General features: G+C 70.4%; 57 protein-coding genes and 3 pseudogenes (2 of these 60 only partly in view). 20 read left to right on the plus strand and 40 right to left on the minus strand.

Going from position 1 to position 55,680, the window contains the following annotated elements; all coding sequences use genetic code 11:
* Together K9S39_RS20395 and K9S39_RS20400 are read right to left on the minus strand one after the other, a co-directional pair.
* Positions 1–71: the 5' portion of an ABC transporter permease gene (locus K9S39_RS20395; protein WP_248864804.1), read on the minus strand. The gene continues 700 nt to the left of window position 1, outside the view; the window shows 71 of its 771 coding nt (coding positions 1–71); it begins with the start codon at positions 69–71; the stop codon falls past the left edge of the window.
* Positions 72–74: 3 nt separating this feature from the next.
* The gene (locus tag K9S39_RS20400) at positions 75–872 is read right to left on the minus strand and encodes an ABC transporter permease (protein ID WP_248864805.1); all 798 of its coding nucleotides are present in this window, start codon (positions 870–872) and stop codon (positions 75–77) included.
* Between the two features lie 133 nt (positions 873–1,005).
* On the opposite strand from K9S39_RS20400, the gene K9S39_RS20405 reads away from it, so the two are divergent.
* A complete protein-coding gene (locus tag K9S39_RS20405) occupies positions 1,006–2,250 on the plus strand; it encodes an ABC transporter ATP-binding protein (protein ID WP_248864806.1) in 1,245 nt (414 codons plus the stop codon).
* A 92-nt stretch (positions 2,251–2,342) separates the two neighbouring features.
* Here the strand turns inward: K9S39_RS20405 and K9S39_RS20410 are convergent, their stop codons facing one another.
* From K9S39_RS20410 to folP, 5 genes are all read right to left on the minus strand, one after another.
* Positions 2,343–2,831, minus strand: coding sequence for a DUF3180 domain-containing protein (locus tag K9S39_RS20410; protein WP_248864807.1), 489 nt, complete (start codon positions 2,829–2,831; stop codon positions 2,343–2,345).
* 210 nt (positions 2,832–3,041) lie between these two features.
* On the minus strand, positions 3,042–3,638 hold the full coding sequence (folK, locus tag K9S39_RS20415; protein ID WP_248864808.1) for a 2-amino-4-hydroxy-6-hydroxymethyldihydropteridine diphosphokinase: 597 nt from the start codon (positions 3,636–3,638) through the stop codon (positions 3,042–3,044).
* Complete coding sequence (folB, locus tag K9S39_RS20420; RefSeq protein ID WP_248864809.1) at positions 3,635–3,994, minus strand: dihydroneopterin aldolase; 360 nt, start codon at positions 3,992–3,994, stop codon at positions 3,635–3,637. Before folB ends, folK begins: the two co-directional genes overlap by 4 nt.
* A gap of 478 nt (positions 3,995–4,472) precedes the next feature.
* Positions 4,473–4,949: a nuclear transport factor 2 family protein gene (locus tag K9S39_RS20425; RefSeq protein ID WP_248868872.1), complete on the minus strand. Its 477-nt coding sequence runs from the start codon at positions 4,947–4,949 to the stop codon at positions 4,473–4,475.
* 53 nt (positions 4,950–5,002) lie between these two features.
* Positions 5,003–5,932 (minus strand): dihydropteroate synthase, encoded by a 930-nt coding sequence (folP, locus tag K9S39_RS20430; RefSeq protein WP_248864810.1) that lies wholly within the window; start codon positions 5,930–5,932, stop codon positions 5,003–5,005.
* A 442-nt stretch (positions 5,933–6,374) separates the two neighbouring features.
* Between folP and K9S39_RS20435 the strand changes: the two genes are divergently transcribed.
* Positions 6,375–7,490: an alpha/beta hydrolase gene (locus K9S39_RS20435; RefSeq protein ID WP_248864811.1), complete on the plus strand. Its 1,116-nt coding sequence runs from the start codon at positions 6,375–6,377 to the stop codon at positions 7,488–7,490.
* Between the two features lie 75 nt (positions 7,491–7,565).
* Here the strand turns inward: K9S39_RS20435 and folE are convergent, their stop codons facing one another.
* From folE to dacB, 6 genes are all read right to left on the minus strand, one after another.
* The gene (gene folE, locus K9S39_RS20440; protein WP_248864812.1) at positions 7,566–8,171 is read right to left on the minus strand and encodes a GTP cyclohydrolase I FolE; all 606 of its coding nucleotides are present in this window, start codon (positions 8,169–8,171) and stop codon (positions 7,566–7,568) included.
* A 107-nt stretch (positions 8,172–8,278) separates the two neighbouring features.
* Positions 8,279–10,291 carry an ATP-dependent zinc metalloprotease FtsH gene (ftsH, locus tag K9S39_RS20445; protein WP_248864813.1) on the minus strand — a complete coding sequence of 671 codons (2,013 nt, stop codon included), beginning with the start codon at positions 10,289–10,291 and terminating at the stop codon, positions 8,279–8,281.
* 309 nt (positions 10,292–10,600) lie between these two features.
* Positions 10,601–11,140 carry a hypoxanthine phosphoribosyltransferase gene (gene hpt, locus K9S39_RS20450; RefSeq protein ID WP_248868873.1) on the minus strand — a complete coding sequence of 180 codons (540 nt, stop codon included), beginning with the start codon at positions 11,138–11,140 and terminating at the stop codon, positions 10,601–10,603.
* A 92-nt stretch (positions 11,141–11,232) separates the two neighbouring features.
* Positions 11,233–12,291, minus strand: a complete 1,059-nt coding sequence (gene tilS, locus K9S39_RS20455) for a tRNA lysidine(34) synthetase TilS (RefSeq protein WP_248864814.1) — start codon at positions 12,289–12,291, stop codon at positions 11,233–11,235.
* Between the two features lie 197 nt (positions 12,292–12,488).
* Entirely contained in the window at positions 12,489–13,634 is a 1,146-nt protein-coding gene (locus K9S39_RS20460) for a zinc-dependent metalloprotease (protein ID WP_248864815.1), read from the minus strand.
* A gap of 573 nt (positions 13,635–14,207) precedes the next feature.
* A complete protein-coding gene (gene dacB, locus K9S39_RS20465; RefSeq protein ID WP_248864816.1) occupies positions 14,208–15,746 on the minus strand; it encodes a D-alanyl-D-alanine carboxypeptidase/D-alanyl-D-alanine endopeptidase in 1,539 nt (512 codons plus the stop codon).
* A gap of 86 nt (positions 15,747–15,832) precedes the next feature.
* Here dacB and K9S39_RS20470 point away from each other — a divergent pair, with 86 nt between their 5' ends.
* A complete protein-coding gene (locus K9S39_RS20470; protein ID WP_248868874.1) occupies positions 15,833–16,327 on the plus strand; it encodes an inorganic diphosphatase in 495 nt (164 codons plus the stop codon).
* A gap of 231 nt (positions 16,328–16,558) precedes the next feature.
* Here K9S39_RS20470 and K9S39_RS20475 read toward each other — a convergent pair whose 3' ends face one another.
* Positions 16,559–18,310, minus strand: a complete 1,752-nt coding sequence (locus K9S39_RS20475) for a threonine/serine exporter family protein (RefSeq protein ID WP_406707979.1) — start codon at positions 18,308–18,310, stop codon at positions 16,559–16,561.
* Positions 18,311–18,605: 295 nt separating this feature from the next.
* Positions 18,606–19,304, minus strand: coding sequence for a DedA family protein (locus K9S39_RS20480; protein WP_248864818.1), 699 nt, complete (start codon positions 19,302–19,304; stop codon positions 18,606–18,608).
* A 251-nt stretch (positions 19,305–19,555) separates the two neighbouring features.
* Between K9S39_RS20480 and K9S39_RS20485 the strand changes: the two genes are divergently transcribed.
* Entirely contained in the window at positions 19,556–19,924 is a 369-nt protein-coding gene (locus K9S39_RS20485; RefSeq protein WP_248864820.1) for a YbjQ family protein, read from the plus strand.
* 90 nt (positions 19,925–20,014) lie between these two features.
* Here K9S39_RS20485 and K9S39_RS20490 read toward each other — a convergent pair whose 3' ends face one another.
* Entirely contained in the window at positions 20,015–20,773 is a 759-nt protein-coding gene (locus K9S39_RS20490) for a MerR family transcriptional regulator (RefSeq protein WP_248864821.1), read from the minus strand.
* Positions 20,774–20,886: 113 nt separating this feature from the next.
* On the opposite strand from K9S39_RS20490, the gene leuE reads away from it, so the two are divergent.
* The 3 genes from leuE to K9S39_RS20505 all read left to right on the plus strand — a co-directional run bounded on the left by leuE (position 20,887) and on the right by K9S39_RS20505 (position 23,821).
* Positions 20,887–21,570, plus strand: a complete 684-nt coding sequence (leuE, locus tag K9S39_RS20495) for a leucine efflux protein LeuE (RefSeq protein WP_248864822.1) — start codon at positions 20,887–20,889, stop codon at positions 21,568–21,570.
* A gap of 167 nt (positions 21,571–21,737) precedes the next feature.
* Positions 21,738–22,379, plus strand: coding sequence for an NAD(P)H:quinone oxidoreductase (gene wrbA, locus K9S39_RS20500; protein WP_248864823.1), 642 nt, complete (start codon positions 21,738–21,740; stop codon positions 22,377–22,379).
* Positions 22,379–23,821, plus strand: a complete 1,443-nt coding sequence (locus tag K9S39_RS20505; protein WP_248864824.1) for a glutamate decarboxylase — start codon at positions 22,379–22,381, stop codon at positions 23,819–23,821. Before wrbA ends, K9S39_RS20505 begins: the two co-directional genes overlap by 1 nt.
* 31 nt (positions 23,822–23,852) lie before the next feature.
* Here K9S39_RS20505 and K9S39_RS20510 read toward each other — a convergent pair whose 3' ends face one another.
* From K9S39_RS20510 to K9S39_RS20525, 4 genes are all read right to left on the minus strand, one after another.
* Positions 23,853–24,488 carry a PadR family transcriptional regulator gene (locus K9S39_RS20510; RefSeq protein WP_248864825.1) on the minus strand — a complete coding sequence of 212 codons (636 nt, stop codon included), beginning with the start codon at positions 24,486–24,488 and terminating at the stop codon, positions 23,853–23,855.
* 68 nt (positions 24,489–24,556) lie between these two features.
* Positions 24,557–25,105: a DinB family protein gene (locus K9S39_RS20515; protein WP_248864826.1), complete on the minus strand. Its 549-nt coding sequence runs from the start codon at positions 25,103–25,105 to the stop codon at positions 24,557–24,559.
* Between the two features lie 233 nt (positions 25,106–25,338).
* Complete coding sequence (locus K9S39_RS20520) at positions 25,339–26,796, minus strand: aldehyde dehydrogenase family protein (RefSeq protein WP_248864827.1); 1,458 nt, start codon at positions 26,794–26,796, stop codon at positions 25,339–25,341.
* Between the two features lie 64 nt (positions 26,797–26,860).
* Positions 26,861–27,724, minus strand: coding sequence for a helix-turn-helix domain-containing protein (locus K9S39_RS20525; protein WP_248864828.1), 864 nt, complete (start codon positions 27,722–27,724; stop codon positions 26,861–26,863).
* 311 nt (positions 27,725–28,035) lie between these two features.
* Here K9S39_RS20525 and K9S39_RS20530 point away from each other — a divergent pair, with 311 nt between their 5' ends.
* Entirely contained in the window at positions 28,036–28,518 is a 483-nt protein-coding gene (locus tag K9S39_RS20530) for an ATP-binding protein (RefSeq protein ID WP_248864829.1), read from the plus strand.
* A 111-nt stretch (positions 28,519–28,629) separates the two neighbouring features.
* On the opposite strand, the gene K9S39_RS20535 is transcribed toward K9S39_RS20530, so the two are convergent.
* The 7 genes and pseudogenes from K9S39_RS20535 to rpmG form a co-directional block, all read right to left on the minus strand.
* The gene (locus tag K9S39_RS20535; protein ID WP_248864830.1) at positions 28,630–28,869 is read right to left on the minus strand and encodes a DUF397 domain-containing protein; all 240 of its coding nucleotides are present in this window, start codon (positions 28,867–28,869) and stop codon (positions 28,630–28,632) included.
* Positions 28,870–28,974: 105 nt separating this feature from the next.
* Complete coding sequence (locus K9S39_RS20540) at positions 28,975–29,352, minus strand: SRPBCC family protein (RefSeq protein ID WP_406707980.1); 378 nt, start codon at positions 29,350–29,352, stop codon at positions 28,975–28,977.
* A gap of 49 nt (positions 29,353–29,401) precedes the next feature.
* A pseudogene (locus K9S39_RS20545) lies at positions 29,402–29,598 on the minus strand (ArsR/SmtB family transcription factor); the annotation flags it as partial.
* A 53-nt stretch (positions 29,599–29,651) separates the two neighbouring features.
* Positions 29,652–29,888: a 30S ribosomal protein S18 gene (gene rpsR / locus K9S39_RS20550; RefSeq protein WP_248864831.1), complete on the minus strand. Its 237-nt coding sequence runs from the start codon at positions 29,886–29,888 to the stop codon at positions 29,652–29,654.
* A gap of 112 nt (positions 29,889–30,000) precedes the next feature.
* Entirely contained in the window at positions 30,001–31,149 is a 1,149-nt protein-coding gene (locus K9S39_RS20555) for a CobW family GTP-binding protein (protein ID WP_248864832.1), read from the minus strand.
* Positions 31,149–31,397: a type B 50S ribosomal protein L31 gene (locus K9S39_RS20560; RefSeq protein ID WP_248864833.1), complete on the minus strand. Its 249-nt coding sequence runs from the start codon at positions 31,395–31,397 to the stop codon at positions 31,149–31,151. The genes K9S39_RS20555 and K9S39_RS20560 overlap by 1 nt, the downstream gene beginning before the upstream one ends.
* A gap of 6 nt (positions 31,398–31,403) precedes the next feature.
* Positions 31,404–31,568 (minus strand): 50S ribosomal protein L33, encoded by a 165-nt coding sequence (rpmG, locus tag K9S39_RS20565; RefSeq protein WP_248864834.1) that lies wholly within the window; start codon positions 31,566–31,568, stop codon positions 31,404–31,406.
* A 73-nt stretch (positions 31,569–31,641) separates the two neighbouring features.
* Here rpmG and rpmB point away from each other — a divergent pair, with 73 nt between their 5' ends.
* The 3 genes from rpmB to tatA all read left to right on the plus strand — a co-directional run bounded on the left by rpmB (position 31,642) and on the right by tatA (position 32,575).
* Complete coding sequence (gene rpmB / locus K9S39_RS20570) at positions 31,642–31,878, plus strand: 50S ribosomal protein L28 (protein ID WP_248864835.1); 237 nt, start codon at positions 31,642–31,644, stop codon at positions 31,876–31,878.
* Entirely contained in the window at positions 31,878–32,183 is a 306-nt protein-coding gene (gene rpsN, locus K9S39_RS20575) for a 30S ribosomal protein S14 (RefSeq protein WP_248864836.1), read from the plus strand. Before rpmB ends, rpsN begins: the two co-directional genes overlap by 1 nt.
* Positions 32,184–32,395: 212 nt before the next feature.
* Positions 32,396–32,575, plus strand: coding sequence for a Sec-independent protein translocase subunit TatA (gene tatA, locus K9S39_RS20580; protein ID WP_248864837.1), 180 nt, complete (start codon positions 32,396–32,398; stop codon positions 32,573–32,575).
* 87 nt (positions 32,576–32,662) lie between these two features.
* Here the strand turns inward: tatA and K9S39_RS20585 are convergent, their stop codons facing one another.
* The 5 genes from K9S39_RS20585 to K9S39_RS20605 form a co-directional block, all read right to left on the minus strand.
* Positions 32,663–33,508, minus strand: coding sequence for a nitrilase-related carbon-nitrogen hydrolase (locus K9S39_RS20585; RefSeq protein ID WP_248864838.1), 846 nt, complete (start codon positions 33,506–33,508; stop codon positions 32,663–32,665).
* A 504-nt stretch (positions 33,509–34,012) separates the two neighbouring features.
* The gene (locus K9S39_RS20590) at positions 34,013–34,603 is read right to left on the minus strand and encodes a chaplin family protein (RefSeq protein WP_248864839.1); all 591 of its coding nucleotides are present in this window, start codon (positions 34,601–34,603) and stop codon (positions 34,013–34,015) included.
* A 1,073-nt stretch (positions 34,604–35,676) separates the two neighbouring features.
* A complete protein-coding gene (locus K9S39_RS20595) occupies positions 35,677–35,988 on the minus strand; it encodes a hypothetical protein (protein ID WP_248864840.1) in 312 nt (103 codons plus the stop codon).
* 289 nt (positions 35,989–36,277) lie between these two features.
* Positions 36,278–36,520 (minus strand): chaplin, encoded by a 243-nt coding sequence (locus tag K9S39_RS20600; RefSeq protein WP_248864841.1) that lies wholly within the window; start codon positions 36,518–36,520, stop codon positions 36,278–36,280.
* Positions 36,521–37,181: 661 nt separating this feature from the next.
* Complete coding sequence (locus K9S39_RS20605; RefSeq protein ID WP_248864842.1) at positions 37,182–37,436, minus strand: chaplin; 255 nt, start codon at positions 37,434–37,436, stop codon at positions 37,182–37,184.
* A 645-nt stretch (positions 37,437–38,081) separates the two neighbouring features.
* Here K9S39_RS20605 and K9S39_RS20610 point away from each other — a divergent pair.
* From K9S39_RS20610 to K9S39_RS20620, 3 genes are all read left to right on the plus strand, one after another.
* The gene (locus tag K9S39_RS20610) at positions 38,082–39,761 is read left to right on the plus strand and encodes a bifunctional 3'-5' exonuclease/DNA polymerase (RefSeq protein ID WP_248864843.1); all 1,680 of its coding nucleotides are present in this window, start codon (positions 38,082–38,084) and stop codon (positions 39,759–39,761) included.
* Between the two features lie 368 nt (positions 39,762–40,129).
* Positions 40,130–40,969, plus strand: coding sequence for a DeoR/GlpR family DNA-binding transcription regulator (locus K9S39_RS20615; protein WP_248864844.1), 840 nt, complete (start codon positions 40,130–40,132; stop codon positions 40,967–40,969).
* Between the two features lie 8 nt (positions 40,970–40,977).
* Entirely contained in the window at positions 40,978–41,400 is a 423-nt protein-coding gene (locus K9S39_RS20620; protein ID WP_248864845.1) for a RidA family protein, read from the plus strand.
* Positions 41,401–41,631: 231 nt separating this feature from the next.
* On the opposite strand, the gene K9S39_RS20625 is transcribed toward K9S39_RS20620, so the two are convergent.
* The 3 genes from K9S39_RS20625 to K9S39_RS20635 form a co-directional block, all read right to left on the minus strand.
* Positions 41,632–43,050 carry an acyltransferase family protein gene (locus tag K9S39_RS20625; protein ID WP_248864847.1) on the minus strand — a complete coding sequence of 473 codons (1,419 nt, stop codon included), beginning with the start codon at positions 43,048–43,050 and terminating at the stop codon, positions 41,632–41,634.
* 253 nt (positions 43,051–43,303) lie between these two features.
* Entirely contained in the window at positions 43,304–44,188 is an 885-nt protein-coding gene (locus tag K9S39_RS20630; RefSeq protein WP_248864848.1) for a glycerophosphodiester phosphodiesterase, read from the minus strand.
* Between the two features lie 326 nt (positions 44,189–44,514).
* A complete protein-coding gene (locus tag K9S39_RS20635; protein ID WP_248864849.1) occupies positions 44,515–44,826 on the minus strand; it encodes a hypothetical protein in 312 nt (103 codons plus the stop codon).
* A gap of 488 nt (positions 44,827–45,314) precedes the next feature.
* Between K9S39_RS20635 and K9S39_RS43020 the strand changes: the two are divergent.
* From K9S39_RS43020 to K9S39_RS20645, 3 genes and pseudogenes are all read left to right on the plus strand, one after another.
* Positions 45,315–45,425, plus strand: a pseudogene (locus K9S39_RS43020) (AsnC family protein); the annotation flags it as partial.
* 42 nt (positions 45,426–45,467) lie between these two features.
* A complete protein-coding gene (locus K9S39_RS43025) occupies positions 45,468–46,295 on the plus strand; it encodes an Lrp/AsnC family transcriptional regulator (RefSeq protein ID WP_406707981.1) in 828 nt (275 codons plus the stop codon).
* 547 nt (positions 46,296–46,842) lie between these two features.
* On the plus strand, positions 46,843–47,100 hold the full coding sequence (locus tag K9S39_RS20645) for a hypothetical protein (RefSeq protein ID WP_248864851.1): 258 nt from the start codon (positions 46,843–46,845) through the stop codon (positions 47,098–47,100).
* A gap of 280 nt (positions 47,101–47,380) precedes the next feature.
* On the opposite strand, the gene K9S39_RS20650 is transcribed toward K9S39_RS20645, so the two are convergent.
* A complete protein-coding gene (locus K9S39_RS20650) occupies positions 47,381–47,527 on the minus strand; it encodes a hypothetical protein (RefSeq protein ID WP_248864852.1) in 147 nt (48 codons plus the stop codon).
* 42 nt (positions 47,528–47,569) lie between these two features.
* Here K9S39_RS20650 and K9S39_RS20655 point away from each other — a divergent pair.
* A pseudogene (locus K9S39_RS20655) lies at positions 47,570–48,042 on the plus strand (beta-ketoacyl synthase N-terminal-like domain-containing protein); the annotation flags it as partial.
* Positions 48,043–48,150: 108 nt separating this feature from the next.
* Positions 48,151–48,273, plus strand: coding sequence for a hypothetical protein (locus K9S39_RS43030; protein WP_406708191.1), 123 nt, complete (start codon positions 48,151–48,153; stop codon positions 48,271–48,273).
* A gap of 357 nt (positions 48,274–48,630) precedes the next feature.
* Here K9S39_RS43030 and K9S39_RS20665 read toward each other — a convergent pair whose 3' ends face one another.
* Together K9S39_RS20665 and K9S39_RS20670 are read right to left on the minus strand one after the other, a co-directional pair.
* Positions 48,631–49,227: an antibiotic biosynthesis monooxygenase gene (locus tag K9S39_RS20665; RefSeq protein ID WP_248864854.1), complete on the minus strand. Its 597-nt coding sequence runs from the start codon at positions 49,225–49,227 to the stop codon at positions 48,631–48,633.
* A 195-nt stretch (positions 49,228–49,422) separates the two neighbouring features.
* The gene (locus K9S39_RS20670; protein ID WP_248864855.1) at positions 49,423–49,878 is read right to left on the minus strand and encodes a hypothetical protein; all 456 of its coding nucleotides are present in this window, start codon (positions 49,876–49,878) and stop codon (positions 49,423–49,425) included.
* A 478-nt stretch (positions 49,879–50,356) separates the two neighbouring features.
* On the opposite strand from K9S39_RS20670, the gene K9S39_RS20675 reads away from it, so the two are divergent.
* Positions 50,357–51,835 (plus strand): CDP-glycerol glycerophosphotransferase family protein, encoded by a 1,479-nt coding sequence (locus tag K9S39_RS20675; protein ID WP_248868877.1) that lies wholly within the window; start codon positions 50,357–50,359, stop codon positions 51,833–51,835.
* 99 nt (positions 51,836–51,934) lie between these two features.
* Here K9S39_RS20675 and K9S39_RS20680 read toward each other — a convergent pair whose 3' ends face one another.
* Positions 51,935–53,953 (minus strand): NB-ARC domain-containing protein, encoded by a 2,019-nt coding sequence (locus tag K9S39_RS20680; protein WP_248864856.1) that lies wholly within the window; start codon positions 53,951–53,953, stop codon positions 51,935–51,937.
* Between the two features lie 627 nt (positions 53,954–54,580).
* Positions 54,581–55,680, minus strand: partial view of an MFS transporter gene (locus tag K9S39_RS20685; protein ID WP_248864857.1) — the 3' portion only. The gene runs 151 nt beyond the window's last position; the window shows 1,100 of its 1,251 coding nt (coding positions 152–1,251); its start codon lies off the right edge, out of view — the gene reads right to left on this strand; the stop codon is at positions 54,581–54,583.

A 55,680-nucleotide genomic window follows, 5' to 3' on the forward strand; every position in this document is an offset into this window, starting at 1 on the left:
CAGACCCCCTTCTCCCCGGCCCAATTGGCCACCGTCGTCAGCCACTGCCACGCCCCCGCGATCGCACCCATCGCTCAGGCCACCCCCTTCGCCGTACGGGCCCCGCGCCGCGCCCGGGTCCTCCCCGGCGCCCGCTCTCGCGTCCAGGGCGTCAGCAGCCGCTGCAGGCCCAACAGAAGCAGATCGGCTGTCAGCGCCAGCAGCACGCACAGCACCGAGGCCGTCAGGACCTCCGCCTTGAAGAAGCCCTCCATGCCGCTGGCTATGAGATTCCCCAGACCGCCGTAGCCGACGACGGAGCCGATGGTCGTCATCGCCACCGTCGAAACCGTGGCGATGCGCAGCCCGGCCACCAACGCGGGCACCGCGAGCGGGAGCTCCACCCCGAACAGCAGCCGCACGGAGCCGTACCCCATCCCCCGGGCGGCCTCCCGCACCTCGGTGGGCACCGCCTCCAGGCCGGCGAGGATATTGCGCACCAGGATCGTCAGCGAATACATCACCAGGCCCGTGACGACGACCGCGGCCGAGACCCCGAACACCGGGGTCAGCAGCGCGAACATCGCCAGGGACGGCACCGTGTAGAGCACCGTCGTCAGCCCCAGGACCGGCCCCGCCGCGGCCCGCCAGCGCCGGGCCGCCAGCGCCAGCGGAAAGGCGACCAGCAGGCCGATGAGCACGGACACGGCCGTGATGCCGATGTGCTGGACCGTCGCGTCCACCAGCTCCTGACCGCGGCTGCGGACATACTCACCGCAGATCCAGTCGTTCGTCTGCAGACAGCTCGACCCGCCGGCCGGTGCCCCGCCCGGCCCCGCGGCCTGCACCGCGCCCGGCCCGCCGACCTGCGCGACCGCTGCTTGCGCGGTCATCCGCCGTCACCTCCCCCGCCCTGTCGCTCACAATTTCGGTGACTGTCTGCGACCCTAACCCCCGCCACTGACAACCGGCCCGCCACCCACCGGCAGCACCACGTTCACGACCGCCCGTCCACAATGGGGAACCATGATCCGTTTCGAGCACGTCACCAAGCGCTACGCCGACGGCACCACAGCCGTCGACGACCTCTCCTTCGAGGTCGCGAAGGGCGAACTCATCACGCTCGTCGGCCCCTCGGGCTGCGGCAAGACGACGACGATGAAGATGGTGAACCGGCTCATCGAGCCCACCAGTGGCACCATCCACCTCGACGGCGACGACATCTCCGCCATCGACCCCGTCGAACTCCGCCGCCGCATCGGCTATGTCATCCAGCAGGTGGGACTCTTCCCCCACAAGACCGTCCTCGACAACACCGCCACCGTCCCGCACCTCCTCGGCTGGACGCGCAAGAAGGCCCGCGCCCGCGCCGCCGAACTCCTCGACCTGGTCGGCCTGGCCCCGTCGACCTACGGCGACCGCTACCCCGACCAGCTCTCCGGCGGCCAGCGCCAGCGCGTCGGCGTCGCCCGCGCCCTGGCCGCCGACCCGCCCGTGCTGCTGATGGACGAACCGTTCGGCGCGGTCGACCCGGTCGTCCGCGAGCACCTCCAGAACGAGTTCCTGCGACTGCAGTCCACGCTCCACAAGACGGTCCTCTTCGTCACCCACGACATCGAGGAGGCGGTCCGGCTCGGCGACCGCATCGCGGTCTACGGGGCGGGGCGCATCGAGCAGTTCGACACCCCGGCGACGGTCCTGGGCGCCCCCGCGACCCCGTACACCGCCGAATTCGTCGGCGCGGACCGGGGTCTGAAGCGGCTCTCCGTGACCCCCGTCGAGACCGGCGACCTGGAACAGCCCCCGGTCGTCCGCCTCGACGACCCCGCGGACCGCGCCGCCGCCCGGCTGACCGCCGACGGCGCCCCCTGGGCCGTCGTCCTCGACGCCGACGGGGCCATCCACGGCTGGGTCTCCGCGGCGACGCTCAGCGGCTCCCCCGAGGCGTCCGCAGCGGGTGCCACGGCGGGAGCCGATGCCCGGTCCGCAGCCCCCGGCGCCCGCACCGGGGCGTCCGCACCGAAGGGCACCACCGTCCGCGCTCACGCCCGCCGGATGGACGCCTGGCTGCCGCTCGGCGCCCCGCTCAAGCAGGCGTTCAGCACCATGCTCCAGCACGACGCCGGCTGGATCGCGGTCCTGGACGGCGAGCGCTTCCTCGGCGTCCTCACCCCCGGCCGGCTGCACGCGGCACTGCGCCGCTCCACCACCGCCGACGCCGCGAACATCCCGCGCGGCGAGGTGGCGCTCGACAGGGTCCCGGACGCCTGAGCCGGGGGCGAGGGGGCGAGGGGGCGAGGGGGAGAACGGCCGGGGAGAAAAGGGCGGGACGTGGCAGCGGGTTCCGTCACGCCACGGCGCCGCTACGCCGGAGCCGCCCCCGGGTTGTCATCGTCGTCCTCGCCCTCCGGGAGCTTGCAGACCCGCTCCAGGAACAGCGCGGCGGCGACCACCCCCACACCGGCCAGCACCGAGAGTCCGGCGTAGATCGCCTGGTCGCGGCGCGGTCCGTCGAGGCCCGAGGTCAGCAGGTAGACCGCGACCCCGCCGTACAGCCCGGCGACCAGCGACGCCACCAGCGCGCTCGCCTGCCCGAAGACCACCGCACGGGCGGCCACCAGCGGATCCACGCCCTTCGCGTCCGGCTCCCGCTCGCGCTGCGCGCGCAGCCGCGAGCGGAGCGAGAGCGCGGTGGCGGCCAGCACGGCGGCGATCAGCGCCAGCACGACAGGCGCCGCCACCGGCACGCTCGGGAGGGAGGCCAGCGAGTCCCACAGCCGGGCGCCCGCCCAGGCCAGCACCCCGGCCACCAGAAACAGCCCGACCAGCACCTTGATGTGTAGCTGTTTCACCGAGCGATCGCCCCTCGCACCGTTCTCGCCGTCCTGCCGTCATGGCCGTTCGTCATCCCGGCCGCTCCATATGCCGTCCGCCCCGTACGCGATCCGCCCGGCCGGACCTTTCCGCACGCATCCATGCCCTACGGAACCGCTCTACGCATCCGGGCCGTGCGTACCGCCCCGCGCATCGCCGTACGCGGACCGGGCCCGCAAGCCTAACGATTACTCGGGCAGCCGCAGTTCCAGGTCCGTGCGCGGTGTCACGCCCTCGCGGCCCACCGCCGACAGCAGTTCGGCCACCGCGCCGTGCCCGGGGACCTCCGCCTCCGGGTCGATGTCATGCCACGGCACCAGCACGAACGCGCGCTCGTGGGCGCGCGGGTGCGGCAGCGTCAGCCGGGGGTCGTCGGAGATCACGTCCTGATAGGCGAGGATGTCGACGTCGATGGTGCGCGGGCCCCAGCGCTCGTCCCGCACCCGCTCGAAGGCTTCCTCGATCGCGTGCCCGCGCTCCAGGAGGGAGGACGGCGGCAGCGTCGTCTTGATCAGCACCACGGCGTTGAAATACGACGGCTGCGAGCCGGGCGCGACGCCCCACGGCTCGGTCTCGTAGACCGGGGAGACCGCCTTGACCCGCAGACCAGGGGTGTCCTCCAGGGCGTCGACGGCGCCCTGGAGGGTCTCCAGGCGGTTGCCGAGATTGCTGCCGAGGGAGATCACGGCACGTTTGGGATTGGACAGCGTCACATCGGCGGCGTCCACCTGCTCCACCACGGATGCGGGCACCGGCTGTACGGTCGGGTCGCTGCTGACGTTCACTTTCGGCTCCGGGTGATGGTGATGGTCACGTCGTCAAAGGGGACGGTGATCGGGGCATCCGGTTTGTGGACGACCACCTCCACCTGCTGCACCCCCTCGTGCTTGAGGCACTGGTCGGCGATCCGCTCCGCGAGCGTCTCGATGAGGTCGACCGGCTCGCCTTCCACGACGGCCACGACCTCCTCCGCCACCACGCCGTAATGCACGGTCTTCGCGAGATCGTCGGAGGCCGCCGCCGGGCGGGTGTCCAGCCCCAGCACCAGGTCCACGATGAAGGTCTGGCCCTCCTCGCGTTCGCGGGGAAACACCCCGTGGTGCCCTCGGGCCTTCAGCCCACGCAGCGCGACACGATCCACGCGAATCACTCCCACTGGTCCACCGGCACCTTTGGCGCCGCTGTTCGTCCGATACCGGGCACGCACCGGACTCGTCCGGCACACCACCTCGTCGAATCTACCTGCGAGCACCGACAACGCTCGCCCACGGGGGCTATGGACAAGCCCCCGCACCGGTGCTACGGCTGCCCCGGAGGGCAGGCCGTCCGCGCGGCCTGCTTACCCCCTGTCCCGCACCCCACCCCTACCCGTGCCGCACTTGGCTCGAACGGGTGCGCCCTTGCCCGTCCCGCTGACGCCGGCGGCTGACGCCGACCGTCGGGGACGGGGCTGCGCCGCAGGTCAGCGGCCTGGAGCCGACCACCGGGCGGGCACCCGGTTCACTCCCCGAATCGGCCCGATCCGCCCTGGGATCACGCCTTGGTCACCCTCCGGACGGGCCCGTTCCGCCCCGGCGCACGCCCGGGTCGCGCTCCGAACCGGCCCGTTCCGCCCCGGGTCACACCCCGGCGTCCTCGTCCCCGTCGTCCTCCCCGTTCGCCCCGGCTTCTTCGTCCTCGCGGTCCGCCAGCACCGGCGACCCGTGGTGGGACCACACCCGCCAGCCGTCCTCGGTACGCCGGAAGACATTGGTCGCCACGACCAGCTGGCCGATCAGCGGCCCCACCGAGCCGTCGTCCTCGGCCGGCCCGCCGCTGAGGATGTTCTCCGTGCAGGTCACCAGCGCGGTGTCACCGAGGACATCGATCTCCACATCCGTCAGGAAGAACTGGATGTACTCGGTGTTCGCCATGATCAGGGCGTACGAACGGAGCACCTCCCCGCGTCCGCGCAGCACCGGCCACCCCGGGTGCACCACGCTCACCTGGCCGTCCAGCCACAGCTCGGACAGCGCCTCGTGATCGCCGCGCTCGATGGTCTCGTACAAGGCCGCGTTCGCCTGCTCGACCGCCTCGATGTCCGTCCGTGGCTCCAAGCCGCTCACACTGCTCCCGTCGCGTTCGCCGTCGTTCCGGTCGTTTCCGTCGTTCATGCCGTCGTGCCCGTGCTGCCGGCACGCTGCGTACCGGCCATGTCCCCCGCGTCGGCCGCACCGGCCGCACCCGCGGCGGTCTCCACCGCGCGTGCCACCCGTACCGCGTCCGCGCTCGCCCTCACCTCGTGCACCCGCACCGCCCAGGCCCCCTCCCGCGCCACGATCGCCGACACCGCCGCCGTCGCGGCGTCCCGCTCCCGGGCCGGCGGTGGGGTGGCTCCCGCGCCGCCCGCCAGCACCCTGCCCAGGAACCGTTTTCTCGAAGCGGCCACCAGCAGCGGACGCCCCAGCGCCCGCAGCCGCGCCAGCTGGGCGACCAGCGCGAGATCGTGCCGGGCCTGCTTGGCGAAGCCCAGGCCGGGGTCGATGACGATGCGCTCCGGGTCGACGCCGCCGGCCACCGCGCGCTCCATGCTCTGCCCGAGTTCGTCGACGACCTCCGTGACGACATCGGCGTACACGGCCCGGTTGTTCATGTCGATCGACTGGCCACGCCAGTGCATCACCACGAACGGCACCCGGGACGCGGCCACCACCGGCACCATCGCCGGATCCGCGGCGCCGCCGCTGACGTCGTTGACCAGCCGCGCCCCGGCCTCCACGGCCCGCTCGGCGACCGAGGCCCGCATCGTGTCGACGGACACCACGGCGCCGGCCGCGGCCAGCTCCCGCACGACCGGGACGACCCGGCGCAGCTCCTCGGCCTCGTCCACCCGCGCCGCGCCCGGCCGGGTCGACTCGCCGCCCACGTCCACCATGTCGGCGCCCTGCGCCACCAGGTCGAGGCCGTGTTTGACGGCGAGTTCGGTGTCGAACCACTGGCCGCCGTCGGAGAACGAATCGGGCGTCACATTGACGACGCCCATCACCGCGCAGCGGTCCCAGTCCGGCAGTCCGGCCACCCGGCCACGCAAGGTACTCATGGCACCAGCCTAGGCCGTGTGCCGACCGGCCGGATTGCGGCCGGTGGCTGCGGCGTGGAGCGGCCCGGGTCTGTGAACGGGCCGGAGCCGGACCGGGCCGTCCGGCCATCCTCTCGGTCGAGGCCGCCGCACCCGGCTGTGCCGGAACCGGGGAAACACCCCGGAGCCAGACTCAGCAGGCCGACGGCGCCCCGGCCGTCCCGACCAACCCCGGCACCGATGCGGGCTTCGGGCCGCGGAGCCGGCGTGGCGGACGCCACGCAACCGTCCCCGACCTTTCCCCATCTAGCCTGTCAGACATCACATTCCCGTCGCCCCGGTCGAGAGAACGTGCGAGCCTTGTCGCAGCATCTGGACTTTTCGCGCCCCATATGACGGCGCTTCAGGGCTCGGGGTTCCCTCAGCGGCACGGATGGGCCGGCCGCCTGGAAGAAAGCACCACATGGGTCTCACCAGCAAGAAAGTGCTGCTTCTTGCCGTCTGCGTCGCGGTAGCACTGTTCGTTCTCACCATTTGGCTGTGGCCACGCCTGTCCAAGAAGAACTGGCGCACCGTGCTCGGCCGTATCGGTCTGCTGCTGGCGACCCAGCTCTCCCTCTTCGCCTCGGTCGGCCTGGTCGCCAACAACGCCTTCGGCTTCTACGCGTCCTGGGCCGACCTCTTCGGCCAGGAGCAGGAGCCGGGCGTGGTCACCGAGTACGAGACCGGCCCGAACGGCACCAAGCTGAAGACGCTGGGCACCGAGCACCTGAGCATCCCGGGCGGCTCCAAGCCGAGGCTCGGCGGACGGATCGAGAAGGTCCTGGTCCAAGGGGAGCAGTCCAAGATCTCCAGCCCCGCGTACGTCTATCTGCCGCCGCAGTACTTCCAGCGCGAGTACGCCGGCAAGAAGTTCCCCGCGACCGTGGTCCTGACCGGCTACCCGGGCACCGCCCAGGCCCTCTACAAGAAGCTGCATTTCCCGCAGACCCAGCACCGTCTGCTCAAGGAGAAGAAGATGCAGCCGACCGTCCTGGTGATGATGCGCCCGACCGTCGCACCGCCCCGTGACACGGAGTGCATGGACATACCCAACGGTCCGCAGACCGAGACGTTCTTCACCAAGGACCTGCGGGCCGATATATCCCAGCACTACCGCATAGGCACCGGGGCCGAGAACTGGGGCATCATCGGCGACTCCACCGGCGGCTACTGCGCGCTGAAGATGACGATGCGCCACCCCGAGGCCTTCTCCACGGGCGTCGCCCTCTCCGGCAACTACAAGGCCCCCATCGACTCCACCACCGGCGACCTCTTCGGCGGCAGCCGCCGACTGGAGCGCGAGAACAACCTGCTGTGGCGCCAGCGGAACCTGCCCGCTCCCCCGGTGAACCTCCTGGTCACCAGCAGCAAGCAGGGCGAGGGGAACTACCGCGAGACGCTGAAGTTCATCGAGCAGACGAAGTCGCCCTCGCGTATCGCGTCGATCATCCTCGACAGCGGCGGCCACAACTTCAACACCTGGCGGCGTGAGATCCCCGCCGCCATGGAATGGCTCGGCAGGCATCTGCAGCCCTGAGCCGACCGGGGCGCCGCGGGCCACGGCCCGTGAGCGGCGGCCCCGCCCGCCGGGCGAACCCGGTTAGTTAGGCGCCTAACGCGCCATTATCAGGCTCATCGCCTCGGCGCGGGTCGAGGAGTCCCGCAGCTGACCGCGCACCGCGGACGTCGTCGTCTTGGCGCCGGGCTTGCGTATTCCGCGCACGGACATGCACATGTGCTCGGCCTCGATCACGACGATCGCGCCGCGCGCTTCGAGGATGCGCATCAGGGAGTCCGCGATCTGCGTGGTCAGCCGCTCCTGCACCTGGGGACGGCGGGCGTAGACGTCGACCAGGCGGGCCAGCTTGGACAAGCCGGTGATCTTGCCGCTCTCGGCCGGAATGTACCCGACGTGCGCCACGCCATGGAACGGCAGGAGATGATGTTCGCACAGGGATACGATTTCAATGTCCTTGACCAGGACCAGCTCATCGTGCCCGATGTCGAAGGTGGTCGTCAGGACGTCCTCCGGCTGCTGCCACAGCCCGGCCAGGATCTCCTTGTACGCCCGTGCGACCCGCGCCGGCGTCTCCAGCAGCCCCTCACGGTCCGGATCCTCACCGACCGCGATGAGAAGCTCACGTACGGCGTTCTCGGCACGCTTCTCGTCAAATGTGCCGATCTTGCCTTCGACGTCCAGCGTCACAGGGTCGGTCATGTGGTGCCTCGTTCCTTCTGCGCCCGCACGAAACGCGGAAATGCCGCGCCCCCCAGGCTAAAACCTGCGGGGCGCGGCATTCATTCCGGGGCCGGATAACCCTGCGCTCAGCTCTCCGGGCGCGGTTCCTCGGCGGCCTCCGCCTTCTCCGTGGAGACGGTGGTCGTCGTCGGCACCGAGCCGTTGGCCGGGCTCAGCTCCTTCCGCGACAGCACCGGCGGGCGGGTCGAGGGTGTACGGCGCGAGGACCCGGTCCACGCCGGGCGGGCCGGACGCTTCACGACCTGGTTGAAGATCTCGGCGATCTCCTCCTTGCCCAGGGTCTCCTTCTCCAGGAGCTCCAGCACCAGGTTGTCGAGGACGTCGCGGTTCTCGACGAGGATCTCCCACGCCTCGTTGTGCGCGGTCTCGATCAGCTTCTTGACCTCCTCGTCGACCAGCGCGGCGACCTCTTCCGAGTAGTCGCGCTGGTGACTCATCTCACGGCCCAGGAAGGGCTCGGACTGGTCGGAGCCGAACTTGATCGCGCCGAGCCGCTCGGTCATGCCGTACTGCGTGACCATCGCGCGGGCCGTGGCGGTGGCCTTCTCGATGTCGTTCGCGGCGCCCGTGGTCGGGTCGTGGAAGACCAGCTCCTCCGCCGCGCGGCCGCCCAGCATGTACGCCAGCTGGTCGAGCATCTCGTTGCGGGTGGTGGAGTACTTGTCCTCGTCGGGCAGGACCATGGTGTAGCCCAGGGCCCGGCCGCGGGACAGGATCGTGATCTTGTGGACCGGGTCGGAGTTCGGTGAGGCCGCCGCGACCAGGGCGTGTCCGCCCTCGTGGTACGCGGTGATCTTCTTCTCCTTCTCGGACATGATCCGGGTCCGCTTCTGCGGCCCGGCCACGACACGGTCGATCGCCTCGTCCAGGAAGTGGTTGTCGATCAGCTTCGCGTCACTCCGGGCCGTCAGCAGAGCGGCCTCGTTGAGGACGTTGGACAGATCGGCACCGGTGAAGCCGGGGGTGCGCTTGGCGACGGCCTTGAGGTCGACGTCCGGCGCGACCGGCTTGCCCTTCTGGTGCACCTTGAGGATTTCCAGACGGCCCTGCAGGTCCGGGCGGTCGACGGCGATCTGCCGGTCGAAGCGGCCCGGGCGCAGCAGCGCCGGGTCGAGGATGTCCGGCCGGTTGGTGGCGGCGATCAGGATGACGCCGCCCTTCACGTCGAAGCCGTCCATCTCGACGAGCAGCTGGTTCAGGGTCTGCTCCCGCTCGTCGTGGCCACCGCCGAGGCCCGCGCCGCGGTGCCGGCCGACGGCGTCGATCTCGTCGACGAAGACGATCGCCGGGGCGTTCGCCTTGGCCTGCTCGAAGAGGTCGCGCACCCGGGAGGCACCGACACCCACGAACATCTCGACGAAGTCGGAGCCGGAGATCGAGTAGAACGGGACCCCGGCCTCACCGGCGACGGCGCGGGCGAGCAGCGTCTTGCCCGTTCCGGGCGGGCCGTACAGCAGCACACCCTTGGGAATCTTGGCTCCGACGGCCTGGAACTTCGCCGGCTCCTGCAGGAACTCCTTGATCTCGTGGAGCTCCTCGACGGCCTCATCGGACCCCGCGACGTCGGTGAAGGTCGTCTTCGGAGTGTCCTTGGTGATGAGTTTGGCCTTCGACTTCCCGAAGTTCATGACCCGGGAGCCGCCGCCCTGCATCTGGTTCATCAGGAACAGGAAGATGACCACGATCAGGACGAAGGGCAGCAGCGAAATCAGCATGCTGACGAACGGGTTCTGCTTCGAGGGCGAGACGGTGTAGCCGTCCTTGATCTCGTCCGTCTGGTACTTGGCCTGCAGGTTCTTCGCCAGATCGACGCCCTGGTCGCCGATGTAGCTCGCCTGGATCTTGTTGGAGCCCTCGATCTTGTAGTCGCCCGACAATTCGAGCTTGATCTTGTTCTCGTCGCCGGTCGTCAGCTCGGCGGATTTCACCTTGTTGTCAGCGATCGCCTTGACGACCTGACCGGTGTCCACCGTCTTGTAGCCGCCGGACGAGCCGACGACCTGCATCAACACGACCACGGCGAGGACGGCCAGCACGATCCACATGACCGGCCCACGGAAGTATCGCTTCACGTCCATCCATACGGAGCCGTTTTGGCCCCGTCCCTCCTGCCACAGTGAGGCACAACGCCCGCCCTTTGGAGGGCTGGTCGTGCGTACGGTGTATTACTGGCCCGAAAGAGAGCCTGCCTTCGGACGGTACCCCAGCATTGTCACCCGACAGCGCGTGCGCGGTGAACAATGCTGACCTGATTGCCTTCTCCCTGCTCCAACGGCGGAGAACCCCGCAGTGTTCCCGACGGGGCCGCGAAGGCCGGTCCCAGGCCCTCGTCCGGCCACGGCGGCCGGACGAGCGGCGGTGCTGCGAGAGCTCCGGTCCCCGGGCTCTCAGCCGCCGTACACGTGAGGCGAGAGGGTACCGACGAACGGCAGATTGCGGTACTTCTCCGCGTAGTCCAGGCCGTAGCCGACGACGAACTCGTTGGGGATGTCGAAGCCGATCCACTTCACGTCGATGGCGACCTTGGCCGCTTCCGGCTTGCGCAGCAGCGTGCAGACCTCAAGGGAGGCCGGCTCGCGCGAGCCCAGGTTGGACAGCAGCCACGACAGCGTCAGCCCGGAATCGATGATGTCCTCGACGATCAGGACGTGCTTGCCCTTGATGTCGGTGTCGAGGTCCTTGAGGATGCGGACCACACCGGAGGACTGGGTGCCCGCGCCGTAGGAGGACACGGCCATCCAGTCCATCGTGACGGGGGTGGACAGCGCGCGCGCCAGGTCCGCCATCACCATCACGGCGCCCTTCAGGACACCGACGATGAGCAGGTCCTTGCCCGCGTACTCCGCGTCGATCTTCGCGGCCAGCTCGGCCAGCTTCGCGTCGATCTCTTCTTTGCTGATGAGTACCGACTTGAGGTCGGTGCCCATGTCCTTGTCGTCCACCCGTGCCACTCTCGCTCGTTCGGTGTCATGGTCAGTCGTGAGACCCATATGAAGCGGGGCCGTGTACGTCCTGCGGCTCAGCCCCGCCGAATCACCAGTCTGCCACCCTGCCGTCGCACACCGACGCGCCCGGGGAGATTGATGGCGCCCTGACCGCGCCAGGCCGTGATCAGCCGGTCGACTTCCTCGATGTGGCGGGCGAAGAGCGAACCGGCCGGTGCGCCCGCGGCGATGACGGCGCGGCGCAGCACCCGGCGGCGCACCGCGGGGGGCAGCGCGAAGAGGGCGGCGATGTCGAGGCTTCCGCTGTCGTCGAGCACCGCGCCCTCGGCGTCCGCGGCCCAGGCGTCCAGGGCGTCGGCGTCGTCGCGGGAGAGCTGCGCGGTGCGGGCCAGGGCCTCGACGACGCCCTTGCCGAGAGCTTTCTCCAGGGCGGGCAGCCCTTCGTGGCGCAGCCGTGAGCGGGTGTACGCGGGGTCGGTGTTGTGGGGGTCGTCCCAGACGGGCAGCGACTGGATGAGACACGCCCTGCGGGCGGTCTGCCGGTCCACGTCCAGGAAGGGCCGGCGGTAGCGGCCGTCCTGCCCGGTGATCGCTGCCATACCGGACAGCGAGCGGGTGCCGGAGCCGCGGGCGAGGCCGAGCAGCACCGTTTCCGCCTGGTCGTCGCGGGTGTGGCCGAGGAGGACCGCGACGGCGCCGAGGCGGTCCGCGGTGGCGTCGAGGGCGGCGTAGCGGGCGTCCCGGGCGGCGGCTTCCGGCCCGCCCGCGTGCCGTCCGCCACCGCCCCGGTGCGCGGTGCCGTGCGCCACCCTGGTCGCCTCGCCCACCTGGACGGCGACGGTCTCGACGGGATCGAGCCCCAGGGCCCGCAACCGCAGGGCGACTTCGGCGGCGCGGAGGTCGGAGCCGTCCTGGAGGCCGTGGTCGACGGTGACGCCCCCGGCGCGGACGCCCAGCTTGGGCGCCTCGAAGGCGAGGGCGGAGGCGAGCGCCATGGAGTCGGCGCCGCCGGAGCAGGCGACGAGCACGAGCGGGGCGCCCGGCCGGTCCTGCGCGAGGTGGTCGTTCAGTACGTCGTGGAGTACGCGGCGGACCGCCAGGCGTATCGCGGCGACCGCTGGATGGGGACCCATGTCCGTTTCCAATCGTTCAGCTGGGAGCTGGGAGCCTCGGGCCGTGGACGCTGATTCGTCACACAGAGTGCCTAGATGGTGACAGAGGCGAGTGGTTCCCCGAGCATTGCACGCCTATCCCTCGGTCACGGTCCCTCGGACGGGTGATAGCAGGGGCGCTCTTCTGCCGCGCGGCGTGCCCAGCTCACGCCAGTCGACTACGGTGTCCCGTCGGCCTTCCGATGCACCCGCGCGATCCAGTCCGCCGGTTTGGCGATCTCCTGTTTGGTGGGGAGGGTGTTCGGCGACGTCCACACCCGGTTGAAGCCGTCCATGCCGACCTCCTCCGCGACGGCCCGTACGAACCGCTCGCCGTCACGGTACTGCCGCAGCTTCGCGTCCAGGCCGAGCAGCTTGCGCAGCGCCTGGTCGAGCCGGCCGGCGCCGGTGGCCCGCCGCTTCTGGAACTTCTCCCGGATCTCCGCGACGGAGGGCACCACCTCCGGCCCGACCCCGTCCATCACGTAGTCGGCGTGCCCCTCCAGCAGGGACATCACCGCGGTCAGCCGCCCGAGGATCTCCCGCTGCACGGGCGTCTGCACCAGGTCGACGAGCGAGTGCCCCTCCTCATCGCCCTCCTCGCCCTCCGGCTTGGCGCCGGCCAGCGACTGGGCGGCCTCCCGCAGCCGCTCCAGCAGAGTGCCGGGGTCGATTTCGGTCTCACCGAGGAACGACTGGATCTCCCCCTCGATGTGATCGCGCAGCCAGGGCACGGCCGTGAACTGCGTCCGGTGCGTCTCCTCGTGGAGGCATACCCACAGCCGGAAGTCGTGCGGGTCGACCTCCATCTCCCGCTCGACGTGCACGATGTTCGGCGCGACGAGCAGCAGCCGGCCACCCTGCGCCGCGGCGGGCAGATCACGGGAGGCGGGCGCGAAGGTCTCGTACTGCCCGAGGACCCGCGACGCGAGGAACGACAGCAGCATGCCCAGCTCGACTCCGGTCACCTTGCCGCCGACCGCGCCGAGCACCGCGCCACCGGGGACCGTCGAGCGGCGGTCCTCCATCTTGTCCAGCAGGGGCCTGAGGACGGCCCGGAACCCGGCGACATTGGCCCGGATCCAGCCGGGCCGGTCCACGACCAGGACCGGCGTGTCATGGGGCGCCCCGTCCTCCGCGCCGGGCTGTGCCATGCGCGTGAACGCGCGCACATGCTCCTCGGACGACTTGGCGTGCCTGCGCAGCTCGGCGACGACCGCCCGCGCCTCGTCCCGGCTCACCTCTGGACCAGGCCGCACAAACCGGGTCGCGGTCGCCACCGCGAGATTCCAGTCGACCATCTCCGCACCACCGATGCTCGTCATGGGTTCACGGTACGCCGCTGCGCTTTGCCTGCGCCCCACGTTGTCGGCTTTCCGCTGCGCTTTGCCTGGGCCCCACGTTGTCGGCTGTCCCGCCGTGGGGTTCGCCTGCGGCGGGCCTGCGCCCCACGTTGTCGGCTGTCCCACCGTGGGGTTCGCCTGCGGCGGGCGTGGGTTCGGGTGCGGTGACGGGCCTCCGGACTCCGTCCTGCGGCCCTCCCCCATAGCCTGAAGGGCATGGGAGGTACCCCCATCCTCCCGACGGTGGGTGGGAAGAGGCCGGTGGGGGCACATGTGCTCTGTCGGGTGCCTGTGGTCGCGTCCACGAGATGCACACCACCGGCTACGCGCCCCCCACTGTCTTTCCTCCCACCTCCCTCGGGAGGTGCCGGTCCGCAGGACGGAGTCCGGAGGTCCGGCGCCGCTGCCGAACAGCCCCGCGCAGCGGACGCCCACCGCAGGTGCAGCGGCGGGACAGCCAGTACGTCGGCTCAGGCACAGCGCAGCGGACGTCCACCGCAGGTGCAACGCGGGACAGCCGACAACGTGGGGCCCAGGCAAAGCACAGCGGCCGGCTCAGCGGCAGCCGCAGTTCGCCACGGTCGACGCCAGTTGGTCCAAGGCGTTCTGTGCGCCCCGCGCATCCGTTGTGTCGCTGGTCATGAAGGCGAAGACGAGGAGGCGGCCGTCGGCGTCCACGACCGTGCCGGCCAGGGTGTTCACGCCGGTGAGGGTGCCGGTCTTGGCGCGTACGGCGCCGGCGCCGGCGCCGGCGGGCTGGCCCGTATAGCGGTTGCTGAGGGTGCCGGTGAAGGCGGCCACCGGGAGGCCGGTGACCACGGGGCGCAGCGCGGGGTTGCCGGGGGCGGATGCCTGGAGCAGGAGGTGGGAGAGCAGGCCGGCGGAGACCTTGTCGGCGCGATCCAGGCCGCTGCCGTCCGCGAAGACGGCGCCGGAGACGGGCAGATGGCGGCGTGCCAGGGCGGTGTGTACGGCCTTGCCGGCGCCCTTGAAGCTGGCGGGCTGCCCGATGGCGAGGGCGGTCTGGCGGGCCAGGGCCTCGGCGATGTCGTTGTCGGAGTAGGTGAGCATCCGCTCCACGAGAGCGGAGAGGGGGAGGGAGTGGACGGCGGCGAGACGGTCGGCGTCCTCGGGGGCTTTGGCGGGGCGGGCGTCGAGGTCGGTGGTGATGCCGCGCTGGCGCAGCAGACCGGCGAAGGTGTCGGCGGCGGCACGGGCCGGGTCGGCTTCGCGGGGCGCGGGTCCGTATGCGCTGTCGTCCGTGCGGGCCTCGTCGGCCATGAGGGCGCTGACGGGAGCGATGTTCTCGTTGGGGCCGATCGGGTGCTGGACCGGTCCCGAGTACGCCGAGGTGTCGTAGCCGAGGGTGATCTTGGTGGTGTCGCGCTTCTTGAGGGCGCGGGCGGTGTCGTCGGCCAGGGTGCGCAGATTCGCGGGCTGTTCCTCGGTGCCGGGCTCGGGCGCGCGGGCGGTCAGCGTCGGGTCGCCGCCGCCGACCAGGACGATACGGTTCTTCGCGCCGCGCACAACGGTCGTATCGATGCGGTGGTCGGCGCCGAGTTCGGAGAGCGCGGCGACAGCGGTGGCGAGCTTGACGGTGGAAGCGGGGGTGACGGCCGAGCTCTGCCGGGAGCCGAAGATCTCGCGCCCTGTGGCGACGTCCAGGACGGAGGCGGCACGCAGCTTGCCGAGCGCCGGGTCCTTCAGCAGCGGCGCCAGGGCGTCGGCCAGCCCCGCGCCCGTAGGTGCGGGGGCCACGCCCCGGTCGTCGGCGCCGTGCGCGGGCCCGCCGAGCGCCGGGAGGACGGCCGGCGCGGCGGGCGCGGTGGCCGAGCCGGGGGCGCGCTCCCGGCCGTGATGCTCGCCACCTGTGCCCGCTCCGGCGGCCGCCCGCGCCCGCTCGGCCGTACGCTGACCCGAGTCCCACGGCCCGGTCGCCGCCACCGCGACGACCGCGACCGCCAGGCCGGTGGCGGCGGACACCGCTGTCAGCCGCCAGGTCTGCCGCGTTTGGCGGGGTGCGGACCGCCACGCCTGCCGCGCGCGGCGCTGCGCCGACTGCCATCTGACCTGCCATGTTCTGGTCTCCGGCACCTCGGACCAGCCCCTTTCGCCACCACACACCTGCGTGGGGGACACTTAATCACCAGACGTATGTGTTGATCATGGAGGAGCCACCCGTGGAGTTCGACGTCACCATCGAGATCCCGAAGGGTTCGCGGAACAAGTACGAGGTGGACCACGAGACCGGTCGGATCCGCCTGGACCGTCGACTCTTCACCTCGACCAGCTACCCGGCCGACTACGGCTTCGTCGAGAACACCCTGGGCGAGGACGGCGACCCGCTGGACGCCCTGGTCATCCTGGACGAGCCGACCTTCCCCGGCTGCCTCATCAAGTGCCGCGCCATCGGCATGTTCCGGATGACGGACGAGGCCGGCGGCGACGACAAGCTGCTGTGTGTACCGGCGTCGGACCCGCGTGTGGAGCACCTCCGGGACATCCACCACGTCTCGGAGTTCGACCGCCTGGAGATCCAGCACTTCTTCGAGGTCTACAAGGACCTGGAGCCCGGCAAGTCCGTCGAGGGCGCCAACTGGGTCGGCCGCTCCGACGCCGAGGCCGAGATCGAGCGCTCGTACAAGCGCTTCGAGGAGCAGGGCGGCGCGCACTGAGCGTGCCCTGACGCACTGCGCTTTCGACGGCCTTCGCGTGCGGGGCACGTGCGTCTCTCGCCCACGACGCACTGCGTCTTCGGACGCGAAGCACTGTGATTTTCGTACGCGAACGGGCGGCGCCCACTTGGGGGTGCCGCCCGTCGGCGTCGCGCGGCGCCGGTCGCGCGTACCGGCTTCCGGAATCCGCGGGTCATGGGTCCAGAGTTCGCGGCTCCGGAACCCGCGGCTCTAGAACCCGCGGGTCCGCTTGGCCGCCCGACGGGCCACGCCCGTCTCGCCCATGGCCGGCACCCGCAGGAACAGCCGGGCGGTCTCGCTGCCGAGGTTGACCCCGACGGCGATGGCCAGCGCCAGCGAAACGGCCTTGATCAGCGACGCGATGCCGTCCATCAGATTGCCCTGGGCGAAGTTGAGCAGCCCGAAGTAGGTGGCGCTACCGGGCAGCAGCGGGCCGATCGCCGCGGTGACGTACGGCAGCGCGGACACATAGCGGTAACGGGAGAGCAGCTGGCCGAAGAGGCCGACGAGACCGGCCGCGATGGCGGTCGCGGGCACCGGGTCGAGACGGGAGATATTGGCGAGGGCGCCGAAGACGACCCAGGCGACCCCGCCGTTGAGGGTCGCGGCCAGGACGGTGTGACGTTCCTGCTGAAGCAGCACACAGAACGCCAGCGCCAGCAGCACGGAGGCGCCGATCTGCACCAGCGGTTGGTTGTACTGCGCCAGCGCCTCCTGCGGCTTGAGCGTCCGGAGACCGGGGTTCAGCTGGAGCCCGATGTACAGCACGGTGAGCACGCCGACGACGATGCCGACGATGAGGTAGCCGACCTCCAGGAGCCGGGCGGAGGCGGTGATGTAGTAGCCGGTCAGGCCGTCGTGGACGGCGGCGACCAGCGCCCGCCCGGGAATCAGCGCGAACAGCCCACCGGTGATCACCGCGGATGCCTGCACATTGGCGTGCACCAGGCCGAAGGTGACGCCCATCGCGGCCGGCGGCATCGCCGCGACCACGAACTGGTAGAACTCCGGCAGCCCGCGCCCGGACGCCAGCCAGGCCAGCCGGTCACCGAGCATCGAGCCCGCCGCGGCCGCCAGGAACACCAGCAGCCCGCCGCCGACCAGCATCGACGCGCTGCCGGAGAGCAGCCCGGAGGCCAGCGTCAGCGCCCAGGTCGGGTAGGGGTGGCGGTTGCGGCGGATCTCGGCGAGGCCGCGGTACGCCTCTTCGAGGGTGATGCCGTCGGAGGTGATGTCGTCGACGAGCCGGAAGACCGCGGACAGCCGGGTGTAGTCGACGCCGCGGCGGCGGACCGTCCGGCTGGCCGTGAGCGGGTCGTCCACCAGCGAGGGCTGGTACGAGATCGACAGCAGCGTGAAGGTGACGGTCGGTTCGACCCGCTCCAGCCCGTAGGCGTGCGCGACGCCGAACATCGCGGCCTCCACGTCCTCGGCGCCCTCACCGCCGGCGAGCAGGATCTCGCCGATACGCAGCGTCAGGTCGAGTACGCGGGGGACGGCGGCGACGGTCTCGTGGATGTGCTCGATCCGCTGGGGGGTGGGCCGCTCGTGCACCGGCATCCGGAGCATGGTGCGCATCCGGTCCTGCCAGGGGGTTTCCTTGGCGAGGCTGATGACGGGGATGCCGTGCGGCGGCGTGAACGCCGAGCCGGCGCCGCCGCCGGGCAGCGGGGTCTGGCCGGTGGTGCTGCCGGGCGGGCTGAACGCCGAGCTCTCCTGCTCGGGCGGCGCCTCCGGGCGCAGGCCCTCCGGCAGCGCGAATTCGGAGGTGGGGTGCTCTTCCTCGGGGGCCGGGGGGTAGGGCACGCCGAGCGGCGGGGTGAAGGCGCTGTGTGCCTCGTCCGAGTGGGGCTTGCGGTCCTCGGGGGACTCACCGTCCTTCTCCGATGCGGGTGGATCCGACGCCACGGCTCTTCGCTCCTCGTATCCCTGCCGGTGACCGGGTGGTCGTAGGGACACCATGCCCGATGAGGGTGGGCTGCGCTTCGCCTGGGTGTCCGCTGCGCTTGGCGGTGGCCTTCCGCTGCGCTTGACGGTGGCCGGTTTTGGTTGCTCACCGTTTCCGGCTTCCCGCCGTTGGGGTCTGCGCTTGCAGCGGGCCCCGTCGGCTGGGTTGCCCGCCGTTTTCGGCTGACCCGCCGTAGGAGTTTCTCGCCGTTGCTCCCCCACTGCGGAGGTACCCCCATCCTCCCGACGGTGGGTGGAAACGGTGGGTGGAAGAGGCCGGTGGGGGTGAGCGTGGGCGGGCTGGCTCGGATCAGCGGCGGGCGTGCCTGCCCCGGCGGCCCTCGGCGGCACCCTGCGGGCGTTCGACGGCCTCCGCCGCGGCCGCCTTCTTGGCCTTGCCGCGTGCCCGGAGGTACTCGATGCCGATCGGCACGACGGAGATCAGCACGATCGCGACCAGCATGGCCTCGATGTTCTTGTGGACGAACTCCACACTGCCCAGCCATGCGCCGAGCAGTGTGACACCGGCGCCCCACAGCACACCGCCGATGACGTTGAAGGTGATGAAGGAGCGGTAGTTCATCCGGCTCACGCCCGCGACGATCGGCGTGAACGTCCGCACGATCGGCACGAAGCGGGCCAGGATCAGCGACTTCGGGCCGTACTTCTCGAAGAAGTCATGCGCTTTCTCGACGTTCTCCTGCTTGAAGAGCCGGGAGTCGGGGCGCTTGAACAGCGCGGGGCCGACCTTGCGGCCGAAGAGATAGCCCGCCTGGTCGCCGAGGACCGCGGCCAGCACGACCAGCGAGCACACCAGCCACAGCGGCTTGTCCAGCTTGTTCGTCGTCACCAACAGGCCGGTGGTGAACAGGAGCGAATCACCCGGCAGGAAGAAGCCGATCAGCAGGCCGGACTCCGCGAAGACGATGACAAGGACGCCGATCAGGCCGAACGTCGTGATCAGGTAGTCCGGGTCCAGCCACTGGGGGCCGAGCGCGAGAGTATTCACGGGGTGAAGGCTCCTGGGTCGAGGGCGCCGGATCGTACGGTGCGACGGGGGTGCAGGCGCGGTGTGCGGCCCAAAGCTATCAACGCCGGGTGGGGCGCCTTGGTTCCAGTCGCGGGCTCCCCGCCTCCTGCCCGGCTGCCGTCGGCTCCCCGCCCCCTGCCCGACTGCGTCCCCCGCCCGCTCCCCGGCCGCCCCCGACCGCTGGCCGCGCCCACCGACCCGGGTGATGCTGACCGTAAGGAGGTGCGCGCATGGGCATCGAGGAGTACGGCGGCGGTCAGCAGGAACAGTCCGATGTGCTGGTCGTGACGACGAACGACGTCCCCGGGTATCACGTGAAACAGGTCATCGGCGAGGTATTCGGCCTGACGGTCCGCTCGCGCCACCTCGGCAGTCAGATCGGCGCCGGCCTGAAGTCGATGATCGGCGGCGAGCTGAAGGGTCTGACCAAGACCCTGGTCGAGACCCGCAACCAGGCGATGGACCGGCTGGTGGCACAGGCCCGCGCCCGCGGTGCGAACGCCGTGCTGATGTTCCGCTTCGACGTCACGGACGCGGCCGACGTCGGCACCGAGGTGTGCGCCTACGGAACGGCCGTCGTCATCGCCCCGATGAGCTGAGCCGCGCAAGCTGCCGGGCATCAGCCGATCCAGCGGCAACGGTACGGGCCGGGGCGGCGCCCCGGCCCGTACCCGTTCGGCGCCGTCGCCTCAGCTATGCCGCGCGGCGTTGGCCAGCATCGCGTCCCGCATGTAGACCGCCAGCCCCGGCCTGATCGCCTCGTAGGTGGCGGTGAACCGCTCGTCCGCGACATACATCTCGCCGAGCCCGGTGTGCATCTCGTACGTGCACTCGTAGCAGTGCCGGGAGATGAAGCGCCGGTGCTCCTCGGCGACGTCCATCGCCGCGTCCGAGTCCGCGGGGACGCCCCGCGCGAGCAGGTCCCCCATCCGGCGGTGGAGGGCGTCGAATCCCCCGGTGAACCGCTTCCAGTCCTCCTTGGTGTACGACGCCGCCCGGCGCTGCGACTCCTGGTACGCGTCGGTGCCGCCCCAGCGCCGCCCGGCCTCCTCGGCGTGGTCGTCCGGGTCGAAGTCCCCGAAGACCTCGAACTTCTCCTCGGGGGTGAGGTCGATGCCCATCCTGCGTGCCTCCATGGCCTGTTCGACGGCGGCGGCCATCTCCTGGAGCTTGCCGATACGCGCGCTCAGCAGCTCGTGCTGATGCCGCAGATGTTCCTGCGGGTCCGCGTCCGGGTCGTCCAGGAGGACCGCCACCTCGTCGAGCGGAAAGCCGAGCTCCCGGTAGAACAGGATCTGCTGCAGCCGGTCCAGATCGGCGTCGCCGTAGCGCCGGTGGCCGGCGTGGCTGCGCTCGCTGGGCACCAGCAGCCCGATCTCGTCGTAGTGGTGCAGCGTGCGCACGGTGACCTTGGCGTACCCGGCCACCTGCCCTACGGAGTAACTCACTTCCGCTCCCTTCTCGGTACGCGCTTCACGATGGGTCCTCACGCGACGTGAGGTGCAAGTCCGCATCCTGAAAACCGGGGGGAGCGGACGTTCCGGGATGCCATCCTCGGCCCATGCTGGGGATAACGGATCTTTCTACGTATCTGGCCGGCCTCGCGCTGATCATTCTGCTGCCGGGGCCGAACTCGCTGTATGTCGTCTCGGTGGCGGCCCGGCGCGGGCCGCGTGTGGCGTACCGGGCGGCGGCCGGGGTGCTGTGCGGCGACGCGGTGCTGATGGCGCTGTCGGCGGGCGGGGTGGCCTCGCTGCTGCAGGCCAGCCCGGTGCTCTTCGCGATCGTGAAGTTCGCCGGTGCGGGCTATCTGACCTGGCTGGCGGTGGGGATGCTGCGGGGCGCCTGGTCATTGTGGCGCGGCCGGGAGGCTCGTACGCCCCGTACGGCGGAAGGCGCCGCCGAACACGCCGCCCCGCCCGCGGCCCCGAAGGCGGCCGGCGAACGGCCCTACCGCAGGGCCCTGGTGGTCAGCCTGCTCAACCCGAAGGCGATCTTGTTCTTCATCTCCTTCTTCGTGCAGTTCGTGGATCCGTCCTATGCGCACCCGGCGCTTTCGTTCCTGACACTGGGCGCCTGGGCGGAGCTCTTCAGCTTCACGTATCTGACGATCCTGATCTTCAGCGGGACGTTTCTGGCGGCGACCTTCCGCCGCCGCAAGCGGTTGACGGCCGGCCTGTCGGCGGGCGCCGGCGCGGCGTTCCTCGGCTTCGCGGCGAAGCTGTCGCTGGCGAGCGCGAGCTAGGACCTGTCCGCCCCTGACCCATCGGACAGGCCCTGAGCCCCTGAACCCCACGACGGGCGGGTGGCGGTCCTCCGGGACGGCCGTCCGCCCGTTCGCCTTCCAGCGGGCGCACTACAGAGGCCACATAGCCCGTATACCCCTATTGTCGGTTTCCAGGAGGTACGTCCATGCCCACGCACGACGTCCATGTCGCCGTCATCTACTACTCCTCGACGGGCACCGTCGCCGAGCTCGCCCGGCTGATCGCGGACGCCGCCGAGCACGCGGGCGCCGACGTACGACTGCGCCGTACCGGCGAACTCGCCCCGCAGACCGCCATCGACGCCAACCCCGCCTGGGCCGCGAACGCCGCCGCCACCGCCGACATCCTGGAGGCCACCCACGAGGACATGCTCTGGGCGGACGCGGTGCTGTTCGGCTCCCCCACCCGCTTCGGCAATGTCTCCTCGCAGCTCAAGCAGTTCCTCGACACCCTGGGCGGGCTCTGGTACCAGGGCAGACTGGCCGACAAGGTCTACAGCGGCTTCACCGCGAGCACCACGAAACACGGCGGCCAGGAATCCACCCTGCTCGCGCTCTACCAGACCCTCCACCACTTCGGCGGCATCATCATCGCGCCCGGCTACACCGACCCGGCGAAGTACATCGACGGCAATCCGTACGGCACCTCGCACGTGGGCGGTCCCGACGTCCCGGTCGACGACGACGCGCGCACCGCCGCACGGATCCAGGCGGAACGCGTCGTGAAGTTCACCAAAGCCCTCACATACGGCCTCGCACAACCCCGGTCGACCGGCGGCCCCCGCTGATGACCCTCCACAAAGGCGCCCCCGACAACGGACGGCAGCTGGCCGGCCACCCGGTCAACCCCTTCTACGGAGAGGCCGATCCGGTCGCCGGCATGGCCGCGGCGCCCCCGCGCCACCGGCTGCCCGACGGACCGGTCGCCCCGCACACGGCCTATCAGTTCGTGCACGACGAGCTGATGCTCGACGGCAACGCCCGGCTGAATCTGGCGACCTTCGTCACCACCTGGATGGAGCCGCAGGCCGACGTCCTGATGGCCGAGTGCCGGGACAAGAACATGATCGACAAGGACGAGTACCCGCGCACCGCGGAGCTGGAGAATCGCTGCGTGGCGATGCTCGCCGACCTGTGGCACGCGCCCGACCCGGCGGCGGCCGTCGGCTGCTCGACGACGGGGTCGAGCGAAGCCTGCATGCTCGCCGGGATGGCCCTCAAACGGCGCTGGACGCTGGGGGCACCTCCCGGCGGCAGCCGGGGGAGGAACGGCGACCGCTATTCGGGCGCCGCCCGCCCCAATCTCGTCATGGGCGCCAACGTCCAGGTCTGCTGGGAGAAGTTCTGCACCTTCTGGGAGGTCGAGGCGCGCCAGGTCCCCATGGAGGGCGATCGCTACCACCTCGACGCGGCCTCCGCCGCCGGACTCTGCGACGAGAACACCATCGGCGTCGTGGCGGTCCTCGGCTCCACCTTCGACGGGTCGTACGAGCCGGTGGCCGGGATCTGCGCCGCGCTGGACGACCTCCAGAAGCGCACCGGCCTGGACATCCCGGTCCATGTGGACGGCGCGTCCGGCGCCATGATCGCGCCGTTCCTCGACCCGGACCTGGTGTGGGACTTCCGGCTGCCGCGGGTCGCCTCCATCAACACCTCCGGCCACAAATACGGCCTGGTCTACCCGGGCGTCGGCTGGGCGCTGTGGCGCGATACGGACGCGCTGCCCGAGGAACTGGTCTTCCACGTCAACTACTTGGGCGGCGACATGCCGACCTTCGCGCTCAACTTCTCCCGGCCGGGCGCCCAGGTCGCGGCCCAGTACTACACGTTCCTCCGGCTGGGCCGGGCCGGCTTCCGTGCCGTACAGCAGGCGACCCGGGACGTAGCCCGCTCGATGGCCGCACGGATCGCGGAACTCGGCGACTTCCGGCTGCTCACCCACGGCGACGAGCTGCCGGTCTTCGCCTTCACCACCGCCGACGACGTCACGGCCTTTGATGTCTTCGACGTGTCCCGGCGCCTCAAGGAACGCGGCTGGCTGATCCCCGCGTACGCCTTCCCGCCGCACCGCGAAGATCTCTCCGTCCTACGGGTGGTCTGCCGGAACGGCTTCTCCCATGACCTCGCCGACCTGTTCCTCGCGGACCTGGAACGGCTGCTGCCCGAACTCCGCGCCCAGCCCTGCCCGTTGGGACGCCCGGAAAGCGTGGCGACCGCCTTCCACCACTGAGCTCCGGCATCGCGGGGGCCTGTCCGGCGGGTCAGGAGTCCTCCCGGCCGTCCTTCGCCGCGTACGGATTCTCCACTCCGTCCGGCAGCACCCCCACGAACGGCTCCCCCTCGCCCGCGAAGACATACGCCCCGCCCTCGATCCGCTCGATCAGCCCCCGCGTCCACTCCGCTCCGCTGTCCGCGGTGTGCACCCACAGGTTCATGATCTCGCCGATATGGCCGAGCTGCCCCGGCCCCTCCTCGGGTGTGTAGTACTCGGTGACGGTGCTGCGCCACTCCTCCAGCGCCCGCACCCGCTCCTTGAGCAGCGCCACCGCCTCGGCCCGCGGCAGGTCGAGGAGGAAGCCGATGCCCGCGCTCAGCACATCCGCCTTCTGGTCGTGCCGGGAAAGCGCCGCACGCAACAGCGCGAAGAACTCGGCCTCCCCCGCCTCGGTCAGCTCGTACTCGGTACGCGGCGGCCCTCCGGCGGTGCTGGGCGCGATGTCATGGGCGTGCAGCAGCCCTTGCTTGGCCATCTGCTTGAGCGCGTGGTAGATCGAGCCCGGCTTGGCATGGGACCACTCATGGGCGCCCCAGTACTCCAGGTCGTTGCGGACCTGATAGCCGTGCGCCCGCCCGTGCTGCCGCACGGCGCCCAATACCAGCAGCCGGATCGCCGACATCGTCTCCTCAACCTCTCACACGCCCCGGCGCACCCGTATGCACCCGGTGACCGCCAGCCTAGGACGCGCTACCCCTCCCGTGCCTTCCGCTCCTCGTCCACCAGCGCGAAGGCGGTCTTGCCGTCCAGGGACTCCCGGATGATGTCGGCGTGTCCGGCGTGCCGGGCGGTCTCCTCGATCAGGTGCAGCAGCAGCCAGCGCATCGACTGCCGGCTGTTCGGCGGGAACCACGGCGCCTCCGGGAGCGGGAAGGTGTCGTCCAGGCTCGGCACGGAACGGGTGAATTCCTCGGTCACCCGGGCGACCTTGTCCCAGAACGCCAGCACACCCGCCAGCGTCTCGCCGTCCTGCAGCCGGAAGCCCTCCTGCCAGTTGTCCGGGTTCCGCTCGATGGAGCAGGGCAGCTCCCGCGCGGTCTCCACCCAGCCCTGCTCGACCTCCGCGACATGCTTGATCAGGCCCGACAAGGACAGCTCACCGGCGCTCGGCCGCTGGGTCGTCTGCTCGTCGGTCAGCCCGAGGACCGCGCGCCGCAGGCCGCCGCGCTGGGCCTCCAGGAAGGACAGGAGCGCGCCGCGCTCGTCGCCGTGGGCCTCGGCAGGGACGTGGGTGGGCATGAGATCCGCCTTTCGTGACATCTCAGGGCGGTACGGCCTTCCGCCGTCCTCCGCCTTCCGACACCCTCACGCTACGAGCCCCTGCGGTCAGGTTCTGTCCTCGATCCGCGGCGAGCAATCGCCAATCCGCGGGCGATCGGTCATCAGCAGGCGGTCGCCGTATCCGCGGGAAACCGCTCGTCCGCGGGCAGTCGCCACATCCGCGGGCACTCGCTCGTCCGCGGGCGCTCGCCTCAGAACGGGAACCGGGACCGCCCGTGCTGGATGGAGACCCATTTCTGCGTGGTGAACGCCTCGACCGTGGCCTCCCCGTTGAGCCGGCCCACCCCGGAGCTCTTCTCCCCGCCGAAGGCGACCAGCGGCTCGTCGTGCACGGTGCCGTCATTGATGTGGATCATGCCGGTGTCGATCCGCCGGGCGAGCTGCGCACCGCGCTCCACATCGGCGGTGTGCACCGCGCCGCTCAGCCCGTACGGGGAGTCATTGGCGATCCGTACCGCCTCGTCCTCGCCGTCGAACGGCACCAGCAGCGCCACCGGCCCGAAGATCTCCTGGGTGTGCAGCCCGGAGTCGGCGGGCAGCCCGGCCAGCACGCTCGGCTCCACCAGATTGCCGTCCGTACCGCCGCGCAGCAGCGCCGTCGCCCCCTCGGCGACCGCACGCTCGACCAGCGCGGTCAGCGCCTCCGCCTGGAAGGAGTTGATCAGCGGGCCGATCTCGGTCTGCGGGTCCCGGGGATCGCCGGTGCGCAGCGCCGCCACCCTGGCCACGAACTTCTCGGTGAACTCGGCCTCCACCTTGCGGTCGAGCAGCACCCGGTTCGCGGCCATACAGACCTGGCCCTGATAGACGAACCGGCTGAAGACGGCCGCGTCCACGGCGTAGTCGACATCGGCGTCGTCCAGCACGATCAGCGCGCTGTTGCCACTGAGTTCGAGGACGACGCGCTTGAAGTGGCCGGCGCTGACCGAGGCGACATGCCGGCCGACCTTGTCCGAGCCGGCGAACGAGATCACCTTGGGCACCCGGTGCTCGATCAGCGCGTCGCCGATCTCCGCGATATCGGTGACCAGCACATTGACCAGTCCGGCGGGCAGCCCCGCGTCCTGGAAGAGCTTGGCGATCAGCCCGCCGCCGGCGATCGGGGTGTTCTGGTTGGGCTTGACCACCACGGCGTTGCCGAGGGCCAGCGCCGGCGCCACCGACTTCATCGAGATCAGGAACGGGAAGTTGAACGGGCTGATCACCGCGATGACACCGGCCGGCCGGCGGTAGACGCGGTTCTCCTTGCCGTCCACCGGCGAGGGCAGAATGCGGCCCTCCGGCCGCATTGTGAGCCCTATCGCCTCGCGGACGAACTCCTTGGCGAGGTGCACCTCGTAGGCGGCCTTGGCGCGGGTGCCGCCCAGTTCGAGGACGAGCGCCTCGGTGATCTCCGCCTCGCGCTCCTCGATGAGCCGCAGCAGCCGTTCGATGACCCGCCGCCGGACGTAGGGGTTGGTCTCCGCCCATGCGCGCTGCGCCCGTTCGGCGGCGCGGTACGCCTCGTCGACCTGGTCCGCACCGGCGACCGTGATCGACGCCAGCTTCTCCTGGTCGTAGGGGTTGAAGTCGATGATGTCCCACGAGCCGCTGCCGGCCCGCCATTCACCGTCGATGAACTGGTAGGCCAGGTCTGCGAAGAAGGACATGGCATCCCTACTCTGTGCGACTCTGCTCTGCGGGGGGCTGATCTGGCGTCATCCTACCGGCAGGTCAGGTCAGTTGGAGTAGACCACGCAGGAGATCCCGGCTCTGCGCGGGGTCCGGACTGTCCTCCTGCAGCCGCTCCATCGCCCGCTCGTACTGCCCGACCTCCTCCGGCTTGTCGACGTACAGGGCGCTGGTGAGCTGCTCCAGGTAGACGAGATCGGAGAGGTCGGACTCCGGGAAGCGGAGCATCGTGAAGGAGCCGCTCTCGCCCGCGTGCCCGCCGAAGTTGAAGGGCATGACCTGGAGTTGGACGTTGGGCCGCTCGGAGATGTCGATCAGATGCCGCAACTGCCCGCGCATCACGGACCGGTCGCCGTACGGGCGGCGCAGCGCGGCCTCGTCCAGCACACAGTGCAACTGCGGGGCACGCTCGGCTATCAGCAGCTTCTGCCGCTCCTGGCGCAGTGCCACCCGGCGCTCGATCTCGGCCTCCGGCGCCTCGGGAATACCGCGGGTGACGACGGCGCGGGCGTACTCGGCGGTCTGCAACAGCCCGTGGACGAACTGCACTTCGTAGACGCGGATGAGAGACGCGGCTCCTTCCAGACCCACATACGTCTGGAACCATCCGGGAAGCACATCGCCGTAACTGTGCCACCAGCCCGCGATATTGGCCTCCCGGGCCAGTGCGAGCAGCGACTCGCGCTCCCGCTCGTCGGTCACGCCGTACAGCGTGAGGAGATCCTCGACATCACGCGCCTTGAAGCTCACCCTGCCCAACTCCATGCGGCTGATCTTCGATTCGGATGCACGGATGGAGTAGCCGGCCGCCTCGCGGGTTATCCCGCGTGATTCACGCAGCCGACGGAGCTGCGACCCCAGCAGGATCCGCCGAACCACCGACCCGCTCGTCTCACTTGCGGACACCTTCAGACCCTCCCGTGGCCCACCCCGCTCAACTGTGCGCCGCAGTCTGCCACGTTCACGCTTCGTTGAGTGCTCATCCGATTACTGATATGTGAGGTCCCCCCAAGCTCTCCACAACAATACGCAGGAAGAATTACGCAGGAAACGGTACGGCCTCCCGCAATCAAGGCGCGTGCACGTGCATTTGCCCTTGCATCTGGCGAACGCATTGGGAACCATGGGCTTCGCACGCATGCACGCTCGTGAAAGATCCGCCAGACCCGGCCGCCCGGCCAGGGTCATGACGTCCGCGAACGCCAGGAGTGCCTCGCATGGGGACCAGGGTTTTGACCATGCTCGACGAGCAGTTATGGCAGGGCCTTCCGCCCGTCGACCCCCTGAGCGTCTCCGGATCCGTGTCCTGCATCCTGCCGCCGCGGTACGAATCGGTCAGCGGCGCGCGGAAGTTCACCCGCGACACCCTGCACGGATGGAACCTGGACGAACTCTTCGACGGGGTCGCCCTGGTGGTCTCCGAGCTGGTCACCAACGCCCTGCGGCACGCGGTCCTGGCCGCCCCGGGACTCACCGACGCCCCGCCCGCCCGGCTCCATCTGATGCGCTGGTCCGCCCGGCTGGTCTGTGCCGTACGGGACCCCAGCGGCGCCTCACCGGTCGCCGGGGAGGCCGACTCGGCCGCGGAATCGGGCCGCGGGCTCTATCTCGTGGACTCCTTCAGCGACAGCTGGGGGTGGCACCCGATGGCCGGCGCCGCACCCGGCAAGATCGTCTGGGCGCTGTTCCGCCTGCCGTGACGCCACGCGTCTCCCGCTACGGCGCCCCGCGCCCCCTGCACGGCCGGCGCCCGAGGGCCTGTCCCCGCACCCCGTCACCCGGTCACCCGGTCAGGATGCGGAGACAGGCCCTCAGTCGCGTACGAGGTGGTCGAACTCGCCGTCCTTGACGCCGAGCAGCATCGCCTGGACCTCGGCCGGCGTGTAGACGAGTGCCGGGCCGTCCGGGAAGCGGGAGTTGCGTACCGCGATATCGCCCCCGGGCAGCTTCGCGAACTCCACGCACGAGCCCTGGGAGTTGCTGTGCCTGCTCTTCTGCCAGGACACGTCGTGGAGATCCGTTGCGGCCATGCCGTTGTATGCGTGGGGCACTGGGGTCTCCCGGTGAGAACTGGTGGCAACTGCCCGGGATCATAGCCGCGTTCACATGCGGATGCATGCGCAGATGCACGTGCACGACGGCGGGTGCCGGCCCGGTCACAGCTCGTCGAGCACCTTCCCCAAACGCTCCGTCACAATCGACCGCCAGCCGCCGCCCATGATGCGGTGCGCCGGCATCTGGTACGGGTCATCGGGGTCGAATCCCTCATGCACGAGGAAAAGACGGGTGCCGCGGCCTTCGGGTTCCAGGGTCCAGCTGGCGGTCCGGTCCGCGCGGTTGCCCTGGCCCTCGTCGGCGTCCTGCCAGCGCAGCCGCAGCATCTTCTCGGGCTCGAACGCGGCCACCTCGGCGACGACGGCGCCGGAGAAGTTGGCACTCGGCCGGGGCAGGCCGGTCATCTCGCAACGGTGGCCGACCTGCAGCCGGAAGTCTCCCGGCATCAGCCATTGGGCGTACCGGGATGATCCCGACAACGCAGCGAGCGCACGCGCCAGGCGTCGCGGGCCAGAAGGGATACAGGACTCACCCGCCCGGCTTCGCGCGCCAGAACCGCTCGTACGGGCCGAGCCACGCCTGAACCTCGCTCAGCCTGGCGGCCTCCAGGCGGTGGATCCGCTGTCGGCCGGCCCGTTCCTCGCTCACCAGCCCGGCCTCCGGAGCACCTTCAGGTGCTCGGAAAGGCTCGGACGGCGCATCGTGAAGCGCTCCGCCAACTGCTGGGGATTCCCTACGTGTCGACCGCAGGGAATCCCCCACTCATCTGCCGTACGCGTCATCGCGACCCATACGGCAGCAGCGCCATCTCCCGGGCGTTCTTGATCGCACGGGCCAGCTGTCGCTGCTGCTGGGCCGTGACCCGGGTGACCCGGCGGGTGCGGATCTTGCCGCGGTCGGAGATGAACTTCCGCAGCAGGTCGGTGTCCTTGTAGTCGATGTAGGTGATCCCCGCCGCGTCCAGCGGATTGGGACGGGGGGTGGACTTGCGGCGCGGGTCGGGCCGACGGGCCATGGGAGTTTCCTTACGAGTACGGCGTGTGGGTACGGCTGACGGATACGGGGAGGAGGCTTACGGGTACGGCGAGCGGGCCGGCGTCCACCGAAGTCGGCCCGGGTGCGGCCGGTCACGAAACGGGGTCGAGGAGTGCGTCGAAAGCCGGCGGCAGACTCTTCCACGCGTGCGGCCCGCCCGCGTACTCCGCGTCGGTGAGCAGGCAGGACTCCAGCAGGGCGGTGAGCCCCTCGCGGTCCAGTCCGGGCGAGACGAAGACCAGATGCTGGGCCCGGTCGCCGTGCTCGGGGTGCCAGTCCAGTGCGGCCGCGGCCCGGCGCATCGGCGGCACCATCTCCCAGGCGGCGTCCGGCAGCGAGGCCAGCCACGGCCCGGCGCTCTCCACGCACAGGGCGCCGCCCGCCGCGTCCCAGGACAGCAGCGTGTCCGGGCGGTCGGCCAGCCAGAAGCGCCCCCGGCTGCGCGCGGCCACGCAGGTCAGGTCCTCCAGCGCCGCGTAGAGCCGCTCGGGGTGGAAGGGCCGGGCGCGCCGCCAGACGAGCGTGGTGACGCCGTCCGCGTCGGCCTCCTGCGGCAGCAGCGCACACGCCGGATGCTGCCGCGCGGCGGCCGCCTCCACGTCGAACCCGGCCATCGCCGCGTCCGCCAACTCCCCCGACTCCACATCGACATGACGTGCCATCGGGTGCAGCTGCGCGAGCAGCGCCAGATCGGCCGGCTCGGCCTCCTCCTCCCCCGCCACCAGCGCCAGCACCGGCGCGTACTCCAGCTGCCGCGCCCAGGTGTCCGCGACGGTGCGCTGGTCGGAGGCCGCGGCCGCGAGCCCGGCCTCGGTGAGATCGTCGCCGCAGCCGAGGTACGGCAGCAGCAGCGCCGGATCGACGGCCGTGATCACTCCCGTCAGCGCAAGACTGTCGCTGCCGCACGCGGTGACCACCTCGGCCATCGCCTTCGGCTCGACCGAATCCCACAGCTCCACGATCGCCAGCCGACACGTCCGGCCGGCGGCCAGCCGCTCCAGCTCGGGGACGAGGTCCTCGCGCAGCGCGCAGCAGGCGCAGTTGTTGACCAGCGGCGTCTCCCCCGTGTCGAGCGTCCCCCCGGCGTCCCGGACCGTCCGGCGGACGGTGCCGTCCGTGGCCGAGGCGAGGTCGTGATGGAGGGCGACGCTGCCGGGGACGGAGCGCAGCAGCCGCTCGACGGTGACCCGCCGGGCATCGGAGTGCAGCCCGCCCACCAGCACGATGTTGAGCCGGTCCATCAGCGGCCCTTGCCGTAGCGGCGCTCGAACCGCTCCACGCGGCCGGCGGTGTCCAGCACCCGGGCGGTGCCGGTGTAGAAGGGGTGGCTGACGTTGGAGATCTCGACGTCGACGACGGGATAGGTGTTCCCGTCCTCCCACTCGATGCTCTTGTCGCCGGTCATCGTCGAGCGGGTGAGAAAGGCATGGCCGGCGGCCCGGTCACGGAAGACGACGGGTCCGTAGGCGGGGTGGATACCGGGCTTCATGGGGGCTCAGCGCTCCTCTCGGAAAGCGACATGACGGCCGACGACCGGGTCGTACTTGCGCAGTTCCAGTCGGTCGGGGTCATTACGGCGGTTCTTGCGGGTCACGTAGGTGTAGCCGGTGCCGGCGGTGGACCGGAGCTTGACGACCGGGCGTAGTTCGTTGCGGGCCATGCGGGTAGTATACGTAAATGGTTTCCATTTTCAATAAGCCCCCTGGAGGGGCACCGACCGGAGGGATCACACCTTGTCCGCCCACTGCCAACTGACCGGCCGCAAGCCGGGTTTCGGCAACTCCGTCTCCCACTCGCACCGCCGCACCTCGCGCCGGTTCGACCCCAACATCCAGCGCAAGCGCTACTGGCTGGAGAGCGAGGGCCGGCACGTCCGGCTCACCCTGAGCGCCAGGGGCATCAAGACCGTGGACACGATCGGGATCGAGGCGGCCGTCGCCCGGATCCGCGCCCGAGGGGAGAAGGTCTGATGGCCAAGCAGAGCAAGATCGCCAAGAACGAGAAGCGCCGCGCGACCGTCGCCCGCTACGCGGCCCGCCGGGCCGTCCTCAAAGCCGTCATCCGCAACCCGCGGACGTCCGCCGAGGAGCGCCTCACCGCCCAGCGCGAACTCTCCCGCCAGCCGCGGGACGCCAGCGCCACCCGCGTCCGCAACCGCGACAGCGTCGACGGCCGCCCGCGCGGCTACTTCCGCGCCTTCGGACTCTCCCGCGTACGGCTGCGCGAACAGGCGCATGCGGGGTATCTGCCGGGCGTACGGAAGTCCAGCTGGTAGCCCGACTGCGGGAGCGTCTCCGGGCGTAAGAAAGTCCAGCCGGTAGCCCGACTGCGGGGCCGCCTCCAGGCGTACGAAAGTCCCGCCGACAGGCGGGCAGCAGCCCCTCGTCCGGCCGCCCGCCCCTGGGCTCACCCCCTGGGCAGGGCGGCCGGACCCTTCGGGCCATACTGGACAGAACGTCCGCAGCCCCCGACGAAAGCGAGCGCGCCATGCTCCGCAACGCCTTCGAACCCTGGCATCTGATACTGATCATCGCGGTCCTGGTACTGCTCTTCGGCTCCAAGAAGCTGCCCGACATGGCACGCGGCGTCGGCCGCTCGCTGCGCATCCTGAAGTCCGAGGCCAAGGCCCTCAAGGACGACCGGCAGGATTCCGCGGACACTCACTGATCACCGGCCGCTCCGAGCGGACGTCACCCCCTTGTCTCCCTGTCCGCCCGGTCCCGGCTGCTGCGCCGGCTCAGCCGCCGCCCGCCCTCAGCTGTCGCCGCCCTCGTCGATCAGCCGCCGCACCTCGCGGTCGACCAGCCCCAGCCGGGCCTCGGCGATCAGCGGCACGGCACGCCGCTGCCGCCGCGCCTCGGACGGATCGATGTCGACGGTGACCAGCGCGGGCTCCCACTTGGGCGCCTGCGCCACCACCGAGCCCCGCGGATCCACCACCCGCGAACCGCCCCAGAACGTCGCGCCGTGCTCATTGCCGACCCGGTTGACGAACACCACCCAGCACTGCAGCATCCGCGCCGTATAGGACACCAGCGTGTCCCAGTACAGCCCGGTGTCCATCGCCTCCGGATCCAGGCTCGCCGCGCTGTTGGTCGGCACGAACAGCACCTCGGCGCCGTCCTGCACCGCCAGCCACGGCAGCACCGGCTGCCACGCGTCATTGCACACCAGCGTCGCGCCCCGCCCCCCGCTGGCCGACTTCGTCAGGTCGTACGCGCGCAGCGACTGCCCCGGGCTGACGTGCTTGCGCTCCTCCCAGGCCAGGTAATTCGGGAGATAGAGCTTGCGGTGCGCGTGCACCAGCGCGCCGTCCGCGTAGTGCGCGCACGTGTTGTAGGCGCGCAGCGAGGTGTGCTCATGGAATCCGACCAGCACATCGGGCCCGTGCATGCTGAGCTCCAGCAGCCGCGGATCACGCGCCTCGATGGAAACATCACGCTTGAGAGCGCCCAAGTGATAGCCATGCAGGCTCAGTTCGGGGAACACCACGAGATCGGCACCCTGGGCCGCCGCCTGCTCGATCTGCTCACGGGCGTGGTCGAGGTTCTCCGCCACCTCTCCCAACACACAGTCCGTCTGCGCCAGCGCAATGAGCATGGCCCACACCTCATCGATTGGGCACTTTCACGGCCTTTATCCAAGTTTGCCAGAGGCGGGGGTGGTGCGGTCCAGGCTCGGCATCGCGGTTTCCTCGCCAGTGGGGTGGGGTTCGCGGGGCAGGCCAGTTGGCGATCATGTGGGGCTCGCGGGCAGGTGGGGCCTGTCGGTCATGCGGGACTCGCCGATTGCGCGGGCCGCCGCCCGCCGACGCGCCCCGCCCTCTTCACACCCCCGCGCGGACGGGTCCCCACCAATGAGCGAATGAACGATCCTTCCCGTACCGGACACGTCCCTCACGCGTTGATCCGCACGGTCCGCCGTACGACAGCCGGGGGCTTCCAGCCGCAGCGCCCAGCACCCTCGGTACGGCGGTACGGGGTCGGGTCGTCCGGTGATGCCGACGGCCGTCCCGACCAGGCGCGCACAGGCCGAGCGGCCCGCCGGACCGGCTCGGCCTGCCGCCGACCTCCCGCAGCGCCGCACCCCGTCGCACCACCTGGCTCACCTCCGGTGCGACCTGCGCAGCAGCAACGCCCCGCCGAACACCAGCCCACCCCCCACACCGACCGCCAAGCCCAGCTGCCGCGCTCCGGTGGACGCCAGCAGCGCCGATCCCGCCGACGCACCGGCCCGCGCCACGGCGCCCACTCGCGGCGCGCGCGCCGAGTGCGCACGCCGCTCCACATCCGGTTTCCGCCCACCGCCCCACCCGCGTCGCCCGTCCGGGCCCCGGCCCGGGCCCGGCCGCCCCTCGCCGGATCGCCCGTCGCCCGGTCTCCAGCCGACGCCCGGCGTCCGCGCGTCCGGCACATGCCGCCCGCCCGGCGCACGCAGCCGCTCATCCCCGCACACGGCGCCCATGGCCCGGTTGAGCAGCCCCACGCCGCTGACGGTACTGCCGCAGAAGTCGACCGGGTCACCGACCGGGCCACGTCCCGGCGCCTGAACGGAGTTACCCGTAAGCCCCTCGGACGAGTTCACGGCGCTCCCCTCCGCCCCGGTGTCCGCGTATACGGAACCGCAGCCCGCGCCGAGAACGCACGAGACCGCCGCCGCAACGAGCACGTACTTCAGTCTCAGGCTCTGTCGCATGTCTCATCTCTCATCTGCCGTCGTTGCGTTCGGATCAACGCCCGCCCCGCTGCTCCCGTGGCGCGCTCGCACGAACGGGCGGCCGGCAGCGCTTACGCGGCGCCGACCGCCCGACGTCACAAGCGGTGAAACGGCACGGGTCATTCAAGATGCCTTGAAGGAACCCGGGTTGGGCACACAGCCGCCCCTGCGCGGTGGAGATGCCTGTCGGCTATGGCGCTTGGCACTGTTGCCGCTGCTGTGGCCGCGCCGTGATCGTCACCGGACGCCATGCCCTACGGCACACTGCGGCGGATACGCCGGTCGGCGAAACCACCGCCGATACGCCCGCCTGTCATCATTCTTCCGCGCGCAGAACCCTTCAGAAGAGGAACTCCCGCACAAGAGCCTATTCCCACAACCCGCCCTGCGAGTGCGAGTTCCGCACCGTCACCCGAACAGCCGGACAACCGCTCTACGAAAAGGCATCCGGTCACTTCTATCGCGCCGCCCCATCACCCGCATGCCCTGCGCACGAACAGGGCCCGCGCTGCCCTACCGCAGCTGAACGGGCCCCGTTTTCGTTTCCGGCCGGCATGCCAATGCCCTGGCAACCCCATCAATCTCGCAAGGGCATTGGCATGCGTCCCTCCACACAACCTCTATAACGACCCGGTACAGCACACTTCGATAACGAGCGAATAACAATGCCGGGCCGGACACCGCTTAGCTCGTGCGGTGCCGGTCCCTGTTTCCGCCGTTTCCGCCGAACGCGGGGACGGCATAAACCCGGGCCGCCCCGTAGCAGGAGGTCCGGGCGCCCCGGGTTGGATCCGGCCGGTCAGCGGCCGTGATCGCCTCCCGACGAGCGCTGATACGCCGTCGATGCCGTCGTCCAGAAGGTGCGTCAGCCACTCGTCGCCCTTCTGATTAACTCACCATGCCGAGTTCGGCTTTGCTTATTGACTCACGTGCGCCGGTCCCGATCCAGGTCGTCGATCAGGGTGGCTTTCCGAGCCATGCGACTCTGCATCACCCGCAGGAGAAGTACTCCGGGGGGCGAACCACACAGACAACACACTGCGCACGCTGTCCTACTTCTTTGCGACCGGCCTGCCGCCGAGCAGTGGAACCTTCTTGTCCACCTTCTTCGAGACCTTCTTGGTAACCCCCTTGGTGCCGACGAGCAGGTCATTTTTCTCGCTCTTTACGGCTTCGGCCACACCGCTGACCTGCTGCACCAGCGGATGGAATTGCCTGCCCTTCAGCTGGGCGTCCGACACCTTGCCGTTCGGGCTCATCTTCGGAACTCCGGCGTTTCCGGCGAAAGCCGGGGCGGCCGTGCCGATCGTGATGACGGAACCCGCGACAGCCGCAGCAACCACGGCAGACTTCGCGTACTTCACTGTAAATCTGTCCCTTCTCAGGCGATCCTTGACGGGATCGCGACACCAACGCCGCGAGAGCATTTACTTCGCTGCTCGGATCACCACTTTTGCACTGTCTCAACGATTTCCGTCTGGTGGGGAAACTCCGCAGTTCAACGTTCTTGGTAACGCCACCCGAAACGCGAGCCCGCTTCGCGTTCCGCACGGCCGGGACCGAACGCGGCCAGCAACCGAACGCGTCCGGCCCCGGTGCGCACCGAGTGCACACCGGGGCCGACCGGAACGACGCGGATCGATTGCTGTCGGCTCAGAGGTTCTTGCAGTGGTTACCGAACGCCGGGTTGAGAGCTCCGATGAATTGTACGGTGTTGCCGCAGAGGTTGATCGGGACGTGGATCGGGAACTGGACCACATTGCCGGAAACCACACCCGGAGAATGCTTGCCGCCACCCTCGGCCTTCGCGTCGGCGAACGCGGGCGCAGACGCGCCGACGGTCATGAGCGTGCTGGCGGCGACTGCAGCAGCTGCAGCGACCTTTGCGTACTTCACTTTCAGCCCTTCCTGTAGCGGGTCCTGGCGAACACGACCGTCGTGTCGCACGGGCGGGAACCTGATCGCCCGTAACTCCGCTGCCGATATTGGTAACGTTTTCTCCTCGCCGGGGAAACCCTCACGGATGAGTTTCGGAAGAATCGCCCGAAAGATGCAAAGACGTTTCGAGAGATCATCTCCGCGCAGATGAAGCGAGAAAACTACCGCAGTTCGGTCAGCCGAGCGGACCGTCGAATACGAATTCCTACCGAATGATGGATCGATAATTACCGGGTCTACGGTTGCCGATGTGCCGCCGCAGGCCCCGGACCGCTGATGAGGATCGTTGTCCGGCCCTGCCTCCAACGACCAGCGCACAGCCGTAGGCCGTCGATCGAGGCGGCTACAGTCGTCGAAGTCAGGACCTTCATCACAGTTATCCCCTCGTCGAAGCGGAGTGCCGACATCCGGAGTGTCCTGGTCAACTCACTTCTCCGGGCACGGTTTCGCCGCTTCACTCGAATGCCATGAAACCCCCGGCACATATCACCGCATCCGGGCAGCGACCGGTAAATGAGCGACCCCGGAGCCGTCAAAGGCCGGTACGGAAACGCGTACCGGCCTTTGAAGGAAAGGCCGCACCCGCCGTACCGGGGCCGGCCCCGCCGCTAAGCGGCACTCACTTGTTGATGCAGATGTTGCCGAACGCCGGGTTGAGCGCACCGATGAATTGAGCGGTGTTACCGCAGACGTTGATCGGCACATCGATCGGGACCTGGATCAGGTTTCCGGAAAAGACACCGGGGGACCCCACGGCGCCACCGACGGCCTTGGTGCCGTGCCCGTTGCCGTCTGCAGCGGCAACGCCGGCCCCTCCCATGAGGGCGATCCCCGCGGTGGCGGACAAGGCAATGGCCTTGGAGAAAAGCTTCACGGCTTACCTCTTTACTGATGCAGCGTTCAGGACCTGTTACGCGCCGCCTGGAGCGACAAGCTGCTCAACGCACGAAAACGGGCAAAAGTAGCGCTGCCATACGGGTGATGTGAATTTTCGGGTTCCGGAGATGGCGGCGGTAGTCGGCAGTACCCTCACGGGCAGTCCGGCGCCGCCATTTGTTGGCCGCCTATTCGCCCGCGTCCGGTCACCATCGTGGCACGTCATCTCCGTACACCCGGTGATTGTCGGTGGCGTGGTGTGCAATGGCGTCATGAAGGTGACTTGCGATCAGGTGCTGGCCCGGCGACTGCGGCAGCAGAGCCCGACACCGCGTACGGCCACCTCGCCGGAGAAACTCGTGGGGCGGCTGGCCGGTGTCCAGGCGCAGAGAGCCTCCGCCGCCGAACTCACCGTCGCGACACGGCAGAACCCGGAATCCGTCCGCCGATGGCGCACGCCGGGCGCCATCGGCGCGTTTCCGCGGTCAGGTGGGCGATGCGCGGCACCGGGCGAGCAGTTGTCCTTCGGGTGGAGCGCTGTTCCCAAACCCCTGGCCTGGACAGGGCGGTTGTGCCAGGGGCCGTCTCATGGCGAATGCGCTGGTCAGGGGGATTGTCAGACCCTGGTGCAAGACTCGTGGACATGAGATGGGCGGTGGTGGAGACGGGCGACGGGGGTGCTCGTCTCTGCCCGCTCGCTCCCGATGGGCGGCCCGCGGGACCGGTGCTGGAGGAGCCGTCGCTCGCCGGGGCCGTGCGGGCGCGGCCGGAGGTCGAGCGGTGGGTGTGGCGGTCCACCGCGGAGACGTACCGGCGGCTGCTGGCGGCGGGAGTTCGGGTCCAGCGCTGTTACGACGTGGAGGCAGCCGAGTCGCTGCTGATCGGCCATGAAGAGGGGCAGTCGGGCCAGCCGCGCTCGCTGGCCGCCGCCTGGGCGCGGCTGCACGGCCTGCCGGTCCCGGAGGACGCGCCCGCGCGGGCCGCCGAGACCCAGCCCTCCCTGTTCGAGCCGGGTCCGGTGCCGCTGCCGCCCGGCACGGACGAGCTCACCGCCCTGCTGGAGGTGTATGCCGGCCAGGTGGCGCGTACGGCGAAGACCGAGCATCCGGAGCGGATGCGGCTGCTGCTCGCCGCCGAGTCGGCGGGCATGCTGGTCGCCGCGGAGATGACGCGGGCCGGTGTGCCCTGGCGCGCGGATGTGCACCGCAGGCTGCTGGACGAGCTGTTGGGCGAGCACTATCCGGGCGGGCTGGAGCCCCGGCGGATGGCGGAGCTGGCCGAGGAGGTGTCCCGGGCCTTCGGGCCGGACGCCCGGGTGCGCCCGGATCTGCCGAATGAGATCGTCAAAGCCTTTGCCGGCGCCGGGATTTCCCTCACCTCGACCCGCAAATGGGAGCTTCAGCAGATCGACCATCCAGCGGTGGCACCGCTGCTGGCGTACAAGTCGCTCTACCGTCTGCACACCGCCCACGGCCGGTCCTGGCTCCAACAGTGGGTGCACGACGGCCGGTTCCGCCCCGAGTACCTCCCCGGCGCCACGGTCTCCGGCCGCTGGACCACGAACGGCGGCGGCGCGCTGCAGATCCCGAAGGTGGTCCGGCAGGCGGTGCGCGCCGACCCCGGATGGCGTCTGGTGGTCGCCGACGCCGACCAGATGGAGCCACGGGTGCTGGCCGCCGTCTCCCGCGACCGGGGCCTGATGGAGGTGGCGGGCAGCGGTGAGGACCTCTACGCCGATCTGGCCGCCCGCGCGTTCGGCGGCGACCGCGCCCAGGCCAAGCTCGGCCTGCTGGGCGCCATTTACGGCCAGACCTCCGGCGACGCCCTCAAGCACATGGCCGACCTGCGCCGCCGCTATCCGGCCGCGGTGGCGTATGTCGACGATGCGGCGCGCGCCGGCGAGGAGGGGCGGCTGGTGCGCACGTGGATGGGGCGCACCAGCCCGCCGGCATCCGTGGCGGCGCCGGACGAGGCGGGCCTTCCCCAGGAGGAGGACCCGCCGGGCGGTTACGGCAGCAGCTCGGCGGCCCGCGCCCGCGGCCGGTTCACCCGTAACTTCGTCGTACAGGGCAGCGCCGCCGACTGGGCACTGCTCATGCTGGCCGCGCTCCGCCGCACGCTGTCCGGGGCGGGGCTCCACGCCGAGCTGGTCTTCTTCCAGCACGACGAGGTGATCGTGCACTGTCCCGCGGAGGAGGCGGCGGCGGTGTCCGAGGCGATCACGGCGGCGGCTGCGGTGGCGGGCCGGATCGCGTTCGGGGAGATCCCGGTGCGGTTTCCGTTCAGTGTGGCCGTGGTGGGGTGCTATGCCGATGCCAAGTGAGGGGCGGGTGCTGCGCTGGGCTTGTGATGACGGGATTCTGTGGGGTGTCGGTTGCGGGGGCCGACGTGGCGCGCTCCCGGCCGTACGCCGCCCCAGGCTCGCCCGACGGGCGCGAGCCGATGACCGTGGCCGTGACCGTCGCGGCCCGGCCGTAGCACTGGGCGGGGTGGGGCATGGGGCGGGGTGGGGCATGGGGCGGGAGCCGTTCACGGGGGCGGGGCCCGGGGGAGCGGGGGACGGAGCGGGACGGGCCCCATCCCGGCCCCTCGCGGCCAGCGACGCCGCGCCGGGCACGGCCTAAAATCCCCGGGTAGGGGGCCGACGGGAGACGGGCGGCCGCCGACATCCGATCCTGGAAGGAACCAGCGTTGACCGACACCGAAGGGGCTGCCGATGGCTCGGCCGCGATGGACGCGTCGGTCACCAAGCTGAGCCCCAAGGACCGCCGGAAGCGGATCACCGACCGGTTGCTGGCCGAGGGCCAGGTGACCATCGAGGAGCTGGTCCAGGAGCTCGGCGTCAGTCAGATGACGGTCCACCGCGATCTGGACGCCCTGGAGCATCAGGGCTGGCTGCGAAAGGTGCGCGGCGGGGCGACGGCCACGCCCAGTGCGCTCTTCGAGTCCACCGCACGCTGGCGCGGCGCCGAGCAGGTGGCGGCGAAGGAGGCCATCTGCGCGGCCGCGCTGACCCTGGCCGAGCCCGGCCAGGCCGTGATCATCGACGACTCCAGTACGGCGCTGCCGCTGGCCCGCTCGCTCTCCTCACACGGCGCGTACACCGTCATCACCAACTCCCTCCAGGTCATCAACGAGCTGGCGGAGGAGCCCGACATCCGGGTGATCGCGCTGGGCGGCGAGTACCACGCCGCGTTCAACGCGTTCCTCGGCATGTCCACCGCCGATATCGCCCGCAGCTTCCGCGCCGATATCGCCTTCCTCTCCACCTCGGCCGTCGACAACGGCCACTGTTACCACCAGGCGCAGGAGAACGTACTGGTCAAGCGCGCGCTGATGGCCGCGGCCCGGCGCAAGGTGCTGCTCGTGGACCACTCCAAGTTCGGCCGTCAAGCGCTCTACGAGCTGGCGCCGCTCGCCGACTTCGATCTCGTCATCTCCGATGACCTCCTTCCCCAGGAGGAGCAGGACGCGCTTCAATCCCTGGGTGTGCGGTACGAGTTGGCAACGGAGGGGAGCCATCGGCGATGAGCGGTGGGATGAGCGGGGCCGGTAGCGCCCGCCCTGAGCTGGAGCGCGTCAACCCGCCCCATCTGGCGCCGCCGACCGGATTCAGCCATGCCGTGCGCGCCACATCCGGCACCATGGTTTTCCTCGCCGGGCAGACCGCCCTCGACGGTTCGGGCGAGATCGTCGGCAGCGGCATCGTCGAGCAGTTCGAGCGGGCGCTGAGCAACCTCGTGGCGGCGGCCGCGGCATCCGGCGCCGGCCCGTCCGACCTGGCCAAGCTCACCGTCTTCGCCGTCGATGTCGCCGACTACCGGCGGCACGCCCGGGAGATCGGCCAGGTGTGGAAGCGGCTGGTCGGCGGCGACTTTCCGGCGATGGCCGTCATCGGTGCCACCCGTCTGTGGGACGAGGCGGCGCTGGTCGAGATCGAAGGCATCGCCGTCGTCCGTTAGGGCGTGAGGGCGCGCCTGCCGTTCCCGGGCCCCGAAGCGCCGCCCGCCCCGGGGCGCCGAGATCCCCAACACCTCGCCCCTGGCGGCCCCCCACCCACACCGGAACCCGCACCCCCGCCAGGGGGCTGTCGGGGCCACCACTCTCCCGCCCCGGCCCCCGCACGCCAAAGGCACCCGCCCCGCCGGCTCTCCGGCAGGACGGGTGCCCCTGCGATGCTCGGCGCCCGCGGCTCACTTCCGGCCGCGGGCCATCCCCACCGGGTCCTTCTTGAACGCCCAGGTCATCCTGGGCTCCATCGCGAACCGGAACATCCGCTGGACGGGCGGTGTGCACAGCAGCGTGACCACCACCCCCGCGAACAGTGTCAGCAGCACCGCACCCCACGGCGTATGCACCCAGTCCACCTCATACCAGTCCCAGAACCGGGAGCCCTTGGCGAGGAAACCGTGCAGCAGATAGCCGTACAGGGTGCCCGCACCCAGCGCCGTACACCACATCGTGCGCCCCGGAACCCAGGCGAAGAAGCAGGCCACCAGCACCATCGAGCAGCCGAACATGGCGAGCGTCATCACCGCGCCGCTCCACCACGGGGCGGCCAGTTCCTGCGCACTGTCCCGGTGGTAGAACCATGCGGCGTTCATCCGGGGCGCCGCCCAGTACGCGAAGACCAGCGCGAAGGCGAAGACCGGCACCGCCAGGGTCCGCGCCTGCCGACGCCGTACCAGCTGGAAGTGCTCCGGCTTCAGACACAGGCCGAGGACGAAGAACGGCAGGAACTGCAGCACCCGCTGCAGGTCCAGGTCATTGCCGATGTCGGGCGACAGGGACGCGAGCACCGCGATGGACAGCGCGAGCGGAAGCGGCCAGCGCACGATCTTCCACAGGGGAGTGGTGAGCCGCCACACGAACAGGGCCAGCAGGAACCAGGTCAGATACCACGGGTCCATGAGGCTGATCGGATAGCCGGGATCGTCGTCCGCCCACCGTTTGAAGAGGGTGTACGCGGCTTCGAAAAGGATGTACGGGACGGCGACGCCGGTGATCAGCCGCTGCAGCCGGTCCTTGCGCATATCGAAACTGCGCGAGAAATACCCGGAGATGATGATGAACGCCGGCATATGGAAGGCGTAGACGGTGATGTAGAGGGCCGCCGCCGCCCGGCTGCCGTCACGCAGCGGCTCCCAGGAGTGCCCCAGCGCCACCAGAACGATGGCCAGATACTTCGCATTGTCGAAGAACGCGTCACGCTGCTTCGCCGGGGCGCCGGCCTCGGTGCCGGCCTTCGCGTGCGCCTTGGCGTGGCCCCTGGCCTTGTGCTTCGCATGCGATCCGGCGGCGGGCACGGTGGCCGGGTTCGCCTGCGCCGACGGCCCGTTGGACGTCGCAGTCCTCGTGGTCGCCGTGTCCGACGTGGCCGTGGTGTCGGTTTCGGCGGTGCCGTTCGCGGTCGCCGTGGTGCCCGTCGCCGTGGTGCCGGTCGCGGCCGGCCACGATCGGCCGGCCGCATGGGCCGAGTCCGTGGCAGACGCCGAGTCCGTCGCGTACGCCGAATCCGCCGCATATGCCGGACCCGCCGCGTCATTCGGCACCTGCCGCTGCGGGGGAAGGGGCACCCGCCGGTCGCCGTACGAGGGGAAGGTGTTGTTCAAGGACCCTCCCGGAACGCACCCACGGGAGGAGCGGAACGCGGACCAGCGCCGGGACGCACATGGGAACCCAAAAGCCAAATCCTGCGTCTTAGTTCTTTTACGGGGAGTGAGGCGGCGTCGAACATCCCGAGCACCCTAGCCCCGTCACGGGAATCCCGTAAATCCCGGCCCGCCGCAGCCACAAGCCGCCCGTCCGGCCTCCACAGGACCTTCACCGGCGGAGGTCGAAGGGGGCCGATCAGGGCTGAAGCCCCTAAGCGATGATCCCTTCGATTCTGCTCATCGAGGCCGCCCGCGGGCTCCCGTCCTCCCCCACGTCCCACGCGTATATCTCCAACGGCCTTCCGTGGGCGCCGCGCAGCCGGTGAACGGCCTCGACCCAGCGCGAACTCAGCGCCGATATACGGGGGTTGATCTGATCGGCGAACCGTGCGTAGCGCTCCAGCTCGTCCACCTCGGGCACCCCGAGAATCTCCGTACGCACGAGAATCCCCGTACGTACCTCCGGCGCCAGTTCATGCACCCTCTTTATGCACGGCACACAGAAGCTCTGAACGACCAGCCGGCTCCGAACGTGCGCACGATCGAGCCAGCCCTGTGCGCGGAGTTCGCGGACGATCTGCGCCTCGATTCCCGGGTAGCGCCGGGGGGCCTTGATCTCCAGCAATAAACGCTGGCCATTGCGGTCCAGACGGCGCAAGAAGCTGGCGAGTGTCGGTACCCGCTCCCCCGCGAATCGCTTGCCGAACCAGCTCCCGGCATCCAGCCGCGCTATCTCGGCGGCCGTGAAATCCCCCACCCGCCACGGCGCACGGTCGGGAAACACCTTCTCCGCGTCCGTCGTCCGCTTCAGGGTCGTGTCATGTATCACGATCAGTTGGCCGTCCTCGGTGCGCTGCACATCGTTCTCGACCCATACGAGTCCCCGCCGGTGCGCCGCGTCCACCGCGGCGAGCGTGTTCTCCGGTGCGTGCTGGGCGGCACCGCGGTGTGCGATCACCAACGGCGCCTCCGCCCCCGCTATGGACCGGGCCTCGACTCCGTCCCCGGGCGTGACCGCCACCGCGGACGACGACATCGCCGCCGTCACCTGAAGAGCGAGAGCCGCGGCGGCGATCCGCATCAATCTCTGCAGCATCGACGAGCCTCCTGGTCACTCACCCGCAGACGCCGACGCCCGCGTCAGGTATGCCTCGCGCCCCCTTGAGGTCCTTCAGGTCCTTGAGTTCTTCGAAGTCCTTGAGGTCCTTCCGTCCGGGAGTACCGCTTCCCCCTCCGGGAATACGGCTGCCTCCTCAACATGCCTCGATCCACCCGCACCCGCCACGCGAACGCCCCCTCGTCCGCCCCGCACCACCCGCCACATGATCGGGTTTTCGCAGGTCAGGATGGTTCGGTGGCGCTTGGTAGCCAGCACGCCATCCGGGCCTTCGGGAGCGTCGTGCACGTCGCGGCAGCGCTCACTCAGCGTGGCGGCGATCCGGGCGGTGGCGCGGTCGGCACATCACCGCTGTGCGCACATCTCCGGCATCGACGGGGTGCCGACGAGCCGTCCCCCGACGAGCCATCCAAGGACGAGCCATCCGTCGTGGCAAAGAAGACGGTGCCCAGCAAGGCGACACCCAGCGCGCTGCCCAGCTGCTGGACGGCGTTGGTGACGCCCGCGGCGGAACCCACCTCGCGGTCGGAGACGCCGGCCAGAGCGATGCTGAAGAACGGCGCCAGGACGACCCCCATGCCGAACCGGCCAGCAGCAGGGGCACCACGAGTTCCCACGACGTGAGTCGTTCCCCCACCCCATGGGCCAGTACGGCCGCACCGGCCACCCCCACCGTCATGACGACCAGTCCGGCATGAACGTTGGCTCGCCCGTACTTCGCCGTCAGCACGGCTCCGGCGAGCAGCGAGCCGACCGCCATGCCCCCCCGACCAGGGGATCATCGTGAGGGCGGCGTGCAGGGCGCTGATGCCGAGCCCGGCCTGCAGGTGCAGCACCATTACCAGCATGAGGCCGTTCACACTGCAGAAGAAGACGATCCCGACGATCAGCGCCGCCGGGACCAGGCGGCCAAATATGGGACGGCGCGGCAGCCTGGGTCAGCCATCACGGATTGATCACCGGATTTCGACAGGCAAGCTGACTCTCGTGACGGAATCCCACAACACCGACCACAACACCAACCGCCCCAACGACCACACCAGTCACCACCCCACCGAGAACCACACCCTCGACAGAACCGACCGCGCCCTCGACGACCGACCGCGCCCTCGTCCATGCCCTCCAGATCGACGGCCGCGCCCCGTTCAGCCGCATCGCGGCCGTCCTCGGGGTCTCGGACCAGACCGTCGCCCGCCGGTACAGAAGGCTCCGTTCGAGTGGTGCTGTGCGGGTTCTGGGCCTGCCCCACGCCCAGCGGATGGGGCACGTGCAGTGGATCGTCCGCATCCAGTGCACCCCTGACGCGGCGGGGACCCTCGCGACGGCACTGGCCAAACGCCAGGACACCTCATGGGTGAGCCTGACCGCCGGCGGAACGGAGATCGTGTGCGTGACCCGGGCCCGTACCCCGGCGGAGCACGACGCGCTGCTGCTGCAGAAGCTCCCCCGCACCCCACGGGTGGTCTCCGTCACCGCCCACTGCCTGATGCACACGTTCTTCGGCGGACCCACGGGATGGCACGGCCGGAGCCAGTCCCTGAGCCCCCATCAGGTCGCGGAGCTACGGGACCATCGGCCCCAGCCCCCGGACGGCGACGCGACCGTCCCGCCGCCCGACGAACGCGACGAACGGCTCATGGCGGCACTGGCCACCGACGGACGCACGGGATACCCCGAACTGGCGGCCGTCACCGGATGCTCGGAGTCGGCCGTCAAGCGGCGTCTGGACGCGTTGCGCCGCCGGGACATGCTGTTCTTCGACGTGGAGATCGATCCACGGCTCCTCGGCTACGGGACCGAGGCCATGCTGTGGCTCTCGGTCCCGCCCTGCGCACTCGTATCCGTCGCCGAAGCGCTGGCCGACCACCCCGAGGTGGCCTTCGCCGCGGCCACCACCGGCCCCACCAATCTGGTGGCGACCGTCGTCTGTCACGATGTGCGCGCCCTCTACGCCTACCTCACGACACAGGTCGGGGCGCTGCGCGCGGTGCGCGCCACGGAGACGGTGCCCCTCCTGCGCAGCGTCAAGCGCGTCGGCACGGTCACAGGCGCACCACCGAGCGGACCGGCACGGTCGTCCTCCTGACGCCGCGCCAGGTGGAAACCGCCGCTACGACGCCCGACGTCCGCCCGAGTGCCCCTGGGCCGGCAAGGCCCCCTCCGCCACGGCCCCACCGTCGAGCTGACCCCGCGTCAGTCACATGCCGACGACTGCGCTTCACACCATCACCCAGTAGCAGCACGGAGCATCCGACTGATTCCCGAGCCTGCGCGAAGCCGACTGCACCTCACCCCGAGAAACCGAACTGACTGGACGTCATGCAGCGGCCACCTCCGCACCTGACGCCCGCCCACCGACCGCCTCCAGCCTGCACACCCTGGCAACGAGAGCCCCGATGCCGCCGCCCGGCCGGAGCCATGTCGATATCGACGCCACTGCCCCTGCGCGCCCCCGCCCTGTCCTCCTGACGGCGGATCACTTTTCGCGGCGTCAGAACCCATATGGCGGCGGCGCAGTGACCCAGCGGCCTACGCCGAGGAGCGAAGCGGGATATTTCGTATTAGCTTCACGTCATGTAACCGTACGAAGTGGATCTGTCGCAGATCGCATCCGTTCAATCAATGGAGGAGACATGGGCAAGCTTCGCAAGGCCGCCGTCGTGGCCGCCGTCCTCGGCAGCGTGGGCTTCCTCGGAACCGGCCCCGCCTACGCCGGCGGGGGCAGCCACTGCAAATCACACGACTTCAACCTGGACATCCTCGGCGAGGTCGGAATCCTCAACGGCCTGCTCGCCAACCTGCTCAACGGTGAGGGCAGCCCGGGTGCCCAAGCCACCCACCTGGGCTCCACCTGCGGCGGCCACGGCGGTGGCGGCGGTGGCCACCACTGAGGCGCCCAGCAGTCGCGTAAGTAACTGAGATGGGCCCCGGTGCCGAGCCACACGCTCGCCACCGGGGTCCAGTTCTTTGCCCTCCTCAGGGCCCGGTACCGAAACAGTCCGAGGCGGCACCGACCACTCCGATGCCCAGAAGCCGGGCCGCAGCCCCTCCCCTGCCACCTGCAGCGCCCCCTCCGAACCCCCGGGCAGGCCGCTACGGCAACAGCGGGACCGTCAGCCGACCGGTGGACAACTGTCAGCCGGCCCTTCTCCCATACCGCGAACCGGACCGTCAGGTGTGCCAATGGACCACCGACGAGTCCTCGCCTTCCGCAGGGTCCCGGTACCAGTCCAACCACTCCCGCGAGACCGTCTCGTCCCGCTCATCCAGCGTCACCATCAGCGCGTCCATCGGCACATCAGCGCCGCCGTCACGCACCGACGGCTGATGATCGAGCCCCGTCCTTCCGGGCCTCATACCAGCGCCACACTGGTCGGTGAGCAGGCCGGCGGCCTCGACGCGATCGGTCACGCCCGCCGCACGGTCCGCCGCGGCACCCGACTGGTGCTCAGCGGCGGCGTCGACTCCGCGCTCGATCCCTGGGTTACGCCTCCCAGCTCGCCGGCGACCGGGTCAGCACGGTCGCCGACCCGGAGCGCGCCTACCTGCCCTTCGACACCGACGCCCCCGGCTACCTCCCCGGCGAGGGCGGCGCCATCCTCGTCCTGGAGGACGCGGACTCGGCGCGTGAGCGGGGTGCCGAGCGGGTCTACGGCGAGATCGCGGGCTACGCGGCGACCTTCGACCCGGCGCCCGGGGCCGGCCGTCCGCCCGCCCTCCTCCATGCCGCTCAGCGCGCACTCGCGGAGGCGGGTCCGACGCCGGCGGCGATCTCCGTGGTGTTCGCCGACGGTGCGGGCGTCCCGGAGCCGGACCGCGCCGAGGCCGAGGCGAACTGCGCACGTTCCTCATCGCTTGCGCCGGTGAGGACGACGGCGTCGACCTGTCAGGCGACATTCTCGACGTCACGTTCGAAGACCTCGGCTACGACCCTCGCTCTGATGGAGAGCACCTCCCACATCGAGCGCGAGCTCGGCGTCATCCTCTCCGTCGACATTGATGTCGACCTCACCCCGCGCATCCTTCCCGACCTCGTCAACGGCTCGGTGGCCCAAGCCGGCTGACGCGCCCTCAATCAGACGTCTGCGGGGGCACGCGCCTGCCGGGCGTGCCCCCACGACGGCCTCGACCAGCACGTCGAACGCGCCCCCGGCCCCGTCGAAGGAGTACGTACCATGGCCCACACCGCCGTCCCCCCACCGTCCACCGTCGTGAGCACAGTGTGACGGTGGCCGCATCGGCGAGGCGCTGTATGCGCTGGTCGCCGATGTGGCGCGGTGGCCCGCCGTGTTCGAACCGACCGTGCGCGTCCGGCACGTGGCCGGCCTCCATGTTCCACGGCCCGTGGCCACACGGTTGGACTGTGGGCCTCCATGTTCCACGTCACCGACACCGACACCACGGTTCGTCGGTGGCTCGGCTCATGACGTGCTGGCTGCTCCTTCGACGCGGTCGTCGAGGAGCGAGTGGTGGAGCGTGTACCGCTTGAAGCCAAGGCCATCGGTGGTCACCGCTTCATGAGCGGCAGCGTCAGTCCACTCTTGGACGACGATCGCACGCTCACCATCGAGTGTCAGGTGGACGTGCGCCGCGAGCAAGCCCGGCGCCGGCACCACTGCACTCTCCACATCGTCCGCCGCCGTAGTGGTCACCACGAAGACGCCGGACGGGCGCCCCGCGTCGTGCACCACACTGCGGTGGAGACGGGTCCTGTTGAGTCCGGGACGCTTGATACCGGGCACGAGCATGTCGACGCGCCCGACTACCCCAGGGCGACGGGCGCCGGCCCACGCCAGGTGCTCCTCATCGCTGGACCACTGCGCGTAGAAGAGGAGGCCGGTACCGTCTGTGGACAGGAAGACGTGCTGCGCCAAACGTCCGGAGGGCGTCTCGGCCGATGCCCACTCGTCGATCACAGCACGAGCGGCCGTGCGCGAACGCTCGACAGAACCAGTGAGCCACTCACTCAGCAGAGCTGTTCCAGCGGCAGGGTGAACGAAATCCACGAAGCGTGTCATGGGCATCAACTCTCATACCTCACGTGCACTTGAGGTCAACCCCGGTACGGAAATGCGACCCGCCGGACAGGCCTGGCACGCGAGATCACCTTCGGCCCCACCCACTACGTGATCTTGCATACGCGTACCGTGCGGACGCAGCCAGGGACCTTGACCGTCCCGACGACTCACGGGGCACCGACCTGTACGACGCGTTCACCGGGACCGGCAGCACTCCTGCGCCACCGAGACGAAGGTCCGCTTCGCGCGTTCCAGTTCGTCCGGCCTCTCATGGCGTCGCAGACAGTCGACGAGGTGCTGTGCCGCCTCGGCGGCGGCGGGCGGGCCTTCCAGGAGTACTCCGCCCAAGGCGCGTTGCAGCAGGACGGCGTCGTCGGCCTGACCCCGTCCGTTCCGTTCGGTGAGGATCCCGGCCTCCGCGGCTCCGAGGAACTCCGCGTAGCTCTGGCGACGAAGGGCGAACTCGCGGTGGCCGGACTCGGCCCGCAGCGTCATGCGCACCGATTCGAGCAGCGCGTCCGCCTGACGGTCGCCCGCGTGGCGTGCCGCAGTGGCCTGCCGGATGCCGGCGCCGCGGGTGTACCAGCCGGTCACCACGCTGCCCGCGATCGCCGATCCCGCGGCGATCAGTGCGATTCCCCAGTCACTCATGCCGCCATCCTCGCGATCAGCCACGGCATGCCGCACCGTCCTTGCCGAATGTGCGGCGTGGATCACTCTCGGCGACCTTCGAACAGCGAGCGATAGGATCGCTTCATGTCGCCCGACGACGCTATGGAACCCACCCCGACCTGCGTAAACAGCTGTGTCCGCCCGCCGGTTCCCAATAGACTGAACACTTACGGCGACGGGCGACGGGCGACGGGCGACGGGCGACGGGCGACGGGCGACGGGCGACGGGCGACGGGCGACGGGCGACGGGCGACGGGCGACGGGCGACGGGCGACGGGCGACGGGCGACCAGCGAGCGGTTCTGTTCGCGGCTCGGTCGGCGGTGGCCCTGTATCGCCTGCTCGACGTTCTCCCCGTCTTCTCCGGTGACGACCGGATCACCCGCCTGTTCACCCTCGTCCCCGGGTCCGACTTCGGAGCCGACGCTCTCTCCGCGATCGACACCCTCGGAGGCCGCATGGTGCCGTGGAGCGAAGCGCGCGGTCACACGTACGACCTGGTCGTCGCCACGAGCCCGAAAGGCGACCTGAGGCTGCTGCGCGGCCCGCATGTCCTCCTGCCGCACGGCGCGGGCTTCAACAAGTCGATCCCCGGCGAAGGCTCGGCCGACTCGGCGTCCGGGCTGGACCCCGCGTATCTGCGACGTACCGACCACGACGCTCCGATAGCGCTGCACGCCCTGGCCCATCCCGATCAGGTCGCCAGGCTGGCAGCCACGGACCCGCGGGCCGCCCGGCACGCGAAGGTGATCGGCGATCTCACTCTGGAACGCGTCCTCGCTTCGTCGTCCCTACGCGACCGCTACCGGGCGGCGCTGGGCACCGGGGCCCGCAAGCTGCTGGTCCTGGTCTCCACGTGGGGGCCCGAGTCCCTCGTCCGGCAGCGCCCCGGACTGCCCGCCCGGCTCGCGACCCAGCTGCCCCACGACGAATACCAGTTGGCGCTCGTGGTCCATCCCAATGAGCGCAGCCTGCTCGGGACGTACGAACTGACCGAGCGCCTGGCGCCGGCCCTCGACGCAGGGATGATCCTCCCGGATCCGCACGAGGAGTGGGCCTCCGTCCTGATCGCCGCCGATGCCCTGGTCACCGACCACGGATCGGCCGCCCTGTACTACTGCGCCACCCAGGACCGCCCCGTCGTGAGCGTCCACCGAGGCGGCGGCGAACTGATCCCCGGCAGCCCGATGGGCGTACTCCTCGACCGGATACCGCAGTTGGGACGCGCCGGAAACATCGCGGACGCGCTGCGGGCGTACCGGCCGGGCCCCGGGCGCGCCGCCGCTCAGGCCGCCTTCGCGCCCCCCGGTGAAGCCGTGGACCGCCTGCGAACCGAGCTCTACGCCCTGCTCGGTCTCGCGCCACCCACTCACGACTGCACACCCCGGCCGCTGCCCTCGCCCGCGCCCGCCAGACATGTCCCCGCGGCGTTCGACGTCCACGTGGAGACCACCGCGGCCGGCGTCCAGATCGCCCGGCGCCCGGCCGGCACCGGGCTGCCCGGCCACCACCTGGCCGTGGAGCACGGCGCCGTCGGCGAACAACTCACCCGTTCCGCCGGCCTGTTGTACCGTCGTCCACTCCCGGGGTCCGCCGCCCCCGTGGACCTGGCCTGGACCGCCGACGGGTGGACTCGGCACGCACTGTCCGCTTACCCGGGCTGTCGTTCGGCGGCGGCCCTGCTGCCGTCCGGCGCGTGCCTGCTCAGAGTCCGCGGTCATGAGCAGACGTACGCCGTCCAGGTCGAACCCCGGTACGAAGGAGGCCGGATCGTACGGATCGACCCAGCCGTCGCGCTGTCGGCCGTACACGCCCGACTGGTCTCTCCTCAGCCCGCCCCGGACAGCCGCACCACGATGAACTGCCTCGTCGGAGAGCGGACTTTCCGCGTCGTCCTCCGCCCGGCCACGAACACCGAAGCCACGCAGGTGATCTAGGCCCTGTCGTCAAACTCCGGTCGTTCGCCCGAAGGGCGGGCCCCGCTGGGAGGTGCCCCAGCGGGGCCCGCCCTTCGGGGGGAAATTCGACGACAGGGCCTAGACCAGGCCGTTGCTCCGCCGGAGGGCCCGGGCCGCCGTACGGTGCTCCTCGGCCTCCGCCAACTGCCCTTCGGCTGTGTTCAAGTCCGCGAGCGCGTCGTGGACGCGTGCCAGATCGAAGCCTGAGCGGCGCCTGCCGGCACGCCCGAGCGACTGCTGGTACAGATCACGGGCCTCGTCCGCCCGACCGAGGCGGTGCAGGACACCGGCGAGGGCGAACGCCGAGCGTCCGATCAGCCTCTCGCGCTTCTCCGCCACGAACCCGGTGTGCGCCTCGGACAGCAGACGATGCGCTGTCTCAAGGTCGCCCACCTTCGCGCTCGCCTCTCCCATCCGGTAGGTCTGGAGCAGGACGCCGTAGGGGTTGGGGATCTCCCGGTGCATGTCGCGGGAGCCGGCGAAGTCGGCCAGAGCTGCGCTCCACTCACCCCGTACGCCCTTGAGCATGCCGCGGTGCTCGACGGCCGACGCGGCGAGCTTGCGGTCCCGTTCGGAGTCCCCGAGCAGTGCAAGGGCGGACATCGCGCCGTCGAGCTGGACCGCGGCCTCGCTCAGCTCTCCCGACTCCCACAGCGGCCTGGCCAGCTGGCAGCGTGTGCGCACCAGCCACCCCGCGTTCCCCCCGTGCCGGACTGCCGAGTCGACGGCGCGCCGGAAGACCTCGACGACCTCGGACTGGTGGGGACGGTCCAGGGCATGCGTCCACACGGGCTCGGACAGGGCCACGACCTCGGTGTCCATCCCACGGCCGTGGGCCAGGCGTGAGCACGCGAACAGCACATGGCGTTCCTCGTCCAGCCAGCGGGCCGCGCGTTCGGCGCGCTCAGCCCGTGCTTCGTCGTCCACGGCCGCTTCCGGATCTTCCAGTGGAACGTCCGGCACACCTGAAACAGGGCCGAAAGAATCCCCTACGGTCAGCCGACGGCCGGCGGCGAACCGGTCGGCCAGCTGGGCCTGCCGTACGAACCAGCGCAGCAGCCTCACCTGCGCCTCGGCCACCTCCCCCTCCGTCGCCTCCCGGCGGGACCGGCGCAGGGCGTGGCCGCGCTGCGGCCCGGGCAGCCGCATCTGGCCGGCCTCCGTCAGCGACAGCAGACGCAGGTCCAGTAATCCAGCCCGGTCCAGCTCCTCCAGGGCGTCCTGGCAGGCCTCCGGTCCCAGCCCCGACAACGCGGTGGCGGAGTGGAGCGTGAACGTCTCACCGGGGTGGTGCGGAAGCAACCGGTAGAGCAGGGCCGCCGGGCGGGACAGATCGGCGTATGCCGCGTCCCAGATGTGCTCCACGCCGGACACGCCCTTCTCGTCCAACTCGGCCTGGAGATCGGCGAGGATACGGGAGAGCGGACGCAGCCGGTGCGTGCGCACCCACCGGCCCGCCACGTGCAGCGCCGCGGGGAGGCCGTCGCACAACCGGACCACCGCCCGCGCCGCCTCCGGGTCGGCGGCCAGCCGGTGGTCACGGACGATCAGCTCCAGCAGTTCCGTTGCCGCCCGCTCCTCCAGCGGCGGCAGCGCCAGATCCACCGCGGCGCCGGCTTCGAGCTCGTGGAGCGGACCATGACTCGTGACGATCACCACGCTGTCGCCCGACGCCGGAAGCAGGGGGACGACCTCCGAGGCGTACCGCGCGTTGTCCAGCACGAGGACCAGTTTCGCGTCGGAGGTCCTGTTCCAGTACTGCCTGCACCGAGCCGCGTACTGGGCCTGCACCTGGTCCGGCGCCACATCGAGGGAGTTCAGCAACTGGGAGAGCACATCACCGGGGTCCAGCACGCCGTCCGCCCGGAAGTCTTCGAGGTCGACGGACAGCACACCATCGGTAAAGGGGTAGCGGTCGAGCAGAGTGCGGGCGATCAGTCCGGCCAGCTCCGTCTTTCCCAAGCCGCCCGGCCCGCTCAGCGCCAGGACCAGCGGACGGGAACGGCTCCGCCAATCCGTCACGGCGCGCACGGCACGCTCCCGCTCATCGTCACGGTTGACGAAGTACACCGGCTCCGGCGGAAGTTCGACCCTCACAACAGTCCCCTCGACCATCCGCAGTGCCCTGCACGCACTGCCCGACGATCATGCACTCTAGAGAGTTTCGCCGCCCGGCGTCCGATATCTCCGAAACCCGGGAGCCCCGGACCTCCGCGGAGGCAGCAAGTCCGGGCTGACGATGCTGGCGTAGTCATGGGCGTAGCACGCGTCGCGGTCCCGCTGTGTGTGTTCCGTGCTGCGCCGTCAAAAGGCGTCCGCGCTCCCCTTGCGCTCCCCCTGTCGCGTCCGGTGACGCTCCAACGCCGCACAGCGACCCCAGCCCATACACCGAACCGGTCTTGTCGGCATCGAACAATGCCGAGGCGGCGCGAGCGATGGCGGGCGGGGCAAAGGTCGCCGCAGCGGTGGATCGCTCAGGGATGCGGCGGCGGAGGCGTTCGCGGCCCTACGGGCTGGGAGTCGCGGAAGGCGAGCGGCTCGTACGCGTACTTCACGGCCCAGCCGGACACGGCGCACGTCCGGTGCGGCGAACGTGAGTTCCCGGGGCGGGTGATGCGCGACGGCGAGTGGCTCGGCTGACCGGGGCCGCAGGCCGTTGCCCCGGCCGCCACGCACCCCTCCAGCCTGTGGAGACATCGACTGGAGGGTTGTTCCGCGCGGCGCTCAGTTCCGATAGCGGGCGCGGCCCACGGCCGCGGCGATGGTCAGCGGGATGGTCAGGACCGCGGCCGTCAGGAACATGCCCCGGTAGGCGTGGTGTTCGGCGGGCTGGGCGGCGAGGGCGCTGGCCAGCGCACTGCCGACGTACAGGGCCAGACCGAACATCGCTACGCCGGTGGCGCGGGCCGTCGGGGACAGGGCGGTGGCCCAGGATTGGACCGTGGAATGCATGAACGACCAGCCGCCACCGAGCAGCAGGGCGCACGCCACCAGTGCGGGCACTGACGTACTGGTCGCGGCGAGGCCGAAGGCCACCAGCATCTGCACCCCACCGGCCACGATCAGCCACACCGGCGACCAGCGCCCTACCAGCCGCTTGACGATCTGCGCCGCGGTCATCGAGCCCACTCCGTAGAGCGCGGACACTGCGCCGGCCAGCGTCGCCGAGGCTCCCTGGACCTCCAGCGCCGGCGCGATATAGGTCAAGAAGCCCAGCAGGACGGCGCCTTCGAGCATCGCGACGGCCATCACGTACCACTGCCAGCGGGAGCGCAGCACGACCTTGAACGGGGCGAACAGCGCACCGGACGCCTCGCGCGGCGGCTCCGGCAGCCGGCGCAGGGCGACTGCCAGATAGGCGGCGATCAGGCCGGGCAGGGCGAAGACCAGGCGCCAGCTGACGTAGTGCGCCAGCGCCCCGGCGATGACGGTCGCCACGGCGGTGCCCAGTGCGAACGCGGTCATCAGCTCGCTGAGCGGGCGCTGGCGGACCGCGGCGGGCACGGTGTCCCCGACGTAGGTGATGGACGCGGCGATGGACGCGGCGAAGAACGCTCCGGCCGCTGCACGGGCCACGATCAGGACCGTCGGGTTGGGTGCGAGCACCGAGGCGAGTGCGGCGACGGCGGCGCCGGCCAGCGAGAGCCGCATCACCCGCACCCGCCCCAGCCGGTCGCTCGCCAGGCCCCATATCGGCTGCATCAGTCCATACGCGAGGAAGTAGCCGCTGGCGGCAAGCATCACCGTGGGGAGCGGTGCGCCCAGCTGGGCGCCGATGAGCATCACCATCGGCGTGATGCAGAAGCGGTCGAAGTTGCTGACGA

The sequence above is a fragment of the Streptomyces halobius genome, from assembly GCF_023277745.1.
Classification (GTDB): domain Bacteria; phylum Actinomycetota; class Actinomycetes; order Streptomycetales; family Streptomycetaceae; genus Streptomyces; species Streptomyces halobius.

Coding starts and splice junctions, on each gene's coding strand:
- K9S39_RS20400 (WP_248864805.1), bottom strand. CDS start 872: ATGACCGCGCAAGCAGCGGTCGCGCAGGTCGGCGGGCCGGGCGCGGTG.
- K9S39_RS20405 (WP_248864806.1), top strand. CDS start 1,006: ATGATCCGTTTCGAGCACGTCACCAAGCGCTACGCCGACGGCACCACA.
- folP (WP_248864810.1), bottom strand. CDS start 5,932: ATGAGTACCTTGCGTGGCCGGGTGGCCGGACTGCCGGACTGGGACCGC.
- K9S39_RS20435 (WP_248864811.1), top strand. CDS start 6,375: ATGGGTCTCACCAGCAAGAAAGTGCTGCTTCTTGCCGTCTGCGTCGCG.
- folE (WP_248864812.1), bottom strand. CDS start 8,171: ATGACCGACCCTGTGACGCTGGACGTCGAAGGCAAGATCGGCACATTT.
- ftsH (WP_248864813.1), bottom strand. CDS start 10,291: ATGGACGTGAAGCGATACTTCCGTGGGCCGGTCATGTGGATCGTGCTG.
- hpt (WP_248868873.1), bottom strand. CDS start 11,140: ATGGGCACCGACCTCAAGTCGGTACTCATCAGCAAAGAAGAGATCGAC.
- tilS (WP_248864814.1), bottom strand. CDS start 12,291: ATGGGTCCCCATCCAGCGGTCGCCGCGATACGCCTGGCGGTCCGCCGC.
- K9S39_RS20460 (WP_248864815.1), bottom strand. CDS start 13,634: ATGACGAGCATCGGTGGTGCGGAGATGGTCGACTGGAATCTCGCGGTG.
- K9S39_RS20475 (WP_406707979.1), bottom strand. CDS start 18,310: ATGGTGTCCCTACGACCACCCGGTCACCGGCAGGGATACGAGGAGCGA.
- K9S39_RS20485 (WP_248864820.1), top strand. CDS start 19,556: ATGGGCATCGAGGAGTACGGCGGCGGTCAGCAGGAACAGTCCGATGTG.
- leuE (WP_248864822.1), top strand. CDS start 20,887: ATGCTGGGGATAACGGATCTTTCTACGTATCTGGCCGGCCTCGCGCTG.
- wrbA (WP_248864823.1), top strand. CDS start 21,738: ATGCCCACGCACGACGTCCATGTCGCCGTCATCTACTACTCCTCGACG.
- K9S39_RS20505 (WP_248864824.1), top strand. CDS start 22,379: ATGACCCTCCACAAAGGCGCCCCCGACAACGGACGGCAGCTGGCCGGC.
- K9S39_RS20510 (WP_248864825.1), bottom strand. CDS start 24,488: ATGTCGGCGATCCGGCTGCTGGTATTGGGCGCCGTGCGGCAGCACGGG.
- K9S39_RS20515 (WP_248864826.1), bottom strand. CDS start 25,105: ATGCCCACCCACGTCCCTGCCGAGGCCCACGGCGACGAGCGCGGCGCG.
- K9S39_RS20520 (WP_248864827.1), bottom strand. CDS start 26,796: ATGTCCTTCTTCGCAGACCTGGCCTACCAGTTCATCGACGGTGAATGG.
- K9S39_RS20530 (WP_248864829.1), top strand. CDS start 28,036: ATGGGGACCAGGGTTTTGACCATGCTCGACGAGCAGTTATGGCAGGGC.
- rpsR (WP_248864831.1), bottom strand. CDS start 29,888: ATGGCCCGTCGGCCCGACCCGCGCCGCAAGTCCACCCCCCGTCCCAAT.
- K9S39_RS20555 (WP_248864832.1), bottom strand. CDS start 31,149: ATGGACCGGCTCAACATCGTGCTGGTGGGCGGGCTGCACTCCGATGCC.
- K9S39_RS20560 (WP_248864833.1), bottom strand. CDS start 31,397: ATGAAGCCCGGTATCCACCCCGCCTACGGACCCGTCGTCTTCCGTGAC.
- rpmG (WP_248864834.1), bottom strand. CDS start 31,568: ATGGCCCGCAACGAACTACGCCCGGTCGTCAAGCTCCGGTCCACCGCC.
- rpsN (WP_248864836.1), top strand. CDS start 31,878: ATGGCCAAGCAGAGCAAGATCGCCAAGAACGAGAAGCGCCGCGCGACC.
- tatA (WP_248864837.1), top strand. CDS start 32,396: ATGCTCCGCAACGCCTTCGAACCCTGGCATCTGATACTGATCATCGCG.
- K9S39_RS20585 (WP_248864838.1), bottom strand. CDS start 33,508: ATGCTCATTGCGCTGGCGCAGACGGACTGTGTGTTGGGAGAGGTGGCG.
- K9S39_RS20590 (WP_248864839.1), bottom strand. CDS start 34,603: ATGCGACAGAGCCTGAGACTGAAGTACGTGCTCGTTGCGGCGGCGGTC.
- K9S39_RS20610 (WP_248864843.1), top strand. CDS start 38,082: ATGAGATGGGCGGTGGTGGAGACGGGCGACGGGGGTGCTCGTCTCTGC.
- K9S39_RS20620 (WP_248864845.1), top strand. CDS start 40,978: ATGAGCGGGGCCGGTAGCGCCCGCCCTGAGCTGGAGCGCGTCAACCCG.
- K9S39_RS20630 (WP_248864848.1), bottom strand. CDS start 44,188: ATGCTGCAGAGATTGATGCGGATCGCCGCCGCGGCTCTCGCTCTTCAG.
- K9S39_RS43025 (WP_406707981.1), top strand. CDS start 45,468: ATGGGGCACGTGCAGTGGATCGTCCGCATCCAGTGCACCCCTGACGCG.
- K9S39_RS20645 (WP_248864851.1), top strand. CDS start 46,843: ATGGGCAAGCTTCGCAAGGCCGCCGTCGTGGCCGCCGTCCTCGGCAGC.
- K9S39_RS43030 (WP_406708191.1), top strand. CDS start 48,151: ATGGAGAGCACCTCCCACATCGAGCGCGAGCTCGGCGTCATCCTCTCC.
- K9S39_RS20665 (WP_248864854.1), bottom strand. CDS start 49,227: ATGACACGCTTCGTGGATTTCGTTCACCCTGCCGCTGGAACAGCTCTG.
- K9S39_RS20670 (WP_248864855.1), bottom strand. CDS start 49,878: ATGAGTGACTGGGGAATCGCACTGATCGCCGCGGGATCGGCGATCGCG.
- K9S39_RS20675 (WP_248868877.1), top strand. CDS start 50,357: ATGGTGCCGTGGAGCGAAGCGCGCGGTCACACGTACGACCTGGTCGTC.